Below are 57671 nucleotides of genomic sequence, written 5' to 3'. Positions count from 1 at the left end.
AGTCCCTTCCATAAATAGATAAGCATCCCCCGGACTGGATCTTGCCAAATCCTCTGATTGAGTAGCAGTCAAAAGCATGGACTGTTGGAGAATTTCTCGATCGTCACCTGATACAGTTCTATGAGCCAATTTCACGTTAGTATTTTTAATTACCTCCGGCGAAACCGCACTCGGTAACTGATCGGCAATAATCATTCCTTCCCCTAAAGCCCGCATTTCTGCCAACATTTTGACAATGTATTTGGTAGCTTCCGCCTTGGGATTAGACGCGCCCTCCTCTCCGCTTGCTTGAGGATTACTTCCCACAATGTTATGCGCTTCCTCAATTACCGTAATATGCTTCAACGGACTGCCAGATTTGCGTGTTACCCGCGCGTATTGTCGCAGGGTTGCTAAGATAAACATTGTCATTAAATTAGCTTGCTCCTCATTCAAAGAATCCATCTCCAAAATCACCGGATGTTCCATTAAAGTTGCAATATCGGGAACTGAGGTGCGAGTATTTAGCATACTACCAACGCTACGCCTTAGTAACCCACCTATTCTGACTTCTAAAGCGGTTTTGAGGTCGCTTTTGATATCAGATGAATATTGTTTAGCATCTAAAATTTCTGTAATTTCTAGATAGAGTTCTTGCATTGTGGGAAATTCTCGTTGTTGCTTTATCCCATAGTCTGCCGTATCTTGGGGTTGCCATCCAAGTTTTGCGTAAACTTGCTCGATCGCCTCTGCAAGTAAAGCAGGCATCGGGCCAAACAAAGGTAACGCCCCTTTAAAACAAGCCTCTAAAGTTGAAATGTGTTCATCTAAAGTAGTTCTGGCGTAAAAAGCAAAAGGATTAAATCTAAAAGGACAAACTCTCTCATTCCCCAAGCTATATATTAACAACTCTGATTGCATTTTGTCAATAGATTTTTCCACATTTCTCGCTTTTATATATTGGCTGGTAGTTGGGTTGCGATCGCCTTTTAATTCCTCTTCCTTATAAGCACACCTTAGCATAGCCCGATACTCGGTTTTAGCTGGTTCAATTACCAAAAAAGGAATTCCATGTTCTGTCCAAAGTTGAAATAGCAAATTCAAGACTGCTGTTGTTTTCCCAGAACCCGGAACCCCACAAATAAAAACGTGCTTGTTAAAATTGTTCAGCGGGACTAAAGCCTGATTTTGGGATTTTCCAGTTTGCCATCCTAATAAAATAGACCTTTGAGAATGCGTCGATTTTAGATCGGTTTCCTTGGGAATGCCGCTAAATAATACCACTGAATCCGGAATAACAACTTTAAAACAAGCCTGCGCTTCCTCCACTGTAAACAAGCGATGCAGCCGCCTAAACTTGAACCAGATACTATTGTCACCAACCGAGTTCCAGTAATCAGTCCAAATTGCTTCAGGGAATAGGATTCCTTGTTCAACGGATTGAATTGCTTTGGCAAATCGCGGATCTTTTTGGCCAATTCCAATTTCTCGATACAACGGTTGTTCGCTAGCTTCTACCCAAAATTCATTCAATAATAGACTGGCTGTGAATTGTTCTTCAGCTAAAACTCTGAGAGAAAATTCATACAAACGACGGTTTAGCATCGCCTCTCGTAAATCCTCAAATATATCGAGCGTTCTTTTGGCGATCGGATCAATGGCTTTATCTTTCCTTTCTCCAGAAAATTGTGAAGTTTCTGAGTCATAAGATGCGATAACTTCCAACCCTCGCAGCAGAGTTTCTATTGATTTCTGCTCCCTCTCTTGCAGCATAGTTGGTTTAATGATAATCTCAACCACAACTTTCTTTTGATAAGATTCAAGTTGAGATAAAAAGCTTACCAAACTATTGTCGCTATTAGGTTCAAAAGGCTGAATACTATAGTAATATGAAGGACTAATAATTTTTCCGTCGTTGTCTTTTCTAGGTGGAGTGGTTGGCTCTATTTTTTCCTCCTGCTTAATTCCAAAACTAATAAATTCAACCCAATTTAAATCTAATCCTTGGGAGTTACTAACTTGTTCAACGCCGTAAAAGTCTCGCCAAAAAGATCCTTGAAAAATTTTAGCTATTTGTCCTAAGTCATGGTCTTCCAGAACTTCATCAAAACTAACCCTAACAAAAATATTTAACTTCCGGTCTTGATTTATCTCATCAGGATTATAGCTATAAACTAAACTACAAGTCAGTGGATATTGATTGGCAATATTATGCAGGGTGTATAGAAAATTACCTTGCATCTCAGATAACCGCGATGCCGGATCGTCACCGTAGCGAGCATGATATTCTGTTTTTTCTAAATCGGGTAGATGCTTGACTCGATAAACCAATACTGACATGAGTTTATTGTTGGTACTTAAATTTGCTTTAGTTGTAGAGATGTTTGCGTAACATCTCTACATTTCTTTGTTCGGGACACTTAAAATGCCTGTTAGAACCAATGATATTCACCAAAGTTCATCACATCATTCTTGTTGGCAGCTACCACTGTAGTTCGTGCGATTTTCTCGTGCATAAATAAAGCCGAACCAAAAAATGTTGGCATGACTTCTTTACTGGTGACAAAAAATAAATCCCAGAAAATTCTGAGCCCTATAAGCATGAGCCCAACCGTCATACCAATGGCTGCTGCAACACCGCTTCCCATTTGTCCCAAATGTCCGAACATGGAAAACACAATGATTAGACCAAATACCAAGTAAGCTAAAAAGAAATTAAACGGTTTAATGATGGCTCTAGTAATTAACTGACCTAAGCTGGGAAGTCTCTGATCGTCACTGACAATTTGCATCCCTAATAGACGTTTAATGAGGTCTTGACCGCAATTTTTATATGCTAGCCATACCCAAGAATAGCCCCAAATTGCTAAGGCAACTATGACACCCCCAATAGTAGCTAACTGATTAGTACCTCCGTCAATAGCCATTAATGCAAATCCAGGAGATGCCAAAACTCCATCAAGTGAAAAGCCAAATAACCGATAATAAAAATTGACTCCCAACCACCGTCTTACCTGTATAGAATTAGAACTGAGCAAGTCTAAGAGTTCAAGATTATTGCCTGCTAGTTTTTGTGCTTCGTCAAAATCTCGTTGAATTTCTTTCAAGATTTTGCGAGCTTGTCCTTGTTTGCCAGAATTTGCGAGTTCAACCACTTCCGAAATTCTTTCTGAGGCTCGGTCATTAATCACAATTGCCATGAAATAACGAGCCGTTGAATTAGAAGGTTCTTGGCTCAATACTCCCTTGAGCAGTGCTTCTGCATCTGCCCAAATTTCATGACCTATGTAGATACTAGCTAAATTTAATTTGTAACCAGAATTATTTGGCTCTAGTTGAATAGCTCGATGAAGCTGAAGAACTGCTTTATCCCATTGCTCATCGGCCGCTAAGTATTCACCAGCATCAGCATACAATTCAGCTTTTTGGGGATTACACCGAATCGCTTGTTCAGCAGCACTAACAGCAGTCCTGTACTCTTTACAATAGTAATTGGCACGGGCGTATACTTCCCAAGCTAAATAGTCATTGGGCGTGTGTTGAACTAACTTTTTCCCACCTTCTACTGCATCGCGATAACGTCCATCATCAATTAATTGCCACAGTTCTAGCAGGGTTGGTATAGCTGCTGCGGCTGCTACCTCAAAGGGAGTCGCAGTCTGTTTCCACTCAGCTAATTCTTGGTCATATTTCGCCTTAGCATCAGGATCGAGAAGTATTTTTTGAGCTTTAGGAATCAAAGCTTGGCGCTGTTCAATTTCTTCGCGTTTTTTACCCGTAGCAACATTAATGCGACCTTGGTTGCCACGAAAAGCATTTTTTAGTGCTTTTCGGAGTCTGTCCGTGTCCCACCCAGGTTCGAGACTTAAAAGTTGGTAGTAGTCAACAAATACATCCATTGATAATCTCCTCACAAATATAGTTGCGTCAAAACCAGCAAAGCCCGCCTAGCAAGCTTTCCTAAATATCTATCAGGACGTTCCTCTGCTTTTTATGCAGATCGCCCTATTTTTGTAACAAAACTTTACATTGCTCCCAAGAGCAGATAACCTGTATGCCCGATCGCCCGCCAGATGCACCGTCAAACGTAGCTGACAGCCAAACACATCATTTCACAATACTCCAAAATCCTGAATCTTTATCGGCTAAACGGCTCACAATTTGGCTCAACATAAAAGGCTCATTTGGCTCATTTGGCTCATTTAGCTCACCAAATCATGTAACATTATTTACTAAGGCAGAGTTTCCGTAGAGGAGTAGCAATGGCAGGTTTGCTTAGAGCATCCGAAGAAGGGCTAAAAATCATTGACATGGTAAGACGCAATCTCGGATGGAATAAAGCAGATGAGCTCTGGTGTCAGGCTGCTCTCACTTCAAAAGCAACTTTAAAGCGATTTTGGACGCAGCAACCAATTAGAAGAGAGACTTTTATACACATTTGCAAAGCTGTAGGTGTGAAAAACTGGCAAGACATTGTTGCGCGGGAAATTCAAGAACCAGAATTACTTTTAGCCGCCGCGATCGCAGATATCCCCCAAGACAACCAAACCGATCGCACTTTCCCCCTCCCAGAAAACTTACCCCCCGTCAGAAATTGGGTACAGCGCACCAAAGAAATCGATATCTTAAAAACTACGATCGTTAACTCAGATATCGCAGCCATCTCAATTGTCGGATTACCAGGGATCGGAAAAACCTGCCTCGTCAGCCAACTAATTCGTCAACTCCACACAGAAAATACCCCCTTCACCTGCGCCGCTTGGCAATCCTTGCAATCCGCAACTGGCAAAGCACCCCCCTTCGATCGCACAATTGACTCCCTGCTATTCACCCTCTCCAACGGCGACATTACCGCAGCCGTCAATGCTCAAAATGACTGCGGCAAAAAAACCGAAAATCTGCTCAAAATCCTCAGAGAAAAACCTTGCTTGCTCGTTTTCGATCGCGCCGACACACTTTTGAAAACAGGAGAAGCAAAAGCGGCTGGTTATTTCGCCGAAGATTGTGCAGAATATGCTTGGTTATTCAAACAACTATTAGAAACAGAACATCAAAGCAAAATTATTTTCACCAGTCGCGAAAGCTTAGCCGAATTGCCGCCAACAGTCACCCGCGAAATCCAGCTAAACGGATTGGATCGAGATGCCGCCGTTGCCCTATTGCAATCTTTTAATCTGACTGCGAATGCAGAGGAATTAGCCGAAATGGGCGATCGCTATTCAGGACATCCCAAAGCCTTACAACTCGTCGCAGCCTTGATACGAGATGATACCGAGTTTCAGGGAAATGTCTGGATTTTTCTGCACCAGAGAGACTGGTTGCTGATTCGAGATATTGAAAGATTAATTGATAAAATCATAGCACGTCTGGGCGACGGCGAGCAAACTTGTCTCAGCCGAATTTCAGTCTATCAAACCTCAGAATATCCGCTATCTTTTGCCGGAATTAGCGCTCAAATGCCAGAAGTTAGCAAGTATGAACTTAAGGAAAATATTATTCAGGCACTCAAGCGCAGGCAATTGCTATATTACGATCGCCACCTCAAATCCTATCACTTGCATCCCCTAGTCCGAGAAAAGGGCGAGTACCTGCTAAATCAAAACCCTGAAAATCTCCGTACAGCACACAGCAAAGCCTATAGTTATTATATTAGCATTCCCCTCAAACCTGAATCTGAATGGCAAAATATCGAGGATATCAAGCCGTTAATCAGAGCGCACTACCATGCTTCTCAAGCAGGAGATTTAGATGCAGCAAATGCGATTATTTCTGAAGTCTATGAGTATTTGCGGCAGTGGAATTGTGCAGAGTTAGTATGTGCAAATCTACCGTTGCCATTGTTAACCGAGGTAAAAAACATAACTTTGTAGGGGCGGGTTCACCGACAATAATTGCCAAAAACCTACAAGCTCATAAACCCGCCCCCGCGCCACCATCAATCCCAATCTACCTCTTTCAAAAAAATAACTATAAAAACCTGGAGGGCGGGTTTATTTAACCTGTCTGCACCCGTTTAAGCTGTTGGTGAACCCGCCCCTACAGGATGTATGAAAATGGTGCATAATGTGAGATTAAACTGATATATTGCACTATTTTTAATAACTTTGTATGGAGGGTTCACCGACAATAATTGCCAAAAACCAACTATCTCGTAAACCCGCTCCCGCGCCACTATAAAAACCTGGAGGGGCGGGTTTATTTAACCTGTCTGCACCCGTTTAAGCTGTTGGTGAACCCGCCCCTACAGAATGTATGAAAATGGCGCAGAATGTGAGATCAAACTGATATATTGCACTATTTTCAATAACTTTTTAGGGGCGGGTTCACCGACAATAATTGCCCAAAACCAACAATCACGTAAACCCGCCACCGCGCCACCATCAATCCTAATCTACCTCTTTTAAGATACTTCAACCACTAGAATAAATCCCTCTTTCTTGCAGTTGCTGCATAAAAAACTCTTCCAAAGTAGGCTTAGCCAAATTCATGGCAATTAGCTGCCCTCCCGTACCGCTCAGACTAGAAATAAACTCCTTCGGCTCGCCCTGCAAATGACCGTACCACAAATCATTATCAACTTCCATATCCGGTATCCATTTTTTCAGGATATTCAAGTGGCCACCCCTACCTTCAACCCGGTAAGTTTCAGTATTACCCAAGAGTTCGTCGATCGCACCCATGCAGATTAACTCACCCTTCGCCAAAATTGCCACTCGATCGCAAATCTTCTCCACATCAGACAATATATGCGAATTAAAAAAAATCGTTTTTCCTTGATTTTTTAGCGATAAAATTATCTCCCGCATCTGATAGCGTCCCATCGGATCTAAACCAGACATCGGCTCATCCAAAAATACCACATCTGGATTGTTAATCAAAGCTTGAGCCATGCCGATCCGTTGCAGCATTCCCTTAGAATACTGGCGCAACTGTTTTTTAATTGCCGCCGATTGAGATAAGCCAACTAAGTCTAGCAAATTCGGGATTCGCTGCCGCTGAATCGAGGGGGGAATTTGAAATAAGCCCGCCGCAAATTGCAAGAATTCCCAGCCCGTGAGATAATCGTAAAAATAGGGATTTTCTGGCAAGTAGCCGACTCGCTGCTTCACAGTGCGATCGCCCAAAGGCTTCCCCAAAAGCAGCGCCCGCCCAGAAGTGGGGCGCACTATACCCAGCAAAGTTTTCAACAGCGTAGTTTTCCCGGCTCCATTTTGCCCTAACAACCCGAAAGTTTCCCCCTCGGAGACAGTCAGAGTGCAATTTTTGAGCGATTCAATTTTTTCATTCATCCAGAAGCCGGTACGGTAGAACTTCCCCAGATTAAATGTTTCCACCACAGGGGTAGCTCCGGGCATCTCGGTGGAAGTTGGCGCATCTATAAGAGGTTCCATTTTCGTAAGCGAAATAAGTAGCACCTGATTATATTCTATGGCATAAGTTAAGTAATAATTGCTCTTTTTAATGTTAAACTAATATTAGCTGCACTTAAAATTTGCTGAATATGGATCGTTCAAAACTTATTGCTATTATCACTGGGGTGATTTCTATAATTTTAGCAGTTGCCTACCTGCTGCTCGTCACCCTCCTCGACTTCCGAGGCGAAATGCTGCCCGCACCTCAAAGTCAGTTGCCAGTCTCCATGCCACTTCAGCAATTAGGCACTGCTAACCCGACTTGGCGATCGCCCGGGATTTATTCTCACTCGTGAGAAAAGAATACAATTAAAATTCCGAAATTTCCCTAGCACATGATGTAGACAAAATTACCGATCGACTCACGATAGGTTGAGATCGTCGGCTAATAATTGTCACCTATATTTGGGCTAAATAAAGTCAATTTAGCATGATGGAGGACTTGAGATATGAAACCGATCATTCTAATCGCTATCTTAACTCCTTTGTGGTTGACTCCGCCCGCGAAAACGGAAAATATTACTTGTCCCAGACAACCGATTGCAACAAATTACTGCAAAGATCGTATTAGTCAAGCTCAGAATATTACTCTCGGACAAGCTTCGGATTTAATTAGCAAGTGGTTGGAGGCCAAGCAGAAAATATTTGCTCCTCCATTCGATCGCCAATTGTTGGCTAAAATGACTACAGGTATTTTGTATGCCGATACAGTCAAAGGGATAGACTATCTGAGCAACAGCAATTCTCAGTACAGATACGGTGTCCAAAAAGTTGAATCCGTCGAACGCTTTGCAGCATCTGGGAACAAAGCCACTATTGAAGTCAGAGTCACCGAAGATGCCACAGTTTACCGAAATGGCAAAGTCGATAGTAGCAGTTTCAATACTAAGCTAGTTCGCTATACCTTAGAGTATTGGGATGGCATCTGGAAAATTGCCGACTCTCAAATTATCAGTCATTAGTCATGAGTTAGTTGTTATTTGTTACTAATGAGAATTAGTAAGTGCTAATGGTGAGTGGAACTAATGACCAACTAACAACTAACAACTAACAACTAACAACTAACAACTAACTAATAGACATGAATTGCTTTCATCATGTGATATGCAACTAGCAACTGCGTCAAAGCTAGCGGGTAACTTTGCAAAACTTCGCCAGTCGTGCCGATAAGTTTGCCAATTTCCGGGTTGCCTTGGGCGGTGCAAAATCCCCGCAGGTGCGGCAACTCGCTGCACAAAATCATTTCTAGTTCGTTTACTTGCTCGCTGGTAGCGTGGGAGTCTACTTCCAAAACGTCAACAGGTTTGCCCATATCCCGATCGAGTCCCAAGCGAATTGCAGGTTGAAAACTATCGCTGCCTCGACCTAAAATCTCAGTAAAATCAGGGTGAGGAATTGTCGGTCTGAGCACTAAACGGACGCTCAAATTTGATTCTTTGTCTGCTTCTGGCGGGTAAAAACTAACTACAACATCGGCCGATTTGCGCTGAGGGCGAATGAAGTCTTCAGAATCCGGTTCCCGCTTTTGCATTTCTGCCAGCACCTGTTCTTCAGTATAACCGCGCTTCATGACATCGCGCTTAACTTTCCACTGAGTTCGCAGCTCTTCGGGAGGAGCAAGATACACTTTTACGTCGTAAGAATCGCGGATTGTTCGGGTTGCGTAACCCAGCAAACCTTCAACTATTACAAATTTGCTGGGCTTGATGTATTCCGGCGGGTCGAATGTACCTGTCGTGTGGTTGTAGATAGGTTTGAGAATTGCTTGTCCGGTACGCAGCAGGCTGAGGTGCTGCTGCATGATGTCGAGGTAATTGCAGTCGGGATGCAATGCTGTGATTCCGATTTCGGCCCGCTGCTTTCTGTCGTAGCGATGATAGTCGTCAGTGCAAATCACAGTGACATTTTCTGGCCCCAATACTTGGGCAATTCCCCGCGTCAGGGTGGTTTTGCCCGCTGCGCTGTCTCCGACAATACCGAGAATAATTGGTCGATCGCTCATTGTTTTTACCCGGACGCACAATAGCAAATTTTGTTGTCAATCTTAAATCTTATCAAAATTGTGTTCGATCCGATCGCTCGGATGGTTTGACTTGCTCCCCCCGAAGTCTCCCCCATGTGTAAAATTATTGTAAAATTTCTTAATATAATGCGGCACCGGACACTCAGGGAACATCGGATTAACAAATCACGCCCATTTCTCAACCGCCCAAGAGGTCGATCGTACTTTTGAATCCACCTCCGCGTCAGAATTTCGGAAAAATTCTCCCTGCAAAGTGTCCGGGTAGTCTCTTTTATCTTTTGTAGTGCAAATTGCAGCGGTGGGGTTTGTGGGATATTTTGGTCTCAAAACCGGCCGCAAGCAGTGAATCAATTCGCCAGTCAATCAATCGACGCCCAGACCGATCGAATTTATCCGCAATATGAAGTTTTAGCCCCAGCTTTCGCTGTTTTGACAAATTAGTATAATAAATTTGAGTTCAGGAGGCAATCATGCTCTCACAAACCTGTTTTTTTTCTCTTGCTTGCCTTCGATAATGCGTCTTTCCGTGAAAAAAAAATAGGTTTGGACGCACCCCTGCGTAACTTATAAATTTAAACAAATTTTAAGTTTAAATAAGCCCGTAGCAAGCCGATGAATCAACCATCTTCCGAAAAATTAAGGGGCAGTATTTTAATTGTGGACGACAGTCTTAACAATTTATTGTTACTGGAGCTGATCTTATCCAGGAAAGGCTATAAAGTAGAAGCCGCATCTAGCGGTCAACTGGCACTCGATTCTGTGGATTTGGCTCAGCCCGACTTGATTTTGCTAGATATTATGATGCCCGATATGGATGGCTATGAAGTTTGCAGTCGCTTGAAAGCGAGCGATCGCACTCGCGGCATTCCCATTATTTTTCTGAGTGCTGTGGTACAAGCTTCTGAGAAGGTGAAAGCCTTTAAGGCTGGCGGCGCGGACTACATTACTAAACCTTTTCAAACCGTAGAGGTGATCGCTAGGGTAGAAAATCAATTGCGGCTGCGGGAACTAGAGTTGCAACTGAGGGATAAAAATCTGATGTTGCAGCAAGAAATCGCCTATCGGGAACAGGCTGAAATGGAAACGCGGTTGCTGTTAGAAACAACCAAGTCTCAGAAACAAAAAATTGAAGAATTGCTATTAAATATTTTGCCTAAAGCGATTGCAAAGCGCTTGCAGGAGAAACAAAGCATAATTGCTGACAGCTTTTCGGATGTCAGCGTTTTATTTGCCGATTTGGTGGGATTTACGAATTTTGCATCTCAAAGAAGTGCGGTAGAAACGGTGAACGTTTTGAATCAAATTTTCAGTCAATTTGACGAGTTGTCGTTACGGCACGGTTTGGAGAAAATCAAAACTATGGGTGACGCTTACATGGTAGTTGGCGGTTTGCCCGAACCGCAGGAAAATCACGCTTTTGCGATCGCCCAAATGGCACTGGATATGCAAGCTGCTGTCGCTAGCTTCAATGTCCAAAACAATCACAACTTTAGTCTCCGCATTGGGATAAATATTGGTGCGGTGGTGGCGGGAGTCCTTGGTTTAACTAAATTTAGTTACGATTTGTGGGGGGATACAGTAAATGTTGCTCAGCGGATGGAATCAAGCGGTATTCCGGGGGAAATTCAGGTAACTGCTGCGGTTTACGATCGTTTAAAAGATAAATTTTTGTTGAAAATGCGCGGTGCTGTTGAGATCAAAGGTAAAGGAGAAATGATGGTTTATTTGTTGGTAGGGAGAAATTAGTTATGAGTCAGTTGTCAGTTGACAGTTGACAGTTGACAATTCCCAATTCCCCATTCCCAATTCCCCATTCCCAATTCCCAATTCCCAATTACCACTCATCGTTGCGTTTGTTGCTGTAAGTTTCCCAATCGTCGTATTGCGGCCGCTGATACAAGGGTTCTGGTTCTATTTCTGATTCCAATTCGGCTGACATTTCTAATTCTGGTTCCGATTCCTGCTGATAAATGTTCAGAGGTTCGACAACGCGGGCGATCGCATCTTTGACAAATGCTTTGACAAACTCGTCTTTCCGATTTAACTGAAACTGCCTTTGCACGACTTCGGCGATGCCGCCGTCGCCCCAATCTTGGTCGTGGCGGAAATATTCAATAAAACTTTTACCGGCAATTCTAGTTAAATAAGCGGCGCTGACTGCTTGAATTGCTTTGCCAAGTACAAACCCCGCTACGCTTAACTGCAACGCCCTTGACACTACTTGAATTACACCTTCAACTATTCCCAAACTTGCTAGGGTTTTTGCTAGAGACAATGCCAATTCTTTCGCGCGATCGATATTTAATTCGCAGCCGTAAATCTTGGCAATTTCTACTACCATTTGAGCGTTAACTGCTGCTGTCGCTAACAAATCCACAACGGGCAAAGGCGTAACAGCAATTACTCCGGCTCCGATCCACTGAAATCGCTCTACTGCTTTATCAGCTTGCCGCCTTCTTTGAGCGTCAATTAACTTGCGCGCTTGGTCTCCCAAGTGCTGAGATTGCAGCAAAATATTGTCCGCAATTAAGTCTTCGCCTTCGGCTCGCAAAATCGCAGCGACGCGCCGAATTAATGGCATAATATCCGGGTCTGGCTGAAAAATTGTGCCGTCTTCTAGTACAACTTTTTGCGGATTGGCGCTAATCGCTACTACATCCATTGCTGATACAAAACCTTTGACTCGCTGCCGCAGTCTAGTGAGAATTTCATCTCTGTCGGTGTCGGGATAAAGGTCAACTTTATTAAAAACCACGATCGACCTTTTGCCAATTTCTGCCAAAGTCCGCAGCGGTTCGTACTCGGATTTTCGCAAATCGCCGTCCAAAACAAATAAGATCAAATCGGCCCTCGCCGCCAACTGCCTCGCCAATTCCTCTCTGTAAGTCCCCGCAACTCCCGCTTCCAAGATGCCTGGGGTATCGGTAATTGCTAATTCTCGATCGATTCCTTTCAATTTCAGAGTGTAAGTTTCGCCAACTTCGGTAGTTCCCATCGGCGCGCCCACCTGTCCCGCCATCCGCCCCACCAGCGCATTCACAGCGGAAGTTTTGCCCGCAGAACCGGTGCCGAAAACAACTACTCGAACGCTGCCGCGAGCCATGCTAGCTTCAATTTCGCGGGCTCTCAACAGCAAAGCTTGCCGCGCTACTTCATCTTGAATGCGATCGACTTGTTGCCGAATTGCTTTGAGATTTTCCGAAGCAGCTTCACTTTTGACAACAGGAATCTTCGGAGTAATCGGCCGTTTTCCCTTAACTTTCTGGGGGCGTTGCAGCAGCCTAAAATAGTAAACCAGCGCAAAAATTAGCGTTGCCAAAAGTACAATTATCAGGAAAATCAGCAAATTAGCCAGCAGCGGAGAAGCAGACCACGCAACTTGACTGTAAAGCCCTGTTAAGGAACTCACCAGCCCAATAATCAGCCCCAGGGCGAGGCAGAAAGCAGCAATTAAGGTTAACAGGCGCGGCAAAGGCATGAGGGGAGTGGCAAATAAAAGGGCTATGCTTTGATTTTTACATTACCCCGATAGTCATCAGTCATTGCAAACCTAAAATCTCAAATCTAAAATCTCAAATGGCGAAGCGCCCGTTAGCGTTAGCTTTCGCGATCCGAAGGAAAGCCCGCCCCTACGGGGGCTACGCCAACGAAGAGGATCGTACTGCGCGAACCCGCAAATCCCGATTCTGTCGCACTCCGGGCCCGATTGGCGGGGTTTTAGCGCTAGCGGGTGCAGATGGAGTGCGATCGGGCCGGAGTCTGCAATTGTAGCTTGCACGAGAACTAAGTAAGTCTGGGGAAAAATTCACCAGTATGTAACAAAAGATTAAGTAGGCTGATTCGAGTTAAATTTAATAGGTTGTGTAAGGTTGTGTACGGTTTTTTCTTTACCTTCTACCCCATGAATTACCGCAGAAGCAAGCTCTAATTCGGAGTCAAATATTTGTCCTGCTAGTTCATCTTTTTTGATGTGTTGCCATTCCCAGGCAAAGTAAATTTATTCCTTCTCAATCTCCATAAATATGCCACAGGACTTGATATAAAAACTCATGCTAATTGCGGACAATCGGCAGAGTGACGTGTACAGTTGTTTCCTTTTTATAGATACTGGTAATTGAAAACTTTCCTCCTGCTAGTTCGACAATTTTCGTGACAATTTTTAAGCCGATACCGGTGCCCTGTTGCTCATACCTCTTGCGCTCAAACTGCATGAATGCACCAATTTTAGCAATTTGCTCTTTTGTCATGCCCCGCCCCGAGTCATGTACAGATAAATGCAGCATCTCCCCTATGACTTGACTGCTAACTTTAATGGTTGTCTCTGGTGAGGAAAATTTCAGTGCATTATCAATTAATTCATGGAGCAGCGTTGATAGATATCGCTCTGATAGAGCGATCTCCGCTTCCTCAAGAGTTAACAACAGATCGTTGCTACGGTTGGCCTTCTGAGCCTGATATTTCAACTCGGTTTCAATGGCGGAAGCTGAAAATTTAGTTTGGGCAGATTCAATCTTGTGCTGTTGACTTGCCGATAGTTCTAATCCTAAATAAATCAGGAATTTTTTCGTTAATTTTTCTAGGCGACGGGCAGAATCATGTGCCCAGCCTAACATCTCACGGGTTTGGGCGATCTCCATGTTTTCGATCTCGTCCTTGAGCCACCCGATCGTACCTAAGATGCCATTGAGGGGCGTATTCAGTTCGTGGGATAGAGTAGAAGCTAAGTTGCCACGCAGCTCATTGAGGGTGCTTTCCAAGAGATTGATGGTATTTTCTTGGATGTGGTATGAGTTCTGGATACGATCGTACTGTTGCTTGATTCTGAGCATTGAATGCACGCGAGCACGCAGTTCAATAGCATTTACAGGTTTACCGATGAAGTCGTCTGCTCCGGCAGTTAGACAATACGCAAGGTCGGATTTTGAGTTTAATGCTGTCACCATAATGATGGGAACGGCTTGCCATTTTGATATGGCTTTGATTTGCCGACAAATCTCGATGCCGTCTATTCCCGGCATCATCACATCCAGCAAAATAAGATCCGGATCGAATATGTCGAGGGATGCGATCGCTTCTTGCCCGCTGGCAGCATAATGCAATTGATAATCCTGCTCTGATAACAGAATTTCTATCACATCAAAGTTATCCGGCTCATCATCAACAATTAAGATAGAAAATTGAGACATAATTGCCACTCTTTCAATAATGTAAAAAAAAATATAATTTGATGTGATACTCGTCAGCTATGCGGCCAAAGTGATTTCAAAAATGGCACCTTTTGGTTGGTTGCTTCTCACACAAATTTCCCCCCCATGTGCCTCAACGACCATTTTGCAGAAAGCTAAACCCAACCCTATTTGAGAGACATCAGACATCAGATTTCCTATCTCGTATTTCTCAAAAATCTTGTGCCGCAATGTATCAGGAACACCCGGCCCAGAGTCGATAACCTGGATTTTGGCGTTGCCAGATGTGAGGAATTCTACAGTCACTATGATTTGACTATTGGGTGGGGAAAACTTAATGGCATTCGCGAGGAGATTATCCAGCGCTCGATGTATCATGGTGGCATCAACCGAGACTTTCCTACTGGTCTCTTCTGGTAATTGAGCGACGAGCGACTGATTTTTTCTAGCAGCGATATCTTCAAAGTTTGATATGGCAGACTCTATGAGCTCGCACAGATAAACCTCTGTGTAATTGAGACGAGTTTTACCGGCTTCTAGTAAAGCAATTTGCAATAAATCATCAATTAATAGCTGGATTGCTTGTGCAGACGAGTAAATTCTCTCCAGTTGCCTTTGTTGTTTTTCTCTAGGAGACTCTACGCTTTTTAGCAGTTCCAATCCAAGCAACATACCAGCCAGGGGATTGCGTAAATCGTGGACTACCATTTTAACCATATCTTCCCGCAATTTGAGTAAGCTTTGCAGGTCGTCATACTGGTGCTTAATACGCAGCATACAGTGAACTCTGGCACGTAGTTCAATAGCATTTACAGGTTTACTAATGAAGTCGTCAGCGCCTGCTGTGAGACAATGGGCAAGGTCGGATTTTGAGTTTAATGCTGTCACCATAATGATGGGAACGGCTTGCCATTTTGACATGGCTTTGATTTGCCGACAAACTTCGATGCCATCTATTCCCGGCATCATCACATCCAGCAAAATAAGATCCGGATAAAATATGTCGAGGGATGCGATCGCTTCTTGCCCGGTGGCAGCGTAATGCAATTGATAGTCTTGCTCGCTCAAGAGGGTTTCAATTACATCAAAATTATTGGGATCGTCGTCAATGATTAAAACGGATGGTCTGTTCACGGGTTATCTTTACTTAGCTAAAAGTTGTTGAATAGTGCTTGCCAATTGCTTCAGCTTGACGGGTTTGGTGAGGTAATCATTGGCTCCGGCGGCAAGACAACGATCGCGATCGCCAGTCATGGCTAAGGCAGTTAGGGCAACGATCGGCAGATCGACTAAATTTGGGTCGCAGCGAATCTGCTGCATAGCTTCTAGACCATCCATACCAGGCATTTGAATATCCATCAAAATTAGATTGGGATTTTCAGACTTGGCCAGGGCGACCGCCTCCTCTCCATCCTTAGCCAAGAGAATGCGATAGCCTTTAGCTCTCAAGTAGCTCGAAACCGTACTGATATTGGCTTCGTTGTCTTCCGCCAGCAAGATTAAGGGAGAGCCTCCCTGCTGTTCGGGCCCGCTGGGTTCGATGCGGGGTTCTGTCTGGGATTCCACGTCAACAGAGGATGGCGCACAACCAGTGCAGGGAAGGTCGATCGTGAAGCAACTTCCTACACCCACAGTGCTGGTGAGCAACACCTGCCCGCCGTGGAGTTCCACAATGCGTTTCACCAAGGCAAGCCCCAAGCCAGTGCCTGTATATTGACGATTCAGCGCGCCATCGATTTGGATAAAGGGCTGAAACAGTTTGTTGATATGTTCTGGGGCAATACCAATACCTGTATCGATGACGGAAATTCGCAGAGTCTCTTTGACCAAAAAATGGGGTGGGGAATCGGCAGAATCTGGGTCTGCCCGGCGCTGTTGACTGCTAACTTCTAGGGTGATGCGTCCTCCGTTAGGAGTGAATTTGACAGCGTTGTTGAGCAGGTTGATCAAGACTTGGCGCATCCGCCGTTCATCAATCAATAAGTCGGGCAGATTGAGCGGCACTTTAATCTCTAGCTGGATGCGTTTTTGCAGGGCTTGTTGTTTGATAAATGCCAGACTGGATTGACAGAGATGATTGATTGAAACTGGGGTGCAATCGAGCTCCATTTGACCCGATTCAATTTTGGCGACATCCAAAATGTCGTTGATTAACTCTAGTAAGTGAGAGCTACTCCGCTCGATGGTTTGTAAAGCTTTGATTTGTTCTTCGTTGATGATGCCAAAGACTTGCTCTTGTAGCCCCTCGCTCATGCCGAGGATGGCGTTGAGGGGAGTGCGGAGTTCGTGGCTCATGTTGGCGAGGAATTCGTCTTTGAGACGGGTAGCACGGGCCAGTTCTTCGTTAGAGACTGCCAGTTGTTCGTTGCGCTCGGTGAGTTGCTGCTGGGCTTGTTGCCGTTCGGTGAGTTCTTGCTGCAACTGCTTAAATAGGCTAGCTTGTTGAATTGCGATCGCCAACTGGTTGGCAATTTGTTGCAGGAGTTGCGCTTCCGACTCTTGCCATACTCGTTGTTCTCGACAGGCGTGGACTACTAAAACCCCCCAGAGCTTCTTGGTTTGCCCTGGGGCAACCCATCTATGGCTTTCGCTGCTTCGGACTTCTTGCAGGATAGGTGCAACGATTTTGGACTGGACTTGACAAACGGTTGCGTATTCCACCAAGCAATCAGTCCAGATATCGGTCATGACATCGGGGACGATGCGGGGCTTGCCCTGCCAGTACCGGTTGAGGATTTCTGGCGACCACAGTTCGTCCTCCCAGTGATGGTCTTTGAGCGCGGGGAACTCGCTAGACACAGCTTCTTCAACAATTTGACTTCTGCCATCGCCAAATAGCCGGAACACCACGATCCGATCGCCTTGCAAGATTTCTTTGACTTGCTGTGTCACAGTCGCCAAAATTTCGTTAATATCCAACGATTCGCGAATTTGCTGGGCGATTTCTCCCAAAGTTCGCTGCCGTTGCAGTTGTAAAGCGATCGCCTTTTCTGTTTGCTTGCGGATAGCCAGTTCTGATTGTACCTGTTCGTAGAGGTAAGATTGCTGAATGGCGATCGCTAATTGGTTAGCAATTTGTTTAAGTAAATTGATTTCCCACTCTTGCCATTGGCGCGGACGATCGCATTGATGAACAATCAGCAACCCCCAGAGGCTTTGATTCTGAATAATTGGAACTACGAGTTTGGCTCTTACCTGGATGTCTGCGAGGAATTCAACCAAGCAGGGTACGATTGACTCGTTTGCATCTTCGCTATCGTTGAGGGCATAAACTCTTCCTTCGATATAGCGTTCGTAGTTCTCTTCGGGGAAAACCTCTTCTGGGAAGAGGATATCCAGGAGCTTAAGCCTGTTTGGCGAAACAGATTCAGCAATGGCAGTCCCCGTCCCTTCAGGAAAAACCCGATAAACTAGCGTTCGGTCTGATTGCAATATCTGATGGATTTCCTCAACAGTGCTATTGAGAATCTCGTCCAGATGCAGAGATGACCGCATCCGTTTAGTAATCGCTCCCAGCAAACGCTCCTGTTTTGCTTGTTGTTGCAATCTCAGTTCGGCTTCTTTGCGATCGGTGATATCCTGAAACGTGCCTACCAGACCAATAACATTACCCGAGCAGTCTCGCAGGGGAGCCTTGTGGGTTTCGATAAATATTGGTTTACCATTGGGTAGGGTGAGCGTTTCTTCGATCCCTAATATAGCTTCACCCGTTTCCATTAACCGCCGATCCATCGCACAATACTCGTTCGCCTCGACTTCTTCCTGGCAAATATCTAAATCTCTTTTACCTATACTTTCGCTCGTAGATTGCAAGCCTAGAGTTGTGGCAAACTGCTGATTGCATCCTAAAAAAACAGACTCTCGATTCTTCCAAAACACGGAGAGCGGGATGGTATCGAGTACGGTTTGCAGAAACTGCTGAGATTCTTGCAAAGCCTTCTGGGCCTGTTTGCGATCGCTGATGTCTACTAATACACAAATAGTTTGATCCTCTGAGCCTGGAAGAAGTGCGGCTCCGAGCAGGACAGAAATCCGGCTGCCATCCTTACGGTAGTATTCCTTTTCCAAGGACTCGATCTCGCCATCCTGTCTCAGGCGCTCGAACGCTAAAAAATCAGCGGGGAGATATTCGGGGGGGGTCATGGCATCCCAATGAATCATCCCAGCATTTAGTTCCTCCCTAGTGTAGCCAACCATCTGTAAGAAGCGATCGTTGGCATCGGTAATGTTCCCCTGAAAATCGGCAAACATCATGCCGCTCACACTGGACTCAAACACGCGGCGGAAGCGGATTTCACTGCTTTCCCTGGCGAGTTCGGCTTGTTTGCGATCGCTGATATCCGATAAAATTCCCTGGATGCTAATCAATTCCCCTTCAGCATTCATAACGGGTGTGGCGCTGCTTCTCACCCAGACATAATTACCATCTCGGTGGCGGTGTCGGAACTCGTAATCACTTGACTTTTTACCAAATTTGATATTTTTCCGATAACCAGTAACCACCAAAGGGCGATCGTCTGGATGCACCAGATATATAAACGACTTACCAATCCATGCACCCTCCTCCCAGCCAAACATCGTCTTGAATTGCGGTGACACATAAGTGAGTATGCCATCGGGTTCACACGACCAGATCAAATCATTAACCCCTTCTACCAGCCGCCGGAATTTAGCTTCACTCTCTGCTAATTCGGCTTCGATCTGTTTGCGATCGCTGATATCCCGGCATACACAAATCAATAATCCATCGTCTGTGAGGGTGAGGGACAGCCCTTCGGCAAAGGTAGAGCCATCTTTGCGGAGGGCGATCGCCTCTCCCTGCCAAGCGCGATCGCGCCCCAGCACTGGAAAGACTTCCCGCTCAAACCGTTCTAACTCCTGTTGCGAATACAAAAGTTTCCAAGATTTGCCCGAGACTTCTTCAGGGCGTTCGTAGCCAAACAATTCTAGATGGGCTTGATTCAAATAGAGGTAGGTATCTCCTTGGATAATCGCAATGCCGTCGATCGCCGCCTCAATTGCCGCCAGTTGTATTTTTAGGGTTTCTTCGGTTTGTTTGACATCGCTAATATCGGCAAAATAGCCAACAATCTCGATTGGCTTGCCTGCTTCATCTCGCAGCAGACGCAGCTCATCCCGTAGCCAAACGTAGTGACCATCGCGATGCAAAAATCGATATTCATGCTGATGAGTATTGTGTTCAAAGAGATCCGATATATGTGCAAAAACCCTAGGGGCATCTTCTGGGTGAATATGGTTAGCCCAGAAGCCAGATTCCGATAAAAATTCTTCTGCTTTGTAGCCCAAAATGGCTTCGATATTTTTGCTCATGAAGGTTGCGTCATAGTCGCCATAGGGCTTACAGCTATAGATCATCGCGGGACTGGATGCTAGAAGAAATTCGAGGCGTTCTTTCAACAGGCGATTTTCTCGCTCTGTCTGTTGGCGATCGGTAATGTCTTGGATCAGGGCCAGCGAATAGAGATGTCCATCATCACCCGATAGGACAGAGGTGGAAATGGAGATAGTGCGCCGCTGTCCATCTTGACGCTGGATTTCCCTTTCCACGGCGATCGGCTGCATCTGTCTGCAGTTGGCGATCGCCTGTTCTCGATCTTCTAGATTCGGGTACAAGGTTTGATACCACCCCAGACGGTTAATTTCTTCTAAGGTGTAACCCGTAATCGTTTGCATTTGCTGATTCCAGACTGTGAAGCTGACAAAGGGAAACTCCTCAAATTGATGGAAAACGCACAGCCCTTGTACCATGTTTTCTACAATTTGTTGACGGAAAGTATTTTCCTGCTGAAGCGTTGCTTCGGCCAACTTGCGATCGGTAATGTCGAAGCGAATGGCTAGATACTGAAAAGGTCGCCCTTGTTCGTCCAAAAAGGGGACGATGGTGGTGGCAACCCAGTACAGGCTACCGTTTTTTGCCCGATTGCAAATTTCACCCCGCCAAATCTGACTGCTGTTAATGGTGTCCCACAAGTCTTGGAAAAAAGCAGGGGGATGATAGCCAGAGTTGACAATGCGATGGGTTTGTCCGATCAGTCGATCGCGGGAGTAGCCAGAGACTGCACAGAAGCGATCGTTGACGTAGGATATCACCCCTTCGCGATCGGTGATGACCACAATGGCAGACTGATCCAAGGCCTGTTTAAAGGCTGATAATTCTTGAATTAACTGCTGTCGTTGGAGTTCAGCCTGTTTGCGCCTGCTGATATCCAAGTTGACCCCAATCATGCTCTGGGGATTGCCTCGGGCATCTCGCACGAGGACACCAAAGGTTTTAATAAAGTGGAGGCTGCCATCGGGATGCAACACTCGAAACTCGGTTTCAAAATTGGCCTGTCCTAAGACGGCTTGCTGGAGCAAGGTTTCGGTGGCGGTGCGGTCTTCCGGATGTAGCCGGTTTGCCCAAATGTCGTAAGGCAAAGGGGAATCAGATTGTTTTGTGACACCGTACAGTTCGTACATCCGCTCATCCCAAAAGATGGTGTTCTGTACAAGATCGAAGTCCCAACAGCCGATCGCCCCTGATTTGAGGGACAAGGCGAGGCGGTCCGATAGTTTCTGCAGTTCCAATTCTGCACGTTTGCGATCGCTAATATCTTTGGCGATGCCTAAAAAGCCGATAATTTGCTGATTGACATCCTTGAGGGTGCTGATGGATAGCGACACAGGAAATCGAGAGCCATCTTTGCGGATATAGCTCCACTCTTCTTCGCTGACAGGAGCTTGGCGTGCTTTGGCAACAAAAACCTCAAAGGTGGGAGGAATATTTTGCCCTAGTTCGGCAGAGAGTGATGATGCCCGGTCAATTACCTCATTGGCATCGTGGATGAGTAGGGGGGTGGCTTTGCCGATGATTTCTCGAGCACTGTAACCCAGCATCCTTTCGGCTGCGGCATTAAAGGTCTGGATGATGCCAGTTGGGTCTGTGGAGATGATGGAGTAATCAGCACAATCGAGGATGGCGCGTTGCAGGCTGTTGACTTGCCAGAGCTCTTGGGTGCGTTCTGCGACTTTGGTTTCTAGCTGTTGGTTGAGTTGCTGGAGTTTTTGTTCGGCTTGTTTGCGATCGCTGATGTCTGTAGTAGTTCCTACATAGCCGACTACTTGCCCGTCTGCATCCAGTTCGGGAACGGACTGCCCATATACCCAAGCCACAGCACCGTCGGGACGTTGCAAGCGATATTCGAGTTGGAAAGAGCGATTTCTTTGGAGAGATTGCTCGCATTCGGCCATGACCCAATCGCGATCGTCGGGGTGCAGCCCTTGTTTCCATCCTTCCCCGACGGCGGTTTTTGGGGTAAGTCCGCTGATCTGACACCACCAATGGTTAACATAGATGCACTTGCCCAAAGCATCGGCGCGGAAAATCCCCACTGGTACGGCTGCCACTAGGCTAGCGTAGCGTTCTTCGCTTTCTTGCAGGCGGACTTCAGTTCGTTTGCGATCGCTAATGTCGGTAATGGTGCCTATATAGCCGCTCCGATTTCCATTGGCATCGAGTTCGGCGACGCACTGCCCGTAAACCCACGTTACCGTACCGTCGGGACGTTGAAAGCGATATTCGAGTTCAAAAGAGTCGTTGCCTTGGATGAATTGCTCCCATTGGGCAATGACCAAATCGCGATCGTCGGGGTGTATTCCTTGTTGCCATCCCTGTCCGATAGTGCCTCCTGGTCTGAGTCCGCCGATCTGAAAGTAGCGATCGTTGACATAGGTACATAGCCCCTCCGCATCGGTGCGAAAAATCCCCACCGGAGCAGCAGCGGCAAGGGCGGCGTAGCGTTGTTCGCTCTCGATCAGGGTGGCTTCGATCCGCTGTCGCTTTACCAGTTCATTCTGCAATTTTTGCTGGATCGCGGCTTGCCCGAGGGCGATCGCCACCTGCAGAGAAACTTGTCGCAGGAGTTCGATCTCGTCAGTCGTCCAAGAGTGTGGAGCGGCTCGATAACTGGCGATCGTTAATCCGCGCAGTTGTTGCTCAATCACGATCGGCACCATCAGCTTGGCGCGAATATCAAACCCCACTAACATTTCCTGATGGCACTGGGTCATTTCTGCGTCGTAGATATCGTTGATGACGCGAATTCTGCCCTGGCGATACGGTTCAAGCCATTCTGGACTCATGCAAGGATCGCGGGCTTCCCTATAGAGCACCGATCGCCCAGTGTCGGTAATCGCTTCCGCAATCACGGTGCCGCTCAACTCAGACTGAAACTGGTAAATGATGACGCGATCGCACCCCAGAAGCGAGTGAATTTCCTGCACTGTAGTATGCAGAATATCTGACAAATTCAGGGACGAGCGGATCTGCTCGGCAATGGTATTGAGAAGTTGCTCTCGATCGGCCTTTGCTTTGAGGGCGGCTGTCCGAGCTGCCACCTGCTGCTCGAGCTCAACGTTGCGATTTGCCAGCAGCGCCACCTTTTCCGCCTCTAGGCGCACCACCTTCTCTTCCCACTTCTGGACCAGTTTGTATAGCTCCAGCGGGCTGAGGGCTTGCAGCAAACTGGTCTGGGTGACGATGCCCAATAGTTCTCCTAGCTCCCCTGTCACCGCCAACCGACGGATCGATCGCTGCTCCACGATCTGCTGCACAGTCCAGAGCGAATCGTCGGATCTGACGGCAAAAATCGGCGTACTCATTACCGCCTGAGCTAGACAGGTTTCCAGGTTCAAGCCCAAGGCCTGAAATTGCACAATATCCCGCTCGGTGAGAATCCCCACTGGAATTTGTAGCGGTTCAGTAGAGATTCCGCCCGGGTGCACAATCATCACGGAACTGACGCGATGCTCTGCCATAAGTTGGACGATCGTCAGTAGGGAAGAATCTGGCGCAGCACAAATCACTTCGCGGGTCATCACTTCTGCTACCGTACGCAACCGCAGCAGGTCGATCGGTCGAGAGGTTTGGCGCAGACTTTCGTGAGTCACTAGGCCCACTAGGCGATCGAGCTCGTCCAGGATGGGCAAATGGCGAATGTGGTGCTCCCGGAGCAGATTAATCGCCAAAAATAAATCGGTGAAGGCGGACTCGCGGAGGGTGACGACGGGGTGTGCCATTACCTCCCGCATCGCGACATTCTCCAAGCAACGCTGTTGGGCACTGAGCCGCACCACGTCTCGCTCCGTCAGTACGCCGACCAATTGCTCGTTTTCCACTACCAACACGCAACTCGATCGCGCCTCTAGGTGGAGGTCGTCGAGTTGACCATCGGCCGTTCTAGGGGTGTTGCAGAGCGATCGGACGCCGCTCATTTGGGCGATCGCATCCATCACCGTCGTATCCGGCGAAACCACCAAGGGCTCCCGGACGATCGCAGTCCTGAGTTCTATTGGAGTGAGAGCCGTAGTACGCATGAACATGAGTTTATAGGGTTTTATTGCTGATTATTTTTTTAAACACTTCGCCTTAAAAACATGAGCTGATAGCGTAGTCTGGGGTCAGCCATAGTAACGAGAAGAGTTACTTAGCTGCACGACATTCTCTAAATATTATATGTACTTACAGTTCGCTTTTACCTGAAATGACTTAGGAAATTTCTGCTACTCTCAGGTAACGCTATTTCATCATTTTCATAATACAATAAAAACAATGATTAACGCTATTTTATCTGTTTCATCATATTCTAAAAATAGAAAGTCTCCTCCACTCTTTACGACTGTGTGGCAACTCGGAGAACTTGCCGTAATAATAAAAGTTGTTGACGATTGACGATTGCTGTTAATTATACAAAGCATACAAAATGCTCCCCCCAAAGGGGGCATCTCATATTTGTAAAAACACTGATTCTGGCTCCTGACTTCTGACTTCTGACTCTTTTCTCTTGGCTTCTGACTCCTGACTCCTAACTCCTATTTCTAGCGGAGGGCTGCTTTCATTGAGATGCTCCCTCCCCAAAAGTTAGAGTCTGTGAGGTTTTTAATTACTTTCATGTAGGGATTTTATGATATTAAGCGTCAAACACTACTAGCAATATCTAGTGTAGTGGGAGTAAGCAATGAACAAAAACTCTGGCATTTTTTAAGCAAATTACTTGAAAGTTATAACGCTTGGAAGAGGCTAGGTTAAACCCTATTCTAGAAGAACTAGCCGGACGATAACTTTTGATAATTATTGTCGATCGAGTAGCCGATTAAAAGAAAATAAATAAAAGCGATTCTCTGACACTAAGTCAACACTCAAGTAGAATTTAACTAAATCGGGAATCAAAAACCGAAGTCAGTCAAAAAATAAGTGAATACAGAGAATGTTTCTACTGATGCAACTCTATGGGTTGGCGCTATATTAAGGGTATTTTTGACTCAAAAGTCAGATAAAAATCTCTGAAAAATGAGAACAGCGGATGTAGCACAAAAAGTTAAATACACCCGCGCTTGTAGTTAGATTAAATGCACGTGACTGGTATTTTGTAAAAATAGCTGTTCCGGATTAATTGGACTCAACAAAAAGTGATAAAGATTTTATCTAAATGGCAAAAGCTATGCAGAAAACGGCTGGGCAATTTCCCGATCGCGGTTTAAAACAAAAGTTAAAATAAAAAAACCCTAGAGTTTTTATAAGAATGTATAGAAAATAAACTACCTACATACAACAGTATTAGATGAAATTCTAAATTGAAAAAAAAGCGTTATTATATTAAAATTACGACGAAAAAAAATACTAAAAAAAGGTTTATTTAGAAACGAGGGAGGAAGAGTCCTAAAGGAAACCAAGAAGCTGTATTACACCCAATTAAACCAGACCTAGATATATTAGAATTGGCTGTGGCGGTAGAAAAAATAGACTAAAAGTATTTGGATACATCAGGGTTTGGTGCTTCGATTTAACCGAGTTACACTTATTACCAACTTTCGGGAGCAAAAACTGCTGAAATCAAGGAGACGGCGCGATTGTAGATGATTGTATAAATTGTACAACATTAAATTAGCTGGGTTGACCGTTGAGTAATTGGGTTTTTTCATGGAACACTTATATAAATATAAGGGGGCAATAATGCACAACAAAATGCTAAATTATAGTTTTACAATGGTCGCCCAAAACAAGGAAATATACACCGAAATAGACATTTTAAAATTAAAACAAAAATAAAAAATTAGGTAACTGCTCACCGCAACTGCGTTGCGATATCGCAAATGGAGCCACAAGTGTTGAGTGAAACGCTGCCACGTTTTGTAGGAACGGGAAACTTCCCAAGCTCAAAATAGAGGCTCTCGCTAAAAATAGCTGCCGTCAAAAGCCCAAAATTAAGTTTAGTTGAACAATAAACCTGGAGGACTACGACCTGCTAAACAAAGTAACTCATATAATTGTGCTATCGCTTCATGTCCTTGCAATCGAACTGTTTCTAAAAAGCTAAACATTTGGGCTACTAATTGAGCGCCCCAATTACTGCGCGCTCCTCCAGTTACTTTCCGATGTACAACTACCGGACGTAAAGCTCTTTCGGCGTCATTGTTGTCAGGTTTAACTTCTGGATGGTCTAAAAAAGTAAACCACTCTGTCCAATAACGTTGCATCCGCTTGGCTAATCGTTGGGCATCGGCAGGCCAACCCTTAACAGGAGCATTAATTAAGACATTTTGCAATTGGGATTCTAGTACCCGACGCCCGGCCGCCATCGCGGACTGACTCAATTGACCAGCATGATATTCCCGATGCCTGCTTCTAGCAGTAGCTAAAATTTTAGTGACTGCTTCAGCTAATAGCCGATTGCCCTCAAAACGACTCTGTTTTAGTGCTTCTAAATCTCGCTCTAGGTGGGTCAAACATTTCTGTTTCGCTCCGGCTGATTGGGGGTTGTAAGCACTGAAACAATCACTACTGAGAATACCTTCAAAGTTTTCTCCCAATAGCTGTTTGAGTTCAGCACTACTGCGGGTAGGAGCTAATAGGAGTACGCAAACTCGATCGCTCGTTGCTACCCACAACCAATACTTGATGCCATCAATACAGTAAGTCGTTTCATCCACGCAGCGCACGCCGGGTTGTTGCACGTAGCTCAACCATTGCTGGTAGATGGGCTGCAAGCTTTCTTGGAAGTAACGCTGCATCTTGGCAAGAGTTCCTTGAGAGATGGGTACTCCCAAGACATGTTCCACGAAATATTCTTGTTTTCGCCAAGGTAAGTTACCCCCATATCCCAGCCAACCAACCACGCTACACAATCTACCGCCGTAGCTGAATCCTTCTTTAACACCAGGCGGTAATTGAGAGTATCCCGACCAACCACAATCGTTACATTGGCACAAAGGGCGACGATATTCTCTAATTTCTACGGGTTGCTCTATTAGTTCGGCTACTTGTTGTACTTTCTGTTTTGCTGCTGTCACTGGTTCCACTGCTTTTAGACACACCGGACATGTTTCTGGTGCCAACTCAATAATTTTGTCCGGCTGACCAAAGCCATTGCGTGTCTTGCCTGGATGGTCGTATTTGGGACCGCGTTTTTTCCCTTTTTTTCGCTTACTTTTGTCGCTGGGTTTTTTGAGCAGGTCTGCCGATGGGGGAGTCGAACTGTTTGATGAGGTGCGGTTTTTTAGCTTAGAGAGTGCTTCTTTTAACTGCTCGATCTCCTGTTGCTGCTCTTCTATCAACTGCTGTTTTTCTTGAAGTTTTCTCTGTTGCTGTTTGAGCTGCTGCTGTTGCTTGAGTAGCCATTCTGTCAAGGACAGCATTACCTGTGCCATCTTTTGAGTTGCGATGGCTATTTCATCTGGTTCCGAAGTCAGTGCAGTTGGTTTGAGCATGGAAGCTACTATACTCTATTTTTGCCTATTTGACTCAAATCCTGACGGAGCGATCGAGCGAACCCAGCTCGCTCGCTGACCTTGGCAATACCGCAACGCAGTTGCGGTGAGCAGTTACAAAATTAGGTATTACATATTTTTAGGTTTCCAAAAATTGAACTGAAATGAACCCAATTGAATAGGAGTGGAAAACCATGAAAAAAGATGAAGTAGTGGGAGAGATATTCGACTCGAAGTTAGAAGTTGCCACGCCGTAATTCATGGATTAGAAGTTAGAGGAGAAAGAGAGAACTACCGTACACAATGTGTTTAATTTAAGTTTAATCACGCTACTTAATATTTAGTTGCATAAAAATTATTTTTCCCGCCAAGCTACTTAAGCTACAGCTTATTACCCGACTGAACTGCCTGCTGGCTTATTTGCATCTACCTGCTTATTTATTCGGTGATTTATTCGATCGCAAGTCTAGCAATACTTTTTAATTAACAACAAAATATGACATTAAGTACACAGAAACCCGGTTTTTTAACACCAGCGCCTCTTGGAAGCTCCGAAATTAGAAACAAGAAACGGGTGCATCTCACTTTGGCACATACATCAAATTGAAAGTTGACCGTTGAGATAAGCACAGCGAAGAGCAAGCATAGAGGAAACGTTCTCAATATTCCATTGCGCTCCCGATATTTTTACCCTTAATCCAATGCGTTTTATTGTTGATTCCACTGTTCCAGAACCAATCGAACTTATGGATTCTTCTTTGTAGTATTGGTAATTTACTATTCGGCAGCGATGGGTATCTAAATAATTGCAAAACGTTTTAAATGCTTGACCTTTAAAGTCTTTAAATAAATTTATAACTTCATCAACTTTGCCTTGCCATAACATATTTTCGGCTAATTTCAATCGTTTTATTGAACCCCCTACCTTGTAGAGATTTTCTTTCAGATGATACCAATCTAAGATTTCTTGTCTTTGTTCATTGTCTCCAATTTCTTTAAATATGTTCCAAATTCCGGCATGGCCATCTCCGAGGCAATACATAGGATGTAGTAATTTTTGGCTATTAGTCCAATCAATTAAATCTTGATTATTTTGAAAAACGCTCCCGCATAAATATTATCTAAACACACGGCTTTATAGTCTTTCCAGTAACAGCTCTCGCCCTTGGTTGCGTTGCGTAGTCTGACTTTACCGCCATCCAATGTAATTTCTTTGACTCCTTGTTGAGATGTAGGCAATTCCAATTCTTGTCTTTTGACTAATCTTTGTAATGTACTGTGAGAAATTTTGATCCCAGTAAATTTTTCCAAATCTTTTTCTGCCATTTGATAAGATTCGTTAGCACTGATTAAAAGACAGCAATTTTCCATCAGGGGACTAAATTGACTGTAAGCTTTTAAGCCAAAATATTTTGCCTGATTATCTGTAATGTCGAGCGATCCGATTATTGATTTTATTTTTCGGGGTTTTCCTGTTTGAATTCCTGATACTGCTGAAAAAAAAAGACTACCTATTTCTGGACCAACCTCTGATAACATTTTCTGACGGACTGCTTTTTCTATACTTTCAAAAGTTTTTAACTCAGTTGGCTCTGTATTTCTGTAAAGAATTTTTGCTACCGCTTTTAAGTGGGCTTTTAGTTGTTGTTGGTCTGAGGGTGTCATTTTATTTACCTCATCTTTATTTGACGATTTTACTAGCTTTTTCATTTTAACTCTTTTTTGACACATTCGCAAAAGTGAGATGCACCCCAAGAAACCGGGTTTCTTAGGCAAGGTAAGAGTATCCTAAGTTACAAAAATTATCACATTAAATATCAATGCGGTACTCTCAAATCAGCCGCGAGTTAAGTTAGACTGAATTGTCAGTGCGTGAATTATTCACAGGTTAGCATCTATGCAGCTCAAACATCTGAATCAGCCTTCACAAGAACTCTCTACCTCTTGCGAGCATAAGATCAAAGAGAGCCACCCACTCAAGCCCAATTATTTCGCTCACATAGCCCGTTCCTTGGGCAACCTCAGTATTCGCGACAAAATCAGCAGTGGGTACGCACTGGCTCTTTGTGTTGCGATTGGGGGAACGAGTGTCGGGATGTTGGCGGGCAATCATTACTATCGCAGAACTAACAATCAAGTACACATCGATCGAGCAAGTCAGTTTTTAAATAAGCTGCAGGTGGCTTTACTGCGGACGCAAAATAGCCAAGAATGGCTCAGTTACGGGCTGGAACAGCCCCAAATATTTGACAGAAAATACCAAGAGTTACAAAATAATCTTTCCCATTTAAAAGTGTTGTTTTCAGAAGTTAAAAAGTATAATTATTTGGAACACATTGAAGGGATAGAAAAAATTAGAATGACTTGCGATTCGCTACGGGCTAATTATATTTATCCACTAGAAATCGTCAATAAAAAAATTAGTAAGTTGCCAAACAACCCCGCTCAACAAAGTATTAAACGTAAGTTGCTGTTGAATTTAGAGCGATATAAAATTGGGTTGCAACTAGATAGGGCGGTCAATGATATAGCAGAAATTATCGATCGCGCCCAAGAGCAAGAAGATGCAGGGCGGGAGGATCTGCTGCGAGCCCAGACGCTGCGGGTGCAAATAATTTTGGGTAGCATGGTAATGTCGATCGTCGTTGCAGCAGTGCTGGCGGGCTTCACCAGTCGGGCGATCGCCAAACCCCTCGCCGCTGTAACTAAAATCGCTCAGCGAGTGACTGAAGAATCTAATTTTCAGTTGCAAGTACCAGTTACCAGCACCGATGAAGTGGGAGTATTAGCAGCTTCGCTGAATCAACTGATTCAGAAAGTAAATCAGTTGCTAGAAGAATTGAAATCTGAACAACAAAGCCAGATACTTCAAAATGAGAAAATGGCAACTTTGGGGCGGATGTTAGCCGGTGTTGCTCACGAAGTTAACAACCCAATCAATTTTATCTATGCCAATATCGATCCTGCCAGAAATTACGTTGAAGATATTTTAGATTTGCTCAAAACTTACGAAACAGAAATTGCCAACCCGCCTGCCGCAGTGCTGGCGAAAGGCGAAGAAATAGACATCGGTTTTCTGAAACAAGATTTGCTCAAAATATTTGACTCGATGCAAGTAGGGGCTGAAAGAGCCAAAGCTATTATCTTAAGTTTGAAAGATTTTTCTCGCCTCGATGAGGAAGCCCCTCATCCCGTCGATTTGCACGCCTGCATAGACAGCAGTTTGCTGATTCTCAACAGCCGCATCAAACAAGGCATTGAAGTGGTGCGACATTACGGCAATATTCCGACTGTGGAAGGCTATATGGGTTTGCTTTACCAGGTATTTGTGAATCTTCTCAACAATGCACTAGATGCTGTGGAAGAGAAAGCAAAAATTGAGAAATCCAGCTCTGAGGAGACGAAAAAACAATCGGCTTCGGAGTCACTCCAGGAAGCACCGAGTTTTTCGCCGAGGATTGCGATCGCTACAGAATACTTGGACGACGACTCAGTGGTAGTGCGAATTTCTGATAACGGTACGGGAATAGCACCAGAGAGCCAAGAAAAAATGTTTGAAACATTCTTTACTACTAAACCGAGAGGTGTAGGTACTGGTTTGGGATTGGCAATTGGTCGCGAAATTATCGTTAAGAAACACGGGGGGACAATTAACTTTTGGTCTGAGGTGGGAACGGGGACGGAATTTTCGATCGCCCTGCCGATCAAGCATGAGGATTTAAGGCAAAATACGCTCTTACAACCTCCAGTTGCTCGTGAATATAATTCCCTAGGCAACGAGAACGTGCCAACCAAGCCCGAAAAAAGAGGAACTGTAAAAACTTAGGATCGCGAATTAAATAATTTACACTCTTGAAAGTAGGGTTGGCTCTTATAGCCCGCCCTTTCTGGACGGGCGGGACGCCCATCCCACAAGTACCATTAAAATTGTAAGTTATTTAATTCTCATTCCTTAACAATCATCAGTTTTTATCCCTATCTCCAAAAAGAATGCAGCGGCAAGCAAACTCCCCACTCTGATGTCAGAATTCATTCCCCATCTAAAATCTAAAATCTAAAATCTAAAATCTAAAATTGTATTAGATTGGTTGCTGACAATCAAGCATCCAGGATACAAGCCCCCGGATTCATCCGTCCCGAAATAAAAAATATTTATCCGATAGATAAACAAGCCCCCGAATTTATTCGTGGGGTCAATGCTTCAATTCTAAAATCTAAAATCTAAAATCTAAAATCTAAAATCTAAAATCTAAAATCTAAAATCGATTGACTGGCTGTCGCTCCCCCACTCCATGAGCGATCGCACCCAAATCAAAACTATTTTTCGTAATCTTGAAAAACAGGATTTGCTATAATTTAAAGTTGAGAAACAACTGTACGGAGCGAAAATTATGGGACTATTTGACCAAATTTTGAGCGCGATCGACAATCCCAACCAACAAGCAAACCCCAATCAGTTGGGCAACATTCTCGGTGCGGTAGAGCAGTTGAGCAGCAACCAGGGCGTCGATGCGGGTACGACTCAGTTGGCGATGTCGGTTTTGGGCGGATACGTGCGATCGGCATTGCAAGACGTGCGATCGCAGTCGGGAGACGCACAAGCTCAAGAAGTTGTCAACCAATTTAGCGGCACAAATCCCAATCCCCAAGCAGTACAAAGTTTGTTCGGAGCAGGCCAACTCACGCAGATAGTGGCCGATATCGCCCAAAGAACCGGTTTGAATAACGCGACAGTGCAAGCAATGATACCTGTTTTGGTGCCGCTAGTCCTGAATTTGCTACAAACCGGCAGCAACGCCCAAAACCCAGCCCAAGGCAGCAATCCCGTTTTGAATACGTTTTTAGATGCAGATGGAGACGGCGACGTAGATATTACTGACGCCATGTCGATGGCAGGCCGCTTTTTGAATCAGCGCAGTTAATTGGGGGATTTTGTAACCGCAGATATCAGCGGATGGACACAGATGAACGCCGATAGGATTTTATCTGCGTTAATCTGCGTTAATCTGCCTTCATCTGCGGTTGCAAAAACTCCTACTTTAACCCAAACCCAAATCAGTCACAGCACCAACACTGCTAGAAGAAACCAACTTCGCATATTTAGCCAAAACGCCCTTAGTATAGCGAGGTTTAGGAGGCTGCCAAAGAGCGCGCCGCTGCTCCAATTCTGCATCAGAAATATTGAGCTGCAACAAGCGATTGTTAGCATCAATTGTAATTGAATCGCCCTCTTTTACCAGAGCAATTGTCCCGCCAACTTGCGCCTCGGGTGCAACGTGACCGACCACCATTCCGTAAGTTCCGCCAGAGAAGCGACCGTCAGTAATTAACCCTACAGAATCGCCCAAACCAGCGCCAATAATTGCCGAAGTTGGTGCTAACATTTCGCGCATTCCCGGCCCGCCTTTGGGCCCTTCGTAGCGGATGATAATCACATCTCCGGCTTTAATTTTGCCGGCTAAAATTGCATCCAAACAATTTTCTTCAGATTCAAATACGCGCGCCGGGCCGGTAATTTGCGGTTTTTTAACGCCAGTAATTTTAGCAACTGCTCCTTCTGTTGCCAGATTTCCCCTGAGAATTGCTAAATGTCCTTGGGCGTAAAGCGGGTTGTTCCAAGGGCGGATGACATCTTGGTCGGTGCGGGGTTCGGCTGGAATATCTGCCAACACTTGGGCAACAGTTTGACCGGTAATTGTCAGGGCGTCGCCGTGCAGCAAACCGTGTTCTAGCAGCATTTTCATTACTTGAGGAATGCCGCCGGCTTTGTGCAAATCGGTTGCTACGTATTTGCCGCTGGGTTTGAGGTCGCACAGCACCGGTACTTTTGCTCGAATAGTTTCAAAATCGTCGAGGGACAGTTCAACTCCGATCGCATTGGAAATGGCCAATAAATGCAGCACAGCGTTGGTGGAACCGCCGATTGCCATGATGACCGCGATCGCATTTTCAAAAGCCGCTCGTGTCAAAATTTGGCTCGGTAACAACTGTTTGCGGACAGCTTCCACGACAACTTTTGCAGATTCGGCAGCGCTGTCAGCTTTTTCGGCATCCTCAGCAGCCATTGTCGAAGAATAAGGCAAACTCATGCCCATCACTTCAAAGGCGCTGGACATGGTATTTGCTGTGTACATTCCGCCGCAAGAACCCGCACCCGGACAAGCTTTTTGTTCCACTGCATTGAGTTCTGTTTCGTCAATTTTGCCCGCGCTGAATTGACCGACTGCTTCAAAAGCGCTGACAACGGTTAAATCCCGTCCGTTGTGGTGTCCTGGTTTGATCGTGCCGCCGTAAACAAAAATAGCAGGAATGTTCATGCGGGCGATCGCAATCATCGCCCCCGGCATATTTTTATCGCAACCGCCGACAGCCAGCAACCCGTCCATACTTTGGCCGTTGCAAACAGTTTCTATCGAATCAGCAATCACATCTCTCGACACCAGAGAATATTTCATCCCTTCAGTTCCCATCGAGATCCCGTCGCTGATAGTAATCGTACCGAACATCTGCGGCATCGCCCCAGCTTCCCTTGCACCCGCAATAGCCCGCAGTGCGAGTTCATTCAATCCCATATTGCAGGGGGTAATCGTGCTGTACCCGTTGGCAATCCCCACAATCGGCTTGGTGAAATCACCGTCACCAAAACCGACTGCCCGCAGCATTGCCCGGTTGGGCGCGCGCTGCACGCCTCCAGTCACAGCTTGGCTTCTCAAATTTTCAGGCATTTTAAAATTTCCTTTCTCTGTTGTCTCTTGTTCAGTTGTCTGTTGTCTGTCGCTGTTTTGCTTTGAGGACTAAGGGCCACGGGCATGGGAACCCTCAAGTTGTAGGGTGCTCTACTAATTCGATTATGAACGGATTATCAAGGGTTTCGGATAGTAGAGTACCTTACTAAGGGTGACACGCTTGCCTTAGTCCTGTCTTTGCTGCTGGCGGCTGACGGCCGAGTGCCGAGAGTTTTACGCTATTTTTGATTTTCTCAGAAGCGTTGATATTTTTGACAGCTCCTCGGCCCGAAGGCACGAGGATTCTTGGTTCATTGGGACTACTCACGTAGCTTGCCCTCCCCAAAATTCACTGCGATTTGCCCAACCGCTGTATATCCGCGCTGCAACACCACTTGCGCGGCTGCCACATCTCGATTTGTTTCATAGCCACAGGTTTGACATTTATGCACCCGTTCGGATAGTTCTTTTTTGCCTGTATGAGTTTGACATCTGGGACAAGTTTGACTTGTTCCGTTTGGGTTTACAGACGCAAAGTACGCACCTCGCTTAAAGCAAACATGGCTCAAGATATTCAAGAACTGACCAAACCCTGCATCAAGCGTGTGTTTGCCAACCATTCCGGCTGACATTGCTTTGAGGTTCAAATCAGAAGCAAATACTGTTTGGGCTGCGTTGCATAAATGATGAGCGGTCTTAAAATGAAAATATGAGCGACTGTTCGAGATGTATTCGTGGTGCAAGGCTATTCGGTGATGAATTTGACGAAACTTTCTAGAGCCTTTTTTCTTGCGATTGAGTTGACGTTGCAGCAATTTCAGCTTGCGTTGTCCATCCACAAAAAATCGAGGTCTATCAATCAATTCACCATCAGAAGTTGCCAAAAAATGTCCTAACCCTAAATCAATCCCTAATCCATGCCCTGAAGGTGAGGCTTGAGGTACGGCGACATCACATTGCAAAGTGAGCATGGCATAGTAGCCAGATGCCCTTTTAATCACGCGAATTTGCTTGACATCAAACCCTTGAGGGATTGGACGCGACAGGTGCATTTTTACCAGCCCTATCTTGGGCAGGTTGACCCAATCGGCACCATCAAATCGTTTAACGGATTCTAGATTCAATTGAGGGAACACAAATGAGCGCATCCGTTTTTTGAATCTAGGAAAACTGTGTCCTCGTTCCCACATCGCCACAAACGCTGCCTCTAGTTGGCGCAACGCCTGCTGCAAGACATGGGTGTGAGGCAATTTCAACTCAGGAATTAACTTCTTTGCGGATGCTAATGATTTGCATTGGCCCGCAAAGGTTGGACGCGGTGCATCATCCGGGATAATGTATTCCTGCTTGATGCTGCACGAGTTGATATCACACTTACGAGAATTAACCCAATCTTTTCGTTCTCGCAATCCAAAGTTGTAGACCTTGCGGCAAATATTGAGCCACTGGTCGAAAGTTTGGCGTTGCGTATCGGTAGGAATGAGCTTGTACTCGTAGGTTAGATTTAACATACAATCATTGTAGAGCCAACCTGAATAAATGCGGTGCTGTTTATTCAAAAACCTTGCTTGAGAGATTCCGAACCGAAAGTCCCCCTAGAAGGGGGAGGTTTGTATCCCATTTTTTTGGTCAGGCCTTTTCGGAGGGAGTGGCACAGCAGTGCCACCAAAGCAGTGCAAAGATTTTACAGATACTACAGCGTGCAGAGTGAATACCCTAGTTATCTGGGATGATGTGGTAACACCCATCACTCTAACGTTTAAAAAAAATTGCGAGGCGAATGACATGGAGGCCGATCGAATTCTGAGGCAATATGCGGCCGGAGAAAGAAATTTTCGAGAAATTAACCTCGCGGGGGCCGACTTAAAAGGGGTAAACCTCAGCGAGGCTAACTTTACCAGAGCGAATTTCCAAGACGCAAACCTCAAAGGCGCTAACCTGACAGGAGCGAACTTGCGCGAGGTGAAATTGGCAGGGGTGGACTTGACGGAAGCCAACCTCAGCGAAGCAAATCTCATCGGTACCGATTTGAGCCGTGCCAATCTCAGCGGGGCTAACCTGATGGGAGCAAACCTGCGCGGCTCAATGGCGAGAGAAGTCAACATGACCAAGGCTAATTTGACCGAAGCTAATTTGACCGAAGCCAACTTTACCGAAGCGAATTTGTTTGCGGCTAACTTAACCGACGCTAGCATGATTCGCATTAATTTGATGAAGGCAAATTTGAGTTGGTCAACTCTCAAAGCGGTAAACCTGACAAATGCCATCCTCAGCGAGTCGCTTTTAGAAAGAGCTAATCTGACTCAGGCAATTCTTAGCGGGGCGATGGTGAGCGGGGCAAACCTGACTGGTGCAGACTTGCGCCAAGTAACTATGGTTGGAGCTAATCTCACCGAAGCTAATCTGAGCAATGCTAATTTGAGAGTTGCTAATGTGAGTTGGTCAACGCTGGCAAGAGCTAATTTGAGCGGTGCTAATTTGTACCGGGCAAAGCTGTGCTGGTCTAATTTTAGCGGCGCTGTTTTGGTGGAAGCTGTTTTGATTGATGCTAATCTCAATCGAACTAACTTCCGCGATGCAGATTTGAGGCGGGCAATTATGCCGGACGGCACAACTAATGATTCTTAAAATTTGACTGTGGACTGTTAACTGTTAACTGTGGACTGTTAACTGTTGACTGTGGACTGTTAACTGTTAACTGTTGACTAATGACTAATGACTAATGACTATCAGTGAATTATTGATGTTGGGTGCGGCGGGAATTTTTGCCGGAATTCTAGCTGGATTGTTGGGTATCGGTGGCGGTACGGTGCTCGTGCCTTTGTTGGTGGCTCTCAATTACGCTCCGGTGCAAGCGGTTGCTACTAGCGGTTTGTCGATCGTCATTACAGCTATTTCTGGCAGCATCCAGAATTGGCGCATGGGCTACCTCAGCTTGAGCCAAGTCGCAGGCATCGGATTTCCCGCCGTCATCACAGCACAAATCGGTGCTTATTTGGCGGGGATATTTCCGCCTTACTTGCTGTTACTTACTTTTGGGCTGTTGCTGTGGCTGAATATTTATTTGATTGAAGTTCGCAAGCACCTGACAGCTAAGCAGAAAGCGGAACTAGAACCAGGGGAACTGGGAGGACAAGCGGGACAAGAAGAAAATGCTCAATTACCAATTACCAATCACGAATTACCCAATAATTCAAATATTATATTCCATCCAACTTTTGCTAAAATTGCTACCGGCAGTGCCGCGGGTTTATTAGCGGGTTTGTTCGGCGTAGGCGGCGGCGTGATTATGGTTCCCCTGCAAATTTTGCTGTTAGGAGAAAGCATTAAAACTGCGATTCAAACCAGCTTGGGCGTCATCGTCATCACGGCAATTTCGGCGACGGCGGGACACGCGGCGCGCGGGAATGTTTTGTGGGTTGTGGGGTTAATTCTTGGCGGCGGCGGTTTGTTGGGCGCGCAGGTGAGCACGCGGTTTTTGCCGAGATTGCCCGATCGTATTGTTAGTTTAGCTTTTCGATCGTTCTTGGCAGTATTATCGATTTATGTTTTCTGGCAAGCTTGGCAAAAATTTAGTAACGGGTAATTGGTAATTGGTAATGGGTAATAGAGAATTGGTAAAGGTAATTGAGAATTGGTAATTGAGGCAGAGCCTCCGGGTATGTATTCCCAGGCTCTGCCTGGGAACAAGGTTATGGCTACAATGACAGTTGGCTACTGACTACTGACTGCTGACTGCTGACTGCTGACTGAGTTTCTTCACGGCGCGAGTCAGACGCTGCAAATAAGGCTTGAATATTTCTTGATTTTGCCTCTGCAACTCGGAAACTTGCTGTTGCAAATGCTGAATCTCGGTTTGCAGCATCCCTGTGTCTATTGTGGGTCGATCGAGCAAGTCCTGCAATTGCTCGATCGACCCTTGGATTGTATCCAAGTCTACTTCGTTCGATCGCTCCTGTAACTGAGCCGTAATAGTTTTAACTTCAGTTAACTTTTCGCCCATCAATAAAAATCTGACGTTGACATTTTCCCAATCATGCTCTCTGAGGGCGCTAGTTTCCAAAAGGCGGAGTTTTTGCTGCAAATCGGACAGTTGCGTGTAGAGTTCCTGAGAGTCGGCCGGCAGCGCCTGGGCTTGGCGTTCGAGGGAGGCTACGGCAGCTTGTACCTCGGCGATGGCCCCGGATTCCAAGCCGCTTAGTTTCTGCTGCAAGTCGGAGACGGCAGTGTAGAGTTCCGCAGGTTCTCCAGGTAGTATCTGAACTTGCTGCGAGCGACGTTCTACTGCGGCCTGTACGTCCGCAATCGCAGAATTTGCCTTTTGTTGCATTTGTTGCTCGAAACGCTGGCGATTGGCAAGATTTAGCGAGAGTGCTGCGGTTAAGGGGGCGGCAGCGTAGACAATTTGGCCCGACAATCCTGCTGCAATCGTGCCAATCGCTGAACCGGCAACAGAGGCGTATTCTACCAATTCTAGCCAGTCCGGCTGGTTCGGGACACTTCTGGAAGCTGGGAATGATGATTTTTCAATCTTCTGCATAGCCTTTTAGTCGTAGTCGGATAGATGGCGATACCGACATGATAAAAGCGATCGGCAAATAAATCAGGGCTGTTTGTCAAAATTTCCTGATTGTGGTATTTTTATTGACCGAAAGCATCCAGGATTCAAGCCCCCAAATTCATCCGTCCAGAAATAAAAAACCTGTATCCGATAAAGGAGGCCCCGAATTTATCTCGCGCAAGTCAGTCGATTTGAGATTTGAGATTTGAGATTTTAGATTTACCCCACAGATAAATCTGGGAACTTGAACTAGGGTCTAAAATTTTTATCTTTCTACGACTCCTGTACGTGGCATGGTATCCGTTTGTGGGCTGGGTCAATCCTTCAATTCTAAAATCTCAAATCTCAAATCTCAAATCGATTGACCTCCTGCCGAATACGTTCTGCCTTCAAAAAAGTCAATCTCAGGTAAAATTCAGGATTAAGTCGATCGCTCAACACTTAACCGATAACCGTTAACCGCCGTCTGTCAGGAGTATACAGAAAATGGGTCTCAAGATTATTGAAAGCTACGATAGCAGTTTTGTCCTCGAACCCGATGCTAAAACTGCACTGTTCGGTTTATTAACCGGTGAAAGCTTTCGCCAACAAGTAGCGCTACAATTGCAGTGCTCGCGCGTTGAGTTTGCCGAGTTACTTTTTCAACCAGTCCCTTACAGCACCGAGACGCCGAAGGGAATGCCTGCGGAGTTTGAAAAGTATCATGAATCGAGCGATTTTGCGATCGTCAACGTCCCGCCTAATTTCATGTTCCAAGCCAAAATATTTAAACCCAGCCGCCTCTGTGCAATTTATCGAGTTTTCAAGAGTTAAGTAAAGGCTCGTTAATCTGTGGTTTAATCTAAAATCTAAAATCTAAAATCTAAAATCGGATGACAGAAGACATTCAATCTCTCGCCAGCTTAGAATTCATTCCATACATAGACTCCGAGGGTAAATTGCCCGATTTTGTCCAGGGGAAAATCGGCGTTTACGCGATTTTTGACAGCGAGAAAGTCCTGCAATTTGTCGGCTATTCTCGCGACATTTACCTCAGTCTCAAACAGCATTTGGTACGCCAAACCCAATATTGCTACTGGCTGAAAGTCCAAACTATTGACAAGCCCAGCCGCACTATTTTAGAAAGCATCCGATCCAGTTGGATTGCCGAAAACGGTTCCCAACCCCAAGGCAACGGTGTCGATGCTGCCAAGTGGAACGATCCCATCGACACCAAAACTGTAATGACTGCCGAAGAAACGGCAAATTATGAAGGCATCTTCGCCGATGAAATTGCCAAAGATAAATTGTTAAAAAATGTCGCGCGGCGCGTGGAAAATGAAATTTTCGCGCTGCTGAAAGCTCGCGGCGTAACTGAAGAAATCCGGTTTAATCCCAAGCTGAAAACTAGCGGATTGCTGGATTTAAAGTAAATACGCTCTCTGGTCAATTCCCCACAATCAGCCCCTGTTTGTAATGAGGACTCCTATCAAATCCGGTAGCATTATAATTAATATTACCCACAGCTTTCGAGACGGTGCCGTGTCCGTTGGTCTCAACTTAAGCCTTTAGTCCGCCAGTCCTCCCCCTCACCCGGCACACCGCCAGGGAATGAATTCCACGGGGCTTATAGCGAAAGTCCTCGCTTCCGAGGACTGGATAATTTATTAGTCCTCGGAAGCGAGGACTTTCGCTTTGAGGCAGGGGTTTCAACCCCTGACGGACTGACGGAATATCGGTTTTACCTTAAACAGATGCTCGCGTACAATCTATCTGATATATCCTCTAGGTATGTTAAATTTTAAAATGTTGAAATTTATTAAAATTTAACAGATATCGGAATCTGCACAATTAACTTGGTTCCTCGGCCCGGAGCAGAAATACAACTGATTTGACCTCGATGTTTTTCCACTACAATATCGTGACTGATTGCCAACCCTAATCCAATACCGCGCCCGACAGGCTTCGTAGTAAAAAAGGGGTCAAATATCTGGTGGCGCACTTCCTCGCTCATCCCACAACCGTTATCGGCAATGTGAATAACAACGGATTTAGAGTTGTGAGTGGCTAATTTTGAATCTTGATTGTGCAGTGCCGATTCTGACTCACAACTTAGTGAAGTGCTGATGGTAATTTTTCGGGGAGACGGTTGAGTTTCCAGGGCATCAATAGCATTACTTAGCAGGTTCATGAACACCTGATTTAATTCACTGGCGTAACAGGTGACTCTTGGGAGTTGGCTGTAGTGTTTAATGACCTCTATCTCACCAGCTTTGTTTGTTCCCTTCAGCCGGTGCTGCAAAATAACCAAAGTATTGTCAATGCTTTCATGAATATCCACTGGCTTGTACTTTTGTTCGCCAAGGCGGGTGAATTTCCGCAAAGACATCACAATTTCGGTAATCCGAGAAGCACCCTCTCTCATCGAATTCAGCAGTTTTGGATAATCCTCTGCGATGAATTCGGGTTGAATCTCGTTCAATTCGCCGATAATTTCTGCAACGGGGTGGGGGTAGTAATGTCGGTACAATTCGAGGAGGCGAAGCAAATCTCGTGCATAGTCCGCCGCTAGAGCAATATTACCGTAGATAAAGCTGACGGGATTGTTGATTTCGTGAGCAATTCCTGCCGCTAGCTGACCTAAAGAAGCCATTTTTTCCTTCTGTATTAACTGAGCTTGAGTTTTCTTGAGTTCAGTTACGGTTTGTTCGAGTTGCTGGGCGTAGGATTGTGTTTGCTGGAACAACTGGCGCTGCACGAGTTGATTTGAGACGCGGGCGAGAACTTCTTGTTCGTGAAACGGTTTTGTGATATAATCGACACCGCCAACTTCAAAGGCTTTGACTTTATCTAATACTTCATTCAAAGCGCTGATAAAAATAATTGGAATGTCCTTGGTTGTGGTAGAAGCTTTCAAGGCTTGGCAGACTTTGTAGCCGTCCATACCGGGCATCATGATGTCGAGCAAAATCAAGTCAGGAGGAGTTAATTCGATCGACCGCAGCGCTAGTTTGCCGTCGGGTGCGGTGCGTGTTTTGTACCCTTGCTGCGAGAGTATTTGAGCTAAAAGTTGCAAATTAGCCGGAATATCATCAACAATTAAAATATTCCCTTTTAAGACGGGAGTTGGTTCGTAATTCATATCTAGTTCGGTAACATAACCTCTATAAACTTGTAGTGAGTACGATCGTCCTAGCGGGTTTGATGAGGACGGTCGCAGTCACTACGAACCGGGTATAATATGATTTCTACTTGGTTTCGGGATGGATGAGAGCTAGTATTTGATTGAACTGAAACTCGTTAGCCAATACAGTTAGAGCGCTAGCTAAAGCGTCATTGCGATCGCGAATTTGCTCAATTTGAATCAGAATTAACTCTAAATCGCACTCAATTGTGGCTTTCTCTAAAGCTGCCAGCCAATCTGCGGGTAAAGCTGCCAGAGTCTCTGGAGTCGGAGCCTCGATTTGAGTTGACTCGGGAACACTCTCCAATTCACCGTAAATGTAACGCACTCCCAGATGTTTGTGCAGGGTGGCAAAAATTTCTGTATCTCGAAAGGGTTTGTGGATAAAGTCATCGCAATCATCTGAGACAGTAACGGTTTGCGCTTCCTCGGCGTTACCGGCACTCACGGCAATAATTGCGGTAGCTTGACCTTTAACGGTGGCTTTAATGCGTTTGGTTGCTTCATGTCCATCCATCACGGGCATCCACATATCCATAAAAATTAAGTGTGGCTCAAAACTCGACCACATTTCAATAGCTTCTATGCCGTTGCTGGCTTCTTGGAGTTCAAAGTTAAAGGCAGCGAGGAGTTCGATCAGGAGTTGGCGGTTGTCCGATCGATCGTCCACAATCAAAATACGATAGCGCGGCTGATTGCGTTCGAGCCCCATCACCCGACGCGGTGGCTGTACGGGTTGAGTCGCGGGGGCATCAACGGCGCTGACGGGGATATCAAACGCGAAGGTGGTGCCGCCTCCTACTTCACTGCGTACAGTAATCACGCCGCCCATCAGCTTGACAAACTGTTGGCTGATAGCCAGCCCCAAGCCTGTTCCTTGCTGAGATTTTGTTCCTGTTGTGGTTTGCACAAAGGCTTGAAAAAGCTTATCTAACTCATCAGCAGCTATGCCGGCACCCGTGTCTTCTATTTCAAAATATAATTGGTAATTAATGATGGGTAATTGCTGATTTTCACCCTCCCTCACCGCCCTTACTCTTACCGCAATACCTCCCTCATTTGTAAACTTAATGGCGTTAGAAAGCAGATTAATTAAAACTTGGCGCAACTTAAGTTGATCGGTTTGCACGTATTCGGGAATATCGCTAGAGCAGTCAAATATTAACTGCAATTGTTGCTCCCGTGCCTGGAGTTGAAACATCTCTTCCACCTCGTTCAGCAGGCTGCTTAATTTAAAGTCTGTTGGGTTAAGGGTAATGCGTCCGGTCTCTATTTTGGCTAAATCTAATATTTGATTGATCAGAGCTAGCAAGTGTTCTCCGCTGCGGTTGATGATGCGGATATTTTCCTGTTGTTCGCGAGTGAGGTTGGTAGAGCGCTGCATCAATTGAGAGAATCCCAGAATTGCGTTTAGCGGGGTGCGGAGTTCGTGGCTCATATTTGCCAGGAAAGTGCTTTTGGCAAGGTTGGCGGCTTCGGCGGCCCACGCGGCTTGTTGAAGCTGTACTGCTTGCTGTTGAGTGGCTTCGAGCAATTGAGCTTGTTGTAAGGCGACTCCCAGTTGAGTGCTAATTTGCAGCCCAATATTGATTTCTGCTTCGCGCCAAGTGCGGGGTGCAGAATTTTGATAGCTGGCGAGCAAACCCCAAAGTTGACTGCCGCAAAATATGGGGAAAATAACGTAGGCTCTAGCTTGAAATTGTTTTAAAAGTTCTAGATAACAAGGACTCAACCCAGCGGTGTATATGTCTTCAATTATGCGGTAAGGAACGCCTCTAGCATACATACCGCCTTGATTTCTGTGTAGATAGGTATCGAACACTGGTTCACCGGAGGCTTGCATAGTTTTCACGGTACAGCGAGAGTCTTCGACGAGAGTGTTTGGCACCTTAAAATCGTCGGGTTTTTGCATCAGAGATATCCAGCCCGGAGCCATTGATTCGGCAACAAATTCCCCGCTCCAATCAGGATTAAAGCGATAGATACCGACACGATCGCATTTTAGGGTTTGTCGCAGTTCAGAGGTTGTGGTTTTGAATATTGTGTCAATATCTAAGGATTGGCGGATGCGATCGATCGATCGGGCGATGGCTTGTTCTCCCTGGGCGCTTTCTCGCAAAGCTGACTCGGCTTGTTTGCGATCGCTAATATCCAAAACAGTGCCTAACAAACGGAGCAACTGCCCTTTTTCATCATAAACAGGTTTCCCTCGGACTTCAATGTAACTGAGCGAGCTATCTCTTCGGATCAGCCGCAGATCGATTTCAAAGCTTTGCCCCGACATAGCTAGATCGCGCACCATTGTCAGATAGCGCGATCGATCTTCTGGATGAAAACGCTCGATTAATTGTTCGTTTGGCAGCGGTTTTTGAGTCGGATCGACCTCATAAATGCGATAGAGTTCTTCACTCCAAGTAGTTGTTGCTGTGGCAATATCGTGTTCCCAACTGCCAATACGGGCAATTTTTTGGGCTTCCAGCAGTCGGGATTCCGCCAACTGGCGAGCGCTAATGTCGCGCGCTACCCAAACAGCGGAGCTATCGGACAGCGGCGAAATTTTAGCAGCAAACCAAACTTCTTGGTTATTAATCGGCAGACTGTAATCAAAACTTATAGTTTGTTGGGTTTCCAATGCCTGTCTAACTTGAGCAAAATAAATCTCCTCGCTTGCCTCACGAAAAAATTGTTCGATGATGGAGTCGATCTGATTCGTCTGATGGTTGTATTGAAAAATTCCCTTGGTGGGTATAAGTTGAATTGTTTTTTCTTCGCACTCAAAAATCAATACAATATCTGCGATAGAATCAAATATTTTTACAATTTGCTCGGTAGAAGTGTAAAGTTTTTGTTCGAGCAATTTGCGTTCGGCAATTTCATATTGTAATAGTTCGTTAGTACGAGCTAAGGCGCCGGTACGTTCGACCACTTCGGATTCTAAAGTGCGATTGTAGTCAGTTAATATTTTTTCAGCTTGTTTGCGCTGTGCGATGTTATAAAAAGCATTGATGGCATAAATAATGTTTCCACCTTCGTCGAAAATTGGTGTGGCGCGCACCTCAAAAGGAATAAATTTCCCATCTCGATGCAGTTCTACATCTTCAAGGAATACTGTTTCGCCGCGCAGTGCTCGGAATGCGGGCAGTTCTTCAGTGGGATAAAGCTGGTTTTGGCGGTAGATTTGATAAACTTCTACTGCTTCTTCTAAAGTCGAATCGGGAATAGTTTCTACGGCGAGCCAATGCTTGGCAGTTTGGTTGAAGTACACGACTTTACCCGAGGCATCGTGGATAGATACTCCCGCAGGTATGGCTTCGAGAAATTGCTTGAGTTGGCTCTCGCTCTGCGCTAAAGCTTCATTTAAAGATTTTTGGTCTGCAAAAGCCTGTTGCAGTTGCGCTGCCATAAAATTGAAGGAATTGGCGAGATCTCCGACTTCATCCCAGCGCCTAATTTCTAAAGCTCGATCCCATTTTCCTTTGGCAACATTTTTGGCGGCGGTATTCAAGTGCATAATTGGTTTTGTTACCCAACGGGAAGTCAACAATCCGATCGCGATCGCCAGCGGCAGCGTACCGGTCAACAACCACAATGTGTTGCGCGTATTTGCTTGAATGCGAGCCGTGAAATCAGACTCTGACACCACCACCACAATCAACCAATCCAAACCGCGGACATCTCGATGGGGAGTGACGCGGACAAACTGCCTATCGCGGTTGCCCGCCAGGGTCAATTTCTCGGTTGTTTGCAGCGCGCGGAAGTTGCCAAATCGGTTGGCGAGTTGTCGAGCAATATCTCGCGTTCGGGCATCTTTGCTGTTGGTGGCTAGCAATGGCGTCGGTTGGTTTTTTGCTTGCGTTGCCAAGGGTGTTTCTAGTGTGGATGTGGCAATCAGATTGCCCGATCGATCAATAATAAAAGTTTGTCCTGACGCCGATAAGTGCAGCCTAGCCAGAAAGGTATTGATTGCCGAGGGCCCATTATCGGTGAGGCGATCGCTAATCCGTTCTCCTACTTGTTCGATTAACTGATGCGCTACATCCTCGACTGATTCCTGACCGCTTTTCAAAGAAAGATAGCCCACTAGCCCAACTACACTTACCGTTTGCAAAACAAACGGAACAATCAGAACTGTTCGCAGGGGAAGCTTGCTAAAAAAATTGGCGGTTAGGCGGTTGAAGTGATAAATGGGCATGGGTGTGAACCAATTGGGCTGATAGTCGTATTTTAACTGCTGTAGCGTGCCTTTACCGGCAATTGGCGCGCCCTAAAAACTGTGAAATTTTCCGCCAGGTTCAATATCGCCAACTACGGTTCATTTAAAACTATTTATTTCTCGGAGTTCCCCCTCGCATCCCCCTGGTTGTTGGGGGACTTTAAGTGCTTCCGGTTCCCTCCTTTTTAAGGGGGGTTTGGGGGGATCGAGCTTAACCCAAGCGTATTGCTATACAGCCAACTACTAGGGAAGATTGGGCGCGGCTGTCAAAATTTGCTTCTGTAATTTCTGTTTCTAGCTGTTTAGCATTTGATTCATTTTTACTTACGAAAACTGTGATAAATTTTCTAATTTCTTTGTGTCTATCGGCAATCATTTCGTTAATGAAAAGCCAGCGGTGGCGGGTTTATGAGATTGTAGGTTATGGGCAATTATTATTGGTGAACCCGCCCCTGCAAGATTTAACATCATACAAATCCGAATCAAACGGAAATGATATTATTTGTGCGTTCATCGAACCCGATCGCCCTCATGCCCATTTGCTAACTTGGCTAAAACGGTGGCGAAGAGAGCGGGTTCGATCGGCTTTGTTAAGTGTTCGTCGTAACCAGTGGCGATCGCCCGATCGCGGTCTTCTTCGCTAGCATAAGCTGTCAGCGCCACGGCCGGCAAGCGCTTGATTTTGTCGGATTCGGACGATCGCACTTTGCCGATCAGCGAGTAGCCGTCCTCAACGGGCATACCGATATCGCTGACTAAAATATCCGGCGGCGACTGCTGCAAAATGTCGATCGCCTCTGCAGCCGTTGCAGCCGCAGTCGCAGTCGCCCCGCACTGTTCGAGGGCAACCATCAAAAACTCGCAGTTGTCGGGTTCGCCGTCAACTACCAACACCTTTAAACCAGTCAAAATACCCGGAGGCTGGGGATTGGATTTTTTTTCTCCTCTCAACTGCCCCTTCTTACTCCGAGGCTGTTTGAGTGGCAGTGTCACCGTAAATGTCGCACCCTGGTCCTTACCTGGACTTTCCGCAGTCACAGTACCCCCGTGGAGTTGCACCAAGTGCTCGACGATCGCCAATCCCAGTCCCAAACCGCTATCAGCCCTAGTTTTCGAGGCGTCTGCTTGTCGGAAGCGATCGAACACGTAGGGCAGAAACTCAGCAGAAATGCCCTTTCCGGTATCGCTGACAGTAATTTGCACGTAATTGGGCGATGAGGAATCGCTAACAGCTATCGCAGACAAGCGCAGTTGCACAGTTCCCCCCGAAGGCGTAAACTTCACGGCGTTAGTCAGCAAATTCCACACTACCTGCTGCAACCTCTGGGCGTCGCCCCACATCAAGCCGACTGCGGGGTCAAGTTCTAACGAAACGGTGACAGACTTGGCCTCGGCTGCCGAACGAACTGAATTATGAGCCGCCTCGATCGTCCTTACCATGTAGAACCAGCCGGGTTTCAGGGCCAGCTTGCCTTGAACGATCCGGGAAACGTCGAGCAAATCTTCCACTAGCTGGATCTGCACCTTCGACTGACGCTCGATGGCATCCAAACCCGAAGCGAATTTATCTTCGTTGTAGGGGTGGGCGCGCAGGATCTGTGCCCACCCCTGAATCACATTTAAAGGCGTTCGCAATTCGTGGGAAAGAGAGTCTAGAAACTCGTCTTTCCGGCGGCTGATAGCTTCTGCTTCCGCCCGCGCGGCTTGTTCGCGCTCCAGCAACTGAGCGCGCCCGGCCTCGACTTGCTTGCGATCGCTGATGTCGGCGACGATCGACATACAGTTGATGTTGCCGTTGCTGTCGCGGACTGGAGTTGCCCACAAACTGATGTCGATCGAGCGGCCGTCTTTCCTTTGGCGCTGGGTTTCCATGCCGGCGATCGCCTTTCCTTCGCGAATTTTTTTCAAATTAGCCGTGAATTCCTCCCGCTTGTCTGCGGGAAGGCTGGGCACGAATTGACCTAGCGCTTCTGATTCATGCCAGCCAAAAATCCTCTCGGCTGCTGGGTTCCACATTTTCACAGTGCCGTCGTCGCAGTCCAAAACGGTAATTGCTAGGGGACAAGCCTGAATCAAGGCTTCTAAAGTTTGATTGATGTGCGATCGCGCTGCTTCTGCTTGTTTGCGATCGGTGATATCGACGTTCACCCCGATCGCCCGCCAAGGCAAACCCCGATCGTCCTGAAATACCTTAGCCCTGCAAGCAATCCAGCCCGCGCTGTTGTCCGGGCGGCAGATGCGGAACTCTATGTTTAATTCCTCCCCGGACGCCCCCGCAGCTTTTACCTGCTGTTCGGTAACAGCGCGATCGTCTGGATGCAGCATTTGGGCCCAACTTTGATAGCTGTCTAAAGCGCCGGCGGGCAGCCCGTACAAAGCCTCTAACTCCGGCGTACAGGCGAGCTCGCCGGTTTGGACGTTCAATTCAAAAGTTCCGATTTTGCCTGCTTGCTGAGCGATTTGCAGCCGTTCTTGATTCTTTTTGAGTTCTGCTTCCACCCGCGAGATTTCGGTCAAGTCGATGTAGAATGCGACGATCGTCTCTGGTTCGCGATCGTCCGGGGACAGAATCGTTCCGCCCATCAGAACCGGCACGCGGCTGCCATCTTTGCGGATGTACTCTTTCTTGAAAGGAGTTGCGACTCCCTTAGCCCGCAGTTCTTGGGCCGCTAAGGCGTCGAGGAGCAGGTATTCGGGGGGGGTCATCCTGTCCCACCGCATTTGACCGGAGAGCAAGTCTGAGCGGGTGTAGCCGACCATGTTGAGCAGGGATTGGTTGGCGTAGGCGATGCGGCCGCTAAAATCGCCGATCGCAACTCCGAAAATATTTGACTCGAACAGCCGCCGGAATATGGCTTCGCTTTGCTGCATTACCCGTTTTGCTTGTTTGCGATCGGTGATTTCGGCAATCACGGTGCTGACTCCCAGCAGTGTTCCGGATTCATCGCTCACGGGGTAAAAGCTGATTTGCCAATCCCGCAAAACTCCCGGCTGTTGCTTGGTTTCGGCCTTAATTTCCAAGTCGAGCACGGGGGTTTGCGTCGCCAGCACTTGGCGGTAAATCTGCTCTACCGTATCGGCCATTTCGGGAATTACTTCTCTAACGGTGCGCCCGAGGTGCTCTGCGATCGAGCGGCCGTCGATCGCAGCGAGGCATTCGTTCAGGCGGATGTAGCGCAAATTGGTATCGACAAAGCACAGCCCCACCGGTGTGGTTTTGTAAACTAAGTCGAGTTCTGCTAGTTGGCGGCGAATGCGTATTTCGTTTTCTCGAAGTTGGTTTTGGGCTCGTTTGCGATCGGTGATATCGAGTACGAAGAATGCTCCTTTGTCTGTGCATCCTTGGAAGTTTCCGCCGCCGACTAAAACTGGGAAGCGCGTGCCGTCTTTGCGGAGATATTCTTTTTCAAAAGGCGCGCAACTTCCTTCGGCTTCGACTTGCGCGACGGCGATGCGATCTAGTTCTAGATATTCCGGCGCCGTGAGATCTGGCCAGCGGATCTGTCCCGAAACTAAGTCTTCCCTAGTATATCCGATCATTTCCAGCAAGGCGTCGTTAGCGTCCGTAACTTCGCCGGTGACATCCCAGAAACCGATGCCGATCATGTTAGATTCTACCACGCTGCGGAAGCGCATTTCGCTTTCCCGCAAAGCTAATTCTGTTTGTTTAGCTGCGGTAATATCTGTGATAATTAGGCCGACTCCGATTATTTCTCCCCTTTCATTTTTCACTGGGTAGTAGTTGGCGAGCCAGTAGCCTAAAGTTTGTGGTTTTCCCGGAGGTTCGCCGCTCATTTCTAAGTTTAAAACAGGCTGGCCGGTTTCTAAAACTTGTTGAATTATCGGCGCAAATTTGGCAGCAGATTCTGGCAACAATTGCCGGAAGTCTTGGCCGAGATGCTGTTCTATCGGCAAACCGTTGAGTTCTGCTAATATTTGATTGATACGGATGAAGCGCATGGAGCGATCGAGAAAGCCAATCGCTAGGGGAGATGCTTCTAACAGCGAGTCAATTAAGGCAAAGGATTGCGATGTTTGAGATAGTGCTTGCTGCGCTTCAGTGTAAAGTCTGGCGTTGTCTAGGGCGATCGCGACGCGATATGCTAGGTCTTCTAGCATTGCCATGTCTTCTGCACTGTAGCGGCGGCCGAACTTTGAGGTAAAGCAAGTGATGGAACCCATTACCCGCCCGCGAGCCCTCAGCGGTACGCAAGCGTGAGCTCCGATATTGAGCGAGCGCAATTTTTCGATTTCTGCTGCATTTTCGGCTCCTGCTGCTAAAATTTCCTCATCCACTTCGGCAATTAGTTGGGATTTTCCGCTGCAGATTACCAGCGGATAGCCGTTAACAGCATTGTCCGCGATCGAACTGCGGATGCTGAAGTTATTAATAGTCTCAACTATAGAGGGTTCTGCGTGAGCCACAGCGACTAGACGGACTTTTGAGTCGGTTTCGAGCAAATGAATGCAGCACCCGTCGGCGATCGAATTTATTGCTAATTCTGCTACCTTTTGCAGAAGCGTTTCCCCGTCAAACGCAGCAGCCAGCATTTTGCTGACTTCTGCTAAAAATGCCGAGCGCTGCTGTTCTATTTCCGCTTTTTCTCTCGCTGTTTGCTCGATTGTTAACTGCAATCTTTGAGTTTCCGCAAGTTTTATTTCTGTGATATCGCGGGCGACAATTAAGGCTGATTCTGGTACGCCATTTTTATCAAATTCTGGAACTACGCGGCATTGATAACTTCGGAGGCCGTTGATTGAGAAAGCCTGAAATTCGATAATTTCTTCTTGACCTGTTTCTAACACTTTGTGCAGGGTTTCACCCCACATCTGGCACACTTCCGGCGGCATTCCTATTTCTTGACAGGTTTTACCCAGGAAGAATGAAAACGGTTTTCCTTGGCTTCTTTCAACTGCTTGATTTACATAAATAACACGCAGTTCTTTGTCCGTGCGGATAATTATATCTGGCGTATTTTCTAGCAGCGTTCTCAGTTGCTGTTCGCTGCTTGCCAATGCTGCTTGCGCTTGTTGTCTTTCGGTGACATCTCTCACCGTACCCACGTATCCGATGAGTTCGCCGGAGTCGGAGAACATCGGCGAGGAACAAACGTTAATCCAGCGCACAATTCCTTCTGGTGTTTGCAGGCGATACTCGATCGCATATTCCCCACCTTGCCGAGTATAATCTAGCCATCGGGCCAATACGCGATCGCTGTCTTCCGGGTGAATGCAATTCTCCCAACCATCTCCTAAAAGTTCTGTCAAACTCAAGCCGCAAATAGCCTGACAGCGCGGGTTTGCATAGGTGTAGCGCCCCTCACAATCTGCGATAAAAATGCCGACAGGCGAACAGGAACTTAAACAGCGAAATCGTTCTTCTTGAGCTTGCAGCGCTTCTTTAGCTAGTGTCAGTTCTTCTGTCCGCTGTAGGACGCGGCTTTCTAGGTTGGTGTAGGATAAAGCCAGGGCTATTTCTGCTTTTTGCCGCTCGGTAATATCGATACCAGTTCCTATCACATATTCGACCAAACCATCGCCATCGGTCGTCACAGTATTCGACCAAGAAATTAAGCGCTTATCCCCATTTTTATTTTGCCAATAGTTTTGATATTCGCTGGTAAAATGTTCGCCTTTGAGCTTGGTAAAAACTGTTTTAACCGGCTCTATTTCTTCGGCAATTAAGAACAAATCCCAAAGATATTTATTGATTACTTCGGCTGTCGAGTAGCCTGTAGTTTTTTCGCAAGCTTGGTTAAAGCGGACAATCCGCCCTTGGCTGTCGAGAACTACAATCAAGCAAGCTGTCGTGTCAATTACTTTTGAAATAATATTACGTTCTATTTCTAGTTCTTGTTCTGCGGACTTCAAGCCCCCATACCAAGCGATAACCATTGCAGCGGCCAAAAGTAAGATTGCAGGAGCTGGCTGGAAGGACAAAAGTAACAGAGATGTCAGCAGTAAAGCCGTGCAAGCGCTCAATGTAGCAATACTGTAAGATTTAATTGATAAGGGCAAGACCTGAAACCGAGTCATTTTTGTTGACCTGTAGCGATGGCGCGATCGTACTATTGCTGATGTCGATGAAACAACCTGGTTAAAACTTAATTAAAACTAAGTGTTTATTTTTTCTATACAAAACCACATTTGTCGGCTCTGTGCCATCTTCCCAGAGACAGATTGAGTGCGGGATTGGTGCTGAATCAACTGCTATCATAGATCCAGGGACAAATTAGATTATCTAATTTCTGGGAGCAATAAGCGAGTGAATCACAAGCTGGCCAAAATTATCGGATTATTTTTCGCAGCCGCCACCCTCTTTGGATTCGTCGGTTACGCACTTCAAAATCCCTACTTAGCCAGCAACTGTGCGATGTCGATCGGCTCCCCCAATCTTACCATCGCGGCCGGCGGGGCGATCGACAACAAACGATCCCAAATTTATCTCAACGGAACTTGGCAATTTGTCCCCGCAGTTGGCAACCTCCAAAACCCCCCCGTCTCCCCAAATTGGGGTTCCATCTCGGTACCTGGAGACTGGCAAAAAGAAAACAACGAATCGGTACCCGGAATCATCACTCGCGGCAGCGGCAAAGATTGGGAAAACTTCAACAGTAAACAACTATCAAAAGCTTGGTATCAGAAAAATATAGACATTCCCGACGACTGGACAAACCGCCGCATCTTTATCGACTTAGCCAGAGTCAGCACCGATGCAGTCATCTTTGTCAACGGGATTAACTGCGGTCAAATCCCCTGGCCCTACGGCACTATTGAAATTACCAAAGCAGCAAAACTAGGTCAAAACACCATATCCATCTTAGTGGTGGCAGTATCCGATGAAAAGGAAAAAGCCGTCATCATGGGCCCCACAGAAATCTACACAGAAAAATCCAAGTTGCAATCGCGGGGAATCATCGGTGAAGTACGGCTTCTGAGCCTTCCCCCAGGCCCGCTAATTAGCGACGTATTCGTCCAAACTTCCACCAGAAAAAAGCAAGTTAAATTAGATGTAGAACTCAAAGACGTTGCCCAAAACGGTAAAGTAGAATTAATCGCGCAAATGCTCGACGAAAAAGGCAAAGTACAACAACAATTCACCGCAAATGCCAGCGTTCAAGCTAAACCACTTCAAACCTTACAAGTCCAGTGGAATTGGCCAAATCCCCGTCTTTGGGATGTCGGGCAACCAAACCTTTACACCCTGCAATTAGCAGTAAAAGGCAGCGGCATTGATACGCAATACCACCAACCTTTTGGCTTCCGCGAATTTTGGATAGAAGGGCGCAAATTTTTCTTAAACGGAACTGAATTTCGGCTGCGACCAATCTTGCACTCCGATACTTGGCAAGGCGGCATACTAGAAGTTTCTGACCGCCTAATTGATGGCTACGTAAAAGCCGGTTTTAACATAACAGAAATGTGGCCTTGGAATCACGACGAACGGGGTAGATGGCACTTCCGAGAGTTATTTTCGGAAAGAGCAGACCTCAAAGGTTTTCCAATTATGGCTCCCGCTTTAGATATTAGTCCTATCGCTTGGAACGGCAAGTGGAAAAACCCTTACTGGAAAAACCGCTGGAAAGCCCGAATGGTGACTGAAATGCGCCGCTACCGCAATCATCCATCAGTATTAATGTGGGCAACAAGTCCTAATTTTTTCGGCAATGCTGACGACCAAAATCCCCGCCGCATCGGCAAAAGCAAAGTAGAAGGAACTCTCAGTCCCTCGGAAAACGAGCGTTTGCGGGTCAACACTCCCCTAGGAAATGACGCTATAGCTACCATTAAATCGGCTGACCCAACCCGACCTGTGATGGTACACCAAGGCGCATACTTCGGCGATGTTTACGCGCTGAATACTTATTTAAATATGATTCCCTTGCAAGAACGGGAAGAGTGGATTTCTGAGTGGAGTAAAACCGGGGAAATGCCCTACATGGCTGTCGAGTTTGGGACTCCTCTGCACGCCACGATGATGCGGGCACGCAAAGGTTTTGGTCAGGCGATTCTCAGCGAACCTTGGATGACTGAGTTTGCGGCCATTTATTTTGGTAAGCAGGCTTACGAGTTGGAAACTGCCGCTTATAAAAATAAAATTCGCGAGCAGTTTTTCAGGGGTCAGGAGTATCAAAGCTGGCATTTTAAAAAAGAGTTAGATTTTGCACCCGCTTTTCAAAAGTTGCAGCAGTTATTCAGTACAAATACTTGGCGGAGTTGGCGGACTTTTGGAATCTCTGGGGGGATGATTCCTTGGAATGACGGGCACGGTTGGGAAGTTTCCGAAGCGGGCAAAAAAAAGGTGGATATTGGGGCATTTCAACCTGGTGGCCGGGGAGTTTATTTGAAGCAAGTCTCAAATAATCTTTTGAATTATTTGCAGCCCGAAGCTTATATTGTTCATCCTGGGGGCGAGGCAATTATGAATAATAATAGCTCTACTTTGGCTTGGATTGCTGGTGCTAGTCCGGTTTTTACTGCGAAAGATCGCAATTTGTTTGTGGGCGGAAAACTGGCTAAGCAAGTAGTGTTAATTAACGATACGCGGGCAGCGCAAGAATTTTCGTTTAATTGGCGAGTTTTGGTGGGCGGGAAAGAAGTAAAAAAAGGCGAGGAAAAAGGGACGATTGAGTCGGCAGGTACGCTGTTTTTCCCAATTGAGCTAAATTTGCCAAATACCATTTCTAGCAAGGCTGACGGCGAAATTCGCTTGACTGCGCGGGTGGGCGATCGATCGCATTCTGATACATTTGCTTTCCGGGTTTTTCCCAATCAAGCCAAAAGCAAGGATACGCTGACAATCTTCGATCCAGCGGGCAAAACATCGGCCATGTTACAACAGTTAGGTCATCAGCTTGTACCGTGGAATGGTTCGCAACTTGCATCGCTATTAATTATCGGTAGGGAAGCGTTTTCTAGCGGGGAAAATTTGCCGGGAAGTTTAGAAAGTTTTGTGCGAAACGGCGGCAAAGCAATTGTGTTTCCTCAGCGCCGGGAATGGCTGGAAAATACGGGTTTCCGGGTTGCTGCCCACGTCAGCCGCCGCGCTTTTCCAGTTGACAGCAACCATCCGGCAATTAGCGGTTTAGACAGTGAAGATTTGCGGGATTGGGCGGGGGAAAGCACCCTGGTTGAAGCTTATCCAAATACGATCCAAACTGGCGCTAATTTGAGTCCGGCAAATAAACCTTGGTACGGCTGGCGTTGGGGAAATCGCGGCGGTGTCAGCAGCGCTTCTATTGAGAAGCCGCACCGCAGCGGTTGGCGCCCTATTTTGGAATCTGAGTTTGATTTAGCTTATTCGCCGCTGATGGAATTAGATTACGGAAAAGGGCGGCTGATTTTAAACGAGTTGGATTTGGAAGACCATTATTCTGTAGATGCTGGGGCGGCGCAGTTAGTGCAACAAATTGTGAGTTACGGGATGAATTCTCCGGTACTTGGAAAGCCGGATAAAGTGGTTTTAATAGGGGGAGATGGAGATGCCCAAAAGTTGGACAGTTTGGGGGTAATTTATCAGCGCGCTAGTTCGCTTTCTAATGATGTTGATTTGGTCATTGTGGGGAGAGAAGCGAATCTAAAAGATGCAGCTTTGCGCGGTTATTTGAATGCTGGCGGGAAGGCGTTTTTCTTGCCGCGTCAAGTGCCTGTGGCGGGTTTGGGCGTCGGTTTGCAGCAAGCGCAGGATTTCGGGGGTTCGCTGGCGGTTCCGAGTTGGGATGAGGTGAAGGGGGTTAGCGCCTCAGATTTGCGATCGCGCTCTTTTTATGATACTTGGTTGATTAAGTCTGGGGGAGAAATGGGTGCTGACGGTTTGTTAAGCCGGGTAAAAGTTGGCAAGGGTGTGGCGATTTTTTCTCAGATTGAACCGGACAGTTTGAATGCTGATACTAAGACTTATTTGCGTTTTACTCGCTGGCGGCAAACCCGGGCAAATGCTCAGATTTTGGCTAATTTAGGGGCGAGTTTTAAGGCGGATGGATCTGTGTTTAACGGTTCGAGTCGGGAGTTTTATCACTGGGATTACAGAACCGATTTTGAGAAGGGAGACGATCCTTATCGGTATTATCGATGGTAGGATTTTTTTACCGCAGATTAACGCGGATTAACGCGGATGTTATGAATGATTTGAGGCGTGATATTAAAGGTAAAAGTACAATATAAAGGGGGAGCATCTCACTTTTGCAGTTAAGCTAGAAATTGGAGTTTTAAGGCAGGAGGCAGGAGGAAAGAGGAAGAAGGAAGGAGGCAGGAGGAAAGAGGAAGAAGGAAGGAGCCAGAAGAAGTGTTTTTACAAATATGAGATGCTCCCTATAAAGGTATGAGTATCCAGCAGTAATTTCATAGATTCCCTGTCCAAAATTCGTCTGGTAACGGTTCATCAAAATCATTACTTGTCCAGACTGCTCCTGCGTGCAATCCTGCTGTACGCTGCTTAGTTGGGGATGCGATCGGCGCTAAACGGACAAGGGGAATGCCACCTTCTGTGAGAACAACCTCTATGCCTTTAAGTGCTAGAGATAATAACTCTTTTAAATTTGTCTGTGCTTCTTGCACGTCAACTGTTTTTGTCAGCATTGCAGTTATCCAAGCTAGGGATTAAAAGTGCGATCGAACAGAGGTTAACAATTTCAAGCTTAAATTGCTGATTTTATTATACTGTTAAATATCACAGGTCAAAGTGTCGCCTGAAGCGGGGGTCTAGTTTGTCGGTTTTCTTTTGGTTGCAGGTGCCGCAGAGGGTTTGCAAGTTGCTGATGTCGTTGCTGCCGCCGCGCGCTAGGGGGATGATATGATCGATCGTCAGTTGGGTTTCTAGCTTGGTTTGGCCGCAGCTTTGGCACTGGTATTTATTGCGAGTAAATACATATTTTCTGACTTCGGGGGGAATCGGTATTCTAGGGGTTTTGCTCATCTTGTGTTGCTAACTCTCTTTAGGCATTTTTTGACGCAAATCGTCCAGGGGAGAAACTACTTTAGTATCTGCTGATTTTCCAATTTCAGTAACTTCTGCAACTTCAAGCTCTTCAGGCTGAAACTCTAAAGTAATTCTCACTTTTCCTCTTTGCCAACTCTTAGCACCCGGCTTCAGTATTTTACAATCTATTCCTTCTCTAAACCACATTTCTTTTAATTCTGTCCATTCACCTTGATTTTTTTGCTCTTTTATTAGAGTCATCATCGCTGCAATAAACTCACTTATTGTAAACGTGCGGTTAGTGACTAAAATGTGATCCGAATATACAGACACAACATCGTCACGTTTCAGTGAGTCAAAGTTATCATTCATTTTTATTTCCGGTTTGGGCTAGTGTAATTATAATGGTTTTTGGTAAGAATTCTACAAGTGTTATTTAGCTTAAGTTTATTGGGTACTTGAGCCAAGACTACATCACCGCGCCGTAAGTTCATCGGCAAATAATTCGTCATAAATGTCATTTTCCGCACTCAGCCAATCTTGATAAGCTTGGGATACAAGCAGCGGTTGAACGGATTCTTTTCCACTTTTCAAGAATAGGGCTAGGTTCAGAAGTGTTGCTAACTTATCTTCTGGAAGTTGCTCGATTATTGTTATAAGTTTTTGGCGAAGGTTCATAGGAGTAAAGTCGCTCTTTGTTGGCTATTATAGCACAATAAACACAAG

Annotated in this window: 33 protein-coding genes (1 of these 33 running past the window's edge); 12 read left to right on the top strand and 21 right to left on the bottom strand. The window is 46.0% G+C overall.

The annotated features are described in order from the left end of the window. A protein-coding gene (locus OSC7112_RS29360) for an ATP-binding protein (RefSeq protein WP_015179316.1) crosses the window boundary here: on the bottom strand, nt 1-2319 show its 5' portion. It extends 867 nt beyond the left edge of the window; 2319 of the gene's 3186 nt are visible here — the first part of the coding sequence; the start codon lies at nt 2317-2319; its stop codon lies off the left edge, out of view. Between the two features lie 92 nt (nt 2320-2411). Further along, entirely contained in the window at nt 2412-3878 is a 1467-nt protein-coding gene (locus OSC7112_RS29355) for a tetratricopeptide repeat protein (RefSeq protein ID WP_015179315.1), read from the bottom strand. Nucleotides 3879-4241: 363 nt separating this feature from the next. Here OSC7112_RS29355 and OSC7112_RS29350 point away from each other — a divergent pair, with 363 nt between their 5' ends. Then, nucleotides 4242-5849 (top strand): NB-ARC domain-containing protein, encoded by a 1608-nt coding sequence (locus OSC7112_RS29350; protein WP_015179314.1) that lies wholly within the window; start codon nt 4242-4244, stop codon nt 5847-5849. A 540-nt stretch (nt 5850-6389) separates the two neighbouring features. On the opposite strand, the gene OSC7112_RS29345 is transcribed toward OSC7112_RS29350, so the two are convergent. Next, on the bottom strand, nt 6390-7370 hold the full coding sequence (locus OSC7112_RS29345; RefSeq protein WP_015179313.1) for an ABC transporter ATP-binding protein: 981 nt from the start codon (nt 7368-7370) through the stop codon (nt 6390-6392). A 110-nt stretch (nt 7371-7480) separates the two neighbouring features. Here OSC7112_RS29345 and OSC7112_RS29340 point away from each other — a divergent pair, with 110 nt between their 5' ends. Together OSC7112_RS29340 and OSC7112_RS29335 are read left to right on the top strand one after the other, a co-directional pair. After that, on the top strand, nt 7481-7687 hold the full coding sequence (locus OSC7112_RS29340) for a hypothetical protein (protein ID WP_015179312.1): 207 nt from the start codon (nt 7481-7483) through the stop codon (nt 7685-7687). Nucleotides 7688-7840: 153 nt separating this feature from the next. Continuing rightward, nucleotides 7841-8353 carry an ARC6/PARC6 family protein gene (locus tag OSC7112_RS29335; protein ID WP_083888216.1) on the top strand — a complete coding sequence of 171 codons (513 nt, stop codon included), beginning with the start codon at nt 7841-7843 and terminating at the stop codon, nt 8351-8353. A 110-nt stretch (nt 8354-8463) separates the two neighbouring features. Here the strand turns inward: OSC7112_RS29335 and OSC7112_RS29330 are convergent, their stop codons facing one another. After that, nucleotides 8464-9393 carry a phosphoribulokinase gene (locus tag OSC7112_RS29330; RefSeq protein WP_015179311.1) on the bottom strand — a complete coding sequence of 310 codons (930 nt, stop codon included), beginning with the start codon at nt 9391-9393 and terminating at the stop codon, nt 8464-8466. Nucleotides 9394-10026: 633 nt separating this feature from the next. On the opposite strand from OSC7112_RS29330, the gene OSC7112_RS29320 reads away from it, so the two are divergent. After that, nucleotides 10027-11160 (top strand): adenylate/guanylate cyclase domain-containing protein, encoded by a 1134-nt coding sequence (locus OSC7112_RS29320; RefSeq protein ID WP_015179310.1) that lies wholly within the window; start codon nt 10027-10029, stop codon nt 11158-11160. A gap of 88 nt (nt 11161-11248) precedes the next feature. Here the strand turns inward: OSC7112_RS29320 and OSC7112_RS29315 are convergent, their stop codons facing one another. Beyond that, entirely contained in the window at nt 11249-12892 is a 1644-nt protein-coding gene (locus OSC7112_RS29315) for a YcjF family protein (RefSeq protein WP_015179309.1), read from the bottom strand. Between the two features lie 98 nt (nt 12893-12990). Here OSC7112_RS29315 and OSC7112_RS29310 point away from each other — a divergent pair, with 98 nt between their 5' ends. Further along, nucleotides 12991-13185: a hypothetical protein gene (locus OSC7112_RS29310; RefSeq protein ID WP_015179308.1), complete on the top strand. Its 195-nt coding sequence runs from the start codon at nt 12991-12993 to the stop codon at nt 13183-13185. A 281-nt stretch (nt 13186-13466) separates the two neighbouring features. On the opposite strand, the gene OSC7112_RS29305 is transcribed toward OSC7112_RS29310, so the two are convergent. From OSC7112_RS29305 to OSC7112_RS29285, 5 genes are all read right to left on the bottom strand, one after another. Continuing rightward, a complete protein-coding gene (locus tag OSC7112_RS29305) occupies nt 13467-14600 on the bottom strand; it encodes a hybrid sensor histidine kinase/response regulator (RefSeq protein WP_041622794.1) in 1134 nt (377 codons plus the stop codon). A 57-nt stretch (nt 14601-14657) separates the two neighbouring features. Beyond that, a complete protein-coding gene (locus OSC7112_RS29300) occupies nt 14658-15734 on the bottom strand; it encodes a hybrid sensor histidine kinase/response regulator (protein WP_015179307.1) in 1077 nt (358 codons plus the stop codon). A gap of 9 nt (nt 15735-15743) precedes the next feature. Beyond that, a complete protein-coding gene (locus OSC7112_RS29295; RefSeq protein ID WP_015179306.1) occupies nt 15744-23981 on the bottom strand; it encodes a PAS domain S-box protein in 8238 nt (2745 codons plus the stop codon). A 1887-nt stretch (nt 23982-25868) separates the two neighbouring features. Next, nucleotides 25869-27305, bottom strand: a complete 1437-nt coding sequence (gene tnpC / locus OSC7112_RS29290) for an IS66 family transposase (RefSeq protein WP_397319616.1) — start codon at nt 27303-27305, stop codon at nt 25869-25871. Between the two features lie 658 nt (nt 27306-27963). Next, a protein-coding gene (locus tag OSC7112_RS29285) for an ISKra4 family transposase (protein ID WP_150111710.1) occupies nt 27964-29030 on the bottom strand; the annotation gives its coding sequence in 2 pieces (ribosomal slippage) (nt 27964-28460 and nt 28460-29030; 1068 coding nt in all). A gap of 232 nt (nt 29031-29262) precedes the next feature. Between OSC7112_RS29285 and OSC7112_RS29280 the strand changes: the two genes are divergently transcribed. Beyond that, entirely contained in the window at nt 29263-31191 is a 1929-nt protein-coding gene (locus tag OSC7112_RS29280) for a sensor histidine kinase (protein ID WP_015179303.1), read from the top strand. Nucleotides 31192-31756: 565 nt separating this feature from the next. Beyond that, on the top strand, nt 31757-32287 hold the full coding sequence (locus OSC7112_RS29275) for a DUF937 domain-containing protein (protein ID WP_015179302.1): 531 nt from the start codon (nt 31757-31759) through the stop codon (nt 32285-32287). Nucleotides 32288-32404: 117 nt separating this feature from the next. Here the strand turns inward: OSC7112_RS29275 and ilvD are convergent, their stop codons facing one another. Both ilvD and OSC7112_RS29265 read right to left on the bottom strand, forming a co-directional pair. Beyond that, entirely contained in the window at nt 32405-34090 is a 1686-nt protein-coding gene (ilvD, locus tag OSC7112_RS29270; RefSeq protein WP_015179301.1) for a dihydroxy-acid dehydratase, read from the bottom strand. Nucleotides 34091-34410: 320 nt separating this feature from the next. Beyond that, nucleotides 34411-35601, bottom strand: coding sequence for an RNA-guided endonuclease InsQ/TnpB family protein (locus tag OSC7112_RS29265; RefSeq protein WP_015179300.1), 1191 nt, complete (start codon nt 35599-35601; stop codon nt 34411-34413). Between the two features lie 274 nt (nt 35602-35875). Between OSC7112_RS29265 and OSC7112_RS29255 the strand changes: the two genes are divergently transcribed. Beyond that, on the top strand, nt 35876-36718 hold the full coding sequence (locus OSC7112_RS29255; protein WP_015179299.1) for a pentapeptide repeat-containing protein: 843 nt from the start codon (nt 35876-35878) through the stop codon (nt 36716-36718). Nucleotides 36719-36812: 94 nt separating this feature from the next. Continuing rightward, complete coding sequence (locus OSC7112_RS29250) at nt 36813-37676, top strand: sulfite exporter TauE/SafE family protein (RefSeq protein WP_015179298.1); 864 nt, start codon at nt 36813-36815, stop codon at nt 37674-37676. Nucleotides 37677-37811: 135 nt separating this feature from the next. Here OSC7112_RS29250 and OSC7112_RS29245 read toward each other — a convergent pair whose 3' ends face one another. After that, the gene (locus tag OSC7112_RS29245; protein WP_015179297.1) at nt 37812-38630 is read right to left on the bottom strand and encodes a hypothetical protein; all 819 of its coding nucleotides are present in this window, start codon (nt 38628-38630) and stop codon (nt 37812-37814) included. Nucleotides 38631-39137: 507 nt separating this feature from the next. Between OSC7112_RS29245 and OSC7112_RS29240 the strand changes: the two genes are divergently transcribed. Both OSC7112_RS29240 and OSC7112_RS29235 read left to right on the top strand, forming a co-directional pair. Next, nucleotides 39138-39464 carry a hypothetical protein gene (locus OSC7112_RS29240; RefSeq protein ID WP_015179296.1) on the top strand — a complete coding sequence of 109 codons (327 nt, stop codon included), beginning with the start codon at nt 39138-39140 and terminating at the stop codon, nt 39462-39464. Between the two features lie 59 nt (nt 39465-39523). Further along, on the top strand, nt 39524-40063 hold the full coding sequence (locus OSC7112_RS29235; RefSeq protein ID WP_015179295.1) for a GIY-YIG nuclease family protein: 540 nt from the start codon (nt 39524-39526) through the stop codon (nt 40061-40063). Between the two features lie 386 nt (nt 40064-40449). On the opposite strand, the gene OSC7112_RS29230 is transcribed toward OSC7112_RS29235, so the two are convergent. The 4 genes from OSC7112_RS29230 to OSC7112_RS29220 all read right to left on the bottom strand — a co-directional run bounded on the left by OSC7112_RS29230 (nt 40450) and on the right by OSC7112_RS29220 (nt 52063). Beyond that, nucleotides 40450-41772: a hybrid sensor histidine kinase/response regulator gene (locus OSC7112_RS29230; RefSeq protein ID WP_015179294.1), complete on the bottom strand. Its 1323-nt coding sequence runs from the start codon at nt 41770-41772 to the stop codon at nt 40450-40452. 106 nt (nt 41773-41878) lie between these two features. Beyond that, entirely contained in the window at nt 41879-46006 is a 4128-nt protein-coding gene (locus OSC7112_RS29225) for an ATP-binding protein (protein WP_015179293.1), read from the bottom strand. A gap of 232 nt (nt 46007-46238) precedes the next feature. Next, nucleotides 46239-46403, bottom strand: coding sequence for a hypothetical protein (locus OSC7112_RS40320; protein ID WP_015179292.1), 165 nt, complete (start codon nt 46401-46403; stop codon nt 46239-46241). A gap of 134 nt (nt 46404-46537) precedes the next feature. Then, nucleotides 46538-52063 (bottom strand): PAS domain S-box protein, encoded by a 5526-nt coding sequence (locus OSC7112_RS29220; RefSeq protein ID WP_015179290.1) that lies wholly within the window; start codon nt 52061-52063, stop codon nt 46538-46540. 229 nt (nt 52064-52292) lie between these two features. Between OSC7112_RS29220 and OSC7112_RS29215 the strand changes: the two genes are divergently transcribed. Next, nucleotides 52293-56105 (top strand): glycoside hydrolase family 2 protein, encoded by a 3813-nt coding sequence (locus tag OSC7112_RS29215; protein WP_015179289.1) that lies wholly within the window; start codon nt 52293-52295, stop codon nt 56103-56105. Between the two features lie 263 nt (nt 56106-56368). Here OSC7112_RS29215 and OSC7112_RS29210 read toward each other — a convergent pair whose 3' ends face one another. The 4 genes from OSC7112_RS29210 to OSC7112_RS29195 form a co-directional block, all read right to left on the bottom strand. Continuing rightward, on the bottom strand, nt 56369-56605 hold the full coding sequence (locus OSC7112_RS29210) for a type II toxin-antitoxin system Phd/YefM family antitoxin (protein ID WP_015179288.1): 237 nt from the start codon (nt 56603-56605) through the stop codon (nt 56369-56371). Between the two features lie 91 nt (nt 56606-56696). Further along, nucleotides 56697-56942 (bottom strand): HNH endonuclease, encoded by a 246-nt coding sequence (locus OSC7112_RS29205; protein ID WP_015179287.1) that lies wholly within the window; start codon nt 56940-56942, stop codon nt 56697-56699. Nucleotides 56943-56951: 9 nt separating this feature from the next. Continuing rightward, entirely contained in the window at nt 56952-57317 is a 366-nt protein-coding gene (locus tag OSC7112_RS29200) for a KGK domain-containing protein (RefSeq protein WP_015179286.1), read from the bottom strand. A 102-nt stretch (nt 57318-57419) separates the two neighbouring features. After that, complete coding sequence (locus OSC7112_RS29195) at nt 57420-57623, bottom strand: hypothetical protein (protein ID WP_015179285.1); 204 nt, start codon at nt 57621-57623, stop codon at nt 57420-57422. Nucleotides 57624-57671: the final 48 nt, after the last annotated feature.

Source organism: Oscillatoria nigro-viridis PCC 7112, from assembly GCF_000317475.1.
GTDB lineage: Bacteria > Cyanobacteriota > Cyanobacteriia > Cyanobacteriales > Microcoleaceae > Microcoleus > Microcoleus nigroviridis.
This window is presented reverse-complemented; position numbering and strand designations above follow the sequence as displayed.

What these genes read in the sequence shown, in the direction of transcription:
- OSC7112_RS29355 (WP_015179315.1), bottom strand. Translation starts at nt 3,878, where the DNA reads ATGGATGTATTTGTTGACTACTACCAACTTTTAAGTCTCGAACCTGGG.
- OSC7112_RS29350 (WP_015179314.1), top strand. Translation starts at nt 4,242, where the DNA reads ATGGCAGGTTTGCTTAGAGCATCCGAAGAAGGGCTAAAAATCATTGAC.
- OSC7112_RS29345 (WP_015179313.1), bottom strand. Translation starts at nt 7,370, where the DNA reads ATGGAACCTCTTATAGATGCGCCAACTTCCACCGAGATGCCCGGAGCT.
- OSC7112_RS29340 (WP_015179312.1), top strand. Translation starts at nt 7,481, where the DNA reads ATGGATCGTTCAAAACTTATTGCTATTATCACTGGGGTGATTTCTATA.
- OSC7112_RS29335 (WP_083888216.1), top strand. Translation starts at nt 7,841, where the DNA reads ATGAAACCGATCATTCTAATCGCTATCTTAACTCCTTTGTGGTTGACT.
- OSC7112_RS29330 (WP_015179311.1), bottom strand. Translation starts at nt 9,393, where the DNA reads ATGAGCGATCGACCAATTATTCTCGGTATTGTCGGAGACAGCGCAGCG.
- OSC7112_RS29320 (WP_015179310.1), top strand. Translation starts at nt 10,027, where the DNA reads ATGAATCAACCATCTTCCGAAAAATTAAGGGGCAGTATTTTAATTGTG.
- OSC7112_RS29315 (WP_015179309.1), bottom strand. Translation starts at nt 12,892, where the DNA reads ATGCCTTTGCCGCGCCTGTTAACCTTAATTGCTGCTTTCTGCCTCGCC.
- OSC7112_RS29310 (WP_015179308.1), top strand. Translation starts at nt 12,991, where the DNA reads ATGGCGAAGCGCCCGTTAGCGTTAGCTTTCGCGATCCGAAGGAAAGCC.
- OSC7112_RS29305 (WP_041622794.1), bottom strand. Translation starts at nt 14,600, where the DNA reads ATGTCTCAATTTTCTATCTTAATTGTTGATGATGAGCCGGATAACTTT.
- OSC7112_RS29295 (WP_015179306.1), bottom strand. Translation starts at nt 23,981, where the DNA reads ATGTTCATGCGTACTACGGCTCTCACTCCAATAGAACTCAGGACTGCG.
- tnpC (WP_397319616.1), bottom strand. Translation starts at nt 27,305, where the DNA reads ATGGCACAGGTAATGCTGTCCTTGACAGAATGGCTACTCAAGCAACAG.
- OSC7112_RS29280 (WP_015179303.1), top strand. Translation starts at nt 29,263, where the DNA reads ATGCAGCTCAAACATCTGAATCAGCCTTCACAAGAACTCTCTACCTCT.
- OSC7112_RS29275 (WP_015179302.1), top strand. Translation starts at nt 31,757, where the DNA reads ATGGGACTATTTGACCAAATTTTGAGCGCGATCGACAATCCCAACCAA.
- ilvD (WP_015179301.1), bottom strand. Translation starts at nt 34,090, where the DNA reads ATGCCTGAAAATTTGAGAAGCCAAGCTGTGACTGGAGGCGTGCAGCGC.
- OSC7112_RS29265 (WP_015179300.1), bottom strand. Translation starts at nt 35,601, where the DNA reads ATGTTAAATCTAACCTACGAGTACAAGCTCATTCCTACCGATACGCAA.
- OSC7112_RS29255 (WP_015179299.1), top strand. Translation starts at nt 35,876, where the DNA reads ATGGAGGCCGATCGAATTCTGAGGCAATATGCGGCCGGAGAAAGAAAT.
- OSC7112_RS29250 (WP_015179298.1), top strand. Translation starts at nt 36,813, where the DNA reads ATGACTATCAGTGAATTATTGATGTTGGGTGCGGCGGGAATTTTTGCC.
- OSC7112_RS29245 (WP_015179297.1), bottom strand. Translation starts at nt 38,630, where the DNA reads ATGCAGAAGATTGAAAAATCATCATTCCCAGCTTCCAGAAGTGTCCCG.
- OSC7112_RS29240 (WP_015179296.1), top strand. Translation starts at nt 39,138, where the DNA reads ATGGGTCTCAAGATTATTGAAAGCTACGATAGCAGTTTTGTCCTCGAA.
- OSC7112_RS29235 (WP_015179295.1), top strand. Translation starts at nt 39,524, where the DNA reads ATGACAGAAGACATTCAATCTCTCGCCAGCTTAGAATTCATTCCATAC.
- OSC7112_RS29230 (WP_015179294.1), bottom strand. Translation starts at nt 41,772, where the DNA reads ATGAATTACGAACCAACTCCCGTCTTAAAAGGGAATATTTTAATTGTT.
- OSC7112_RS29225 (WP_015179293.1), bottom strand. Translation starts at nt 46,006, where the DNA reads ATGCCCATTTATCACTTCAACCGCCTAACCGCCAATTTTTTTAGCAAG.
- OSC7112_RS40320 (WP_015179292.1), bottom strand. Translation starts at nt 46,403, where the DNA reads ATGATTGCCGATAGACACAAAGAAATTAGAAAATTTATCACAGTTTTC.
- OSC7112_RS29220 (WP_015179290.1), bottom strand. Translation starts at nt 52,063, where the DNA reads ATGACTCGGTTTCAGGTCTTGCCCTTATCAATTAAATCTTACAGTATT.
- OSC7112_RS29210 (WP_015179288.1), bottom strand. Translation starts at nt 56,605, where the DNA reads ATGCTGACAAAAACAGTTGACGTGCAAGAAGCACAGACAAATTTAAAA.
- OSC7112_RS29205 (WP_015179287.1), bottom strand. Translation starts at nt 56,942, where the DNA reads ATGAGCAAAACCCCTAGAATACCGATTCCCCCCGAAGTCAGAAAATAT.
- OSC7112_RS29200 (WP_015179286.1), bottom strand. Translation starts at nt 57,317, where the DNA reads ATGAATGATAACTTTGACTCACTGAAACGTGACGATGTTGTGTCTGTA.
- OSC7112_RS29195 (WP_015179285.1), bottom strand. Translation starts at nt 57,623, where the DNA reads ATGAACCTTCGCCAAAAACTTATAACAATAATCGAGCAACTTCCAGAA.